The sequence below is a fragment of the Paenibacillus sp. EKM10P genome, from assembly GCF_011800655.1.
Taxonomy (GTDB): Bacteria; Bacillota; Bacilli; order Paenibacillales; family Paenibacillaceae; genus Paenibacillus; species Paenibacillus polymyxa.
Genome location: NZ_JAALET010000017.1, coordinates 1 through 57,671 on the forward strand (window position 1 = coordinate 1; position 57,671 = coordinate 57,671).

Genomic DNA, 57,671 nt, shown 5'->3' on the forward strand with positions numbered 1-57,671 from the left:
GCTGGGTAGCTATGTACGGAAGGGATAAGCGCTGAAAGCATCTAAGCGTGAAGCCCCCCTCAAGATGAGATTTCCCAGTATGTAAGACCCCTTGAAGACGACGAGGTAGATAGGTTGGGGGTGGAAGTGCAGTAATGCATGGAGCTGACCAATACTAATCGGTCGAGGGCTTATCCTAAGATAAGACGCAATGAGTTTCGGATCCAGTTTTCAGGGTGTAACCTTGAAGGTATGTAGAAGTACATACGACAAGCGTATGGCTATTCATTCACACAATCCGTGATGAAGCGAATAACCTTACGGAAGAATTTGCGAGGCAAATTCATGTTTGGTGGCGATAGCGGAGGGGTTCCACACGTACCCATCCCGAACACGACCGTTAAGCCCTCCAGCGCCGATGGTACTTGGACCGCAGGGTCCTGGGAGAGTAGGACGTTGCCAAGCAACAAGTAAAGAGGACCATGATCTTACTGAGATCATGGTCCTCTTTTGTATAACCGATTTATTTATCGGTCACCTGAACGGCTCATGCCATGCCTTTGGTTAGAAGTACTACAATACTCTGGTTGCTCCTTGTACAGTACTGCCTGACGTGCTGTTTCAACTGAGATCCAGTATTAACTGTGGGATGTTAATCTATTTCAACCTGTTCTGCCTGGAGGGCACTTAAGGCTTGAAGTTTACGGGTAATTTCCTTTTGCCACTTTGTATCTCCGACTTGTACGGCAAGATTGAGAAGATCCAAATAATCATCGATATGCAGGGAGGTTTTACTAAAAGCTTCTTTCACTGCGGTCCTGCCTCCTTTAAAGTCTATGTGTATTTATCATTTAATAATGATAATCATTATCAAATAAAGATCTTATTCATATTATGCCTGTCTTCTAGATAAATTGCAAGTTATGATATGAATGAATTTTGAAGCACGCAAATGAGGGCTTAAAAAAACAAACCCTTCTCCTTAAGTTCACGCATTGTTCACGTCTTTTCTATGTAACATAATGAAAAGAACAAGCGGGCATTGAGTGTCCACCGACTAGGAGGATAAATTGCGCAATGCTTCAACCAGAGGAGGACAAGGAACATGAGCAGAGTAAAAATGAAAGCGTTTGCCATTGTGGCGGCGGGCGCCTTGGCATTGACGCTGGCAGCTTGTAATAACGGACAGAGCGCAAGTCCGGGAAATTCAGGGGAAAAGGGTGGAGGCAATGTAACGAAGGATGTGACGATTACCTTTCAAAACATCAATCCTGATCCGAGCACCCCTTCATACAAAATGATAAAGCAGATTGTAAGTCAATACGAGCAGAATCATCCTCATGTCAAAATTGAATTGGATTCGCTAAATACAGATCAGCAAAAGCTCAAGCTGAAAACACAAGCAGCAGCGAAGGAAGTACCAGATATTACGATTGTAAATCCGGCTGCACAGATGAAGCCATTCGTAGATGCTGGGTTACTGGCACCATTAAATGATGTAGCTGATAAAGAGGGGTTAAAAGATACGTTTCAGGATGGCCTTCTTAACTACTATAGCTTCGATGATAAGCTTTACGCTTTTCCAGATGGTAACAATATAGAAGTGGTCTTTTACAATAAAGAACTGTTCGAGCAGGCGGGAATTCAAAAGTTGCCGACCACCTTTGATGAGCTGATAACAACAGTGAAGACACTGAAGGCAAAGGGAATTACTCCAATTGCTATTGGGGAAAAGGATTCATGGACCGGTTCCCTCCTTTTTATGAATATTCTGTTGCGTACAAATGAAGGGCCAAATTTCCTCAATGATGTGCTGGATGGCAAAAAGACGTTTAATGACCCGGCTTTTGTGGAAGCTGTGGATGCATTTCAGGAATTGGTGCAGGCCGGGGCTTTCCCTGATGGAGCTACATCTATTGACTATAATGCAGGCGGTAATATTTTTAAAACAGGGAAAGCTGCAATGTATATTATGGGCACCTGGGAAACAGGTTCTATTGATGCCTCCCCAGTAGCGGGTAAGGTCGGAGCGTTTCAATTTCCTACGGTGAATGGCAAAGGGAATGTGAATGAGTATGTCATTGCGCCGGGTAGCGCGTTTGCGGTATCTGCGAATAGTGAACATTTACAGGAGACGAAGGACTTCCTGCACTATTTTATTACAGAGATGCCCAAGATTCAGTTTGATCTGAAGAATGCAATTGGCAGCGGTCAGAAAATGAAAGGCGATCTGAAGGAAGCGGGTTATTCCGAGTTAGCCATTAGTCTCAATGAGCTGTTCAAAAATGTAAAAGGAGGGGACCTTGCTTTTGATAATACGATGAATCCGGCTATTGCACAGGCGCATCTAAGTAGCATTCAAAACCTGTTTGTACAACAAGAAGACTCTGCGCAAGTTGCGAAGGAACATCAGAACACTTTTGAAGCAAATAAATAATTGAGAATTTTGCAAACATCCAATAGGTGGCTTCCAATGAAGAATGTATAGATCGAAATGGCCTAGTTCGTCTAGATATTGCACTTTGGAGCGACTGGAATCGAATTTTGCGAAATCCTGGAGTAGCAGACTTGAGGGGAGGGAGCGAAAGTTCCCTTCCCTGATTCGGAATCACATATGGCTAAGCATTTCCCAGAAAGATGCTTCGAATCAACACAAAGGAGATTAGAGCATGAATGTACTGAAGGTGCCGGCACGCACGATTGCCGTTTTCGTGCTGCCATGCCTGTTGCTGTATACCTGTATGGTATTTGTTCCGATTTTGGTATCTGTGTATTGCGGGTTGCTGGATTGGAACGGGATCGCAGAGGCGAAGTTTGTGGGGCTGACTAATTTTAAGCGTATTTTTACAGCCGATCCAGTGTTCTGGCCGTCCGTGAAGCGAACGATGATGTTCGCTGTATTTTCTATGCTGGAAATCCCGCTTTGTCTACTGCTGGCCATTTTACTCAATCGTTATGTGCGTAAGGCAAATACATTGGTAACGATGTATTTTCTGCCGGTCATTCTATCGGTGGTTATTATTGGCCAGTTGTGGAAAACGATCTATAATCCGGCCTCGATGGGTGGGATGCTGAACGGTATATTGATGGCGGTCGGACTGGAAAGCTGGACACGCTCTTGGCTGACGGAACCGCAGATAGCAATGTATGCTCTATATTTTGTATCGTTGTGGCAATATTTTGGCTACCATTTACTTATCCAGTTTACTGGGGTACAAAACATACCCAATGAGCTGTATGAAGCAGCTAAAATTGATGGAGCAGAAGGATTCAAAGCAGACCGTTACATTACGTTGCCACTCATTGTGCCTATTTTCAAAATATCTATTGTATTAGCCTTTATCGGGTCCTTGCAATCGTTTGATTTGATCTGGGTGATGACGGGGGGAGGACCAGCCCATGCGACGGATACAGTATCCACGTATATGTACAATATGTCCTTTTTATCTATGAAATACGGGTATGGCAGTGCATTGGCTTCGTTTCTCGTAGTAATCTGCTTGTCATTTACAATTGTGATAAATTTTGTTTTCAAACGAATCGAAAATAAGGTAAGCTAAAGGGGATGGGACTGTTGAACGCTTTGAAAAAAATGGGGGTTTTCTCCCTGTTGGCCGTCTTAGAGGTCACCCAGCTGTATCCACTCTTTTGGCTGCTGACCTATTCGTTGAAGACGAATGAAGAGATATTAAGTTCAAGCTTCTTTGCACTCCCTCAAGTGCCCCAGTGGCACAACTACCAGGAAGCCTATGAATCAGGGAGCTACTTGCATTATTTAGGAAACAGTGTGCTGGTGACTGGGGTTACGATGATTTTTGTCATTGTATTAAGCTCGATGACTGCTTATGCAATTACACGTTTTCGCTGGCGTTTCGGGGCTGTTGTGCTGACATTGTTTTTGGTCGGGATGATGATCCCCATGCAAGCTACACTGCTACCGCTGATGGTGATGTTTAAAAACGTCCATATTCTGAATACGTATTTCTCGCTGATTTTACCCTACATTGCTTTTCAGACACCGATTGCGGTCTTCATCCTATCCGGCTTTATGCGGTCCATTCCCCACGAAATTGAAGAATCCGCCTACATTGACGGAGCGAGCATCTATCGTATCTTCCGCAGTGTAATCTTACCCATCTCGATTCCGCCTATCATGACAGTGTGTATTTTAACCTTCATTAATATTTGGAATGAATACATTATGGCTGCCACCTTTATCTCGTCCGAAAAGCTAAAAACGCTCCCTTTCGGCGTATATACGTTCGTCAGCCAGTATTCTGTGAACTATGGCAACATTGGTGCTTTTCTAGTCATGGGGGCCTTACCGGTCATTATTATTTATTTTGTCCTGTCCGAAAAAATCACCAAGGGCATGGTTGCAGGAGCGGTTAAAGGATAGGCGGCCGATGCGAAAGGAGCGCACAGAGGTATGATGCGCCGTTTTCAATCCATTCAATACCGCTTGTTTGTTCTGTTCCTATTGAGCATGTCCAGCATTGTGCTGGCGGTCAGTCTATTATTTTACAACCGTACTACGGTGCAGTTCCATGATAAGATCAGTGAGCTTGCGCGTAAAAATGTATCTCAGACAGCAGGTCTGTTCGAATTGCTGCTCGACAGCTATAACAGTCTCTCCAAGTCGATCAGCAACAATATGGATTTGGTTCGTCTGCTGACGACAGATCATAGTGATTTACCTGCTGTCAATTACATCAACGAACGTACGATTACGAATATCCTTGGAGCCATCTACTATTCGCGCGAGGATCTAATCGGTATTCATGTCATCACAGACACAGGCAAGGTATACAATTATGGAAATTATATGAATGTCATTGATACTCATTACGAGCATACGGAATGGTACAGGGAAATTCGAAGGTCGGCAGGCAAAATTGCATGGCTGGGTGTTTATCCTCACTCTGTCATCGACCAAGTGGAAACCAGGCCTGTGTTTGCATTTGGACGGCAGCTCTATGATCTGGATGAACACAAGCCGATTGGTATTGTTCTATTTGAGGCTGAACCGCGTTCAATATTGTCCGCTCTCCACAATTTACGGCTGAGCACTAATAGTCAGGTCTATCTGTTGGGCCATGAAAATCGAATTGTATCGGCTACTTCTTCTGATCCACCACCAGATTTGCGAAATCTAGAGCCACAGGTCCCGGAGGAGGATGTAATTGTAGATCGGAATAATGAGAGAGTTGTAATCGCTTCCAAACTTCCGTTTGCCGATTGGTCGGTGATTAGTGTGACACCCAGCGAGGATCTGAATGTGGAACTGGCTCAAACTCAAAGGTACTTATTTATCGTGGCACCTATACTCATTATGGTATCGGCGCTAATTGCGTCTATCGTCTCCAGGGGCATTTCCCTTCCGCTCAAACGAGTTATTCGGGAAATGAAACGGGTAGAGACAGGCAATTTCCGCCACACGGTAAACATCGAATCCTATGAAGAAATCAACCAGTTGGCTACCTCTTTCAACCATATGGTAAGGCAGATTGCAGAACTGATTGAGTTGGTGCGTATATCATCGGTCAGCGAGAAAAATGCGGAGCTACACGCTCTGCAGACGCAGGTTAATCCACATTTTCTGTACAATACGTTGGATATGATCTATTGGATGCTAGATGAAAAGGGGCAGGATCAGCTCGGTGAGGTGGTTCTCTCCTTATCCCATATGTTCCGTTACAGCAGTCACTGGGAAGAGGGAGCTGATGTGAGCCTTCGGGAAGAAGTAGAGCAAGTCGGCCACTACCTCACCATTATCCAAGCTCGGCTGGAGGGCAGGGTATCTGTTGACGTCAATATCGAGGAACAATGGCTGGATATCCGTTTGCCCAAAATGACCTTACAGCCGTTAATTGAAAATGCGGTGAAACACGGGCTGGAGCCTCTTCATGCAGATACAGGTGGCAAACTGCTCGTCAGAGCGGAGGAGTATGGCGGTGTATTGAGTCTGCATATCATAGACAATGGTGTAGGGATGGAATATGAACGATGGGAGGTGGTCCAGGTCGCTTTGGCAGAACCCGGCAAACAGGCGGGCAGCGGGCAGGCGGGAGGCATCGGCCTGCAAAACCTAAATTTACGGCTACGGCACATGTTCGGAGAAGAGTACGGCCTACGGATCTCCAGCACACCAGGGGCCGGAACGACAGTCACTGTAAGTGTGCCTCTGCCACAGAAGGAGGAGAAACATGAATATTCTGATAGCTGACGATGAAAATATGATTCGACAGGGGATTCGGCGCACTATTGGCCAAGCTCTACCAACCTGCGGCATTCATCTCGCTGCTTCCACCGAGGAAGCAGCAGGCATTCTGGCGGAGCATCCTGTGGATATTGTATTGACTGATATCCTGATGCCCGGTATGGATGGTCTGGAGTTCATGCGTATTTCCAAGCGAAAGCATCCTCATCTGCAGTGGGTTGTCATTTCGGCCCATTCCGACTTCCAATATGCGCAAAGAGCAGTAAAGCTGGGTGCCAAAGACTACCTGTTAAAGCCAATCGGCAAAAAGAAGCTACTGGAATGCATTGAAATGTTAGCAGCCGAAGCGCTCGTGGCCTCGCAACAGGCAAACGAGGGCAGGCTTCTTAAATCCAATATGGTTTATTTACGTGAAGCTGTTTTCCAACGTTATGCACTCGGATTGGATACGGGGAAGCTGGATATACAGCCTTTCGTCGAAAATTATCCAGAATTCCATCTTTTTATGGTTCGCATGGAACCTGATCACAAGCAGACACATTTGGAGCATTTTATGATTGAAAATGTACTGTCCGAGCTCATTGAGGCTGGAGGCAGCGGTTTTGTCGTCAGTCTAGACCGCCATAGTCTGCTGGGGATTGCAAGGCTAAGGGATGAAGCAGAGGCTGCACGGTTAGAGATGTTGCTTGAATCTCATTTAAAGCGTTATGTCAGAGTGCCTCTGCAAATTACACGTTCAGGTGTTCATCACAATTTCTCATCCATACCTGAAGAGGTAGCGCGACTAAGACGAACGCCAGAAGAGATTGCAGCCGCAGCAGCGGATACAGGAGAATGTCTCCGTAAGGGCATGCATACAGTTGATGTAGCATTGCAGTATATTCGGGCTCACTTTACAGAGGAGCTGTCACTGGAAAAAGTGGCCTCAATCGTATTTTTAAATCCAGTATATTTCAGCCAGCTATTCAAGCAAAAGACGGGACAAGGGTATAAGGATTACGTCATTTCCTTGCGTATGGAAGAGGCGAAGCGGCTGCTAAATGATCCTCATCTGCGGCTGGCTGATATTTCCGAGCGGATCGGCTATCAAGATATGAGGCATTTTACACAGGTGTTTCGGCGCAAATGTGGAATGACTCCGACCGAGTATCGGCATCAAGGAGTTAAATAAGTTGGTATCAACGACCGAATGAAGGAAGTTCATCCAGCATCAGACTGTTTCAGGAGTAGAGCGGTAGAGCATCTACTCGGGAACAGTCTTTTTCGTGTCTCCAGCTTGTAGCAGTTCAACAAATTTGCGAGCTGCATTGGATAAATAACGATCCTTGCGCCATACGACGGCAGGCTGTGTGAAGGGGAATGGCTCCTTAATGGAGAGTGTGCGAAATCTGTCCCCGTATTCTTGTCCCAAGCCAGCGTCTGGAATAATGGTAATTCCCATGCCTGTGGAAACGAGCGAGAGAATGGTCGATATTTCTGGACAGTCCAATACGACGCGCGGAATAAGATGGTGTTCCTGAAATTTGCGGATGACGGTTTCGTATAGTCCGTGTCCTTCTGTTCGGCGTCCCAACAAGAGGTCATAGCTGGCAGCTTCCTGTAATGTAATTTCCCCACTGGGATGGCGATCTGCCCATTCACACGGAAGAACCGCAACAAAAGAAACGCCCTCCAGTTCAATCGTATGGTACGATTTGTCGTCTACCGGAAGCAGCAGCAGGGCCAGATCGACTTTATTTTGATGCAGCAGCTCTTCCAGATGATGTGTGTCTCCGTGTCCTATTTTAACGTATACCTCTGGATAAACCTGATGAAAGTGACTGAGTTGTTCAGTAATCAGAGACATACAGGCGGATGACGTGCCTATGGCAAGTGTGCCGGTTACTCTGTTTTCAAACTCCCCAATTTCTCTACAGGTGTCCTCCATTTCAGCCAATAATCGTTTGGCGCGTGTATACAGTGTATATCCGGCCTCGGTAACTTCCCACTTCTTTCCTTCACGGTAAATCAGCTTTACACCAAGCTCGTCCTCCATGTTTTTGAGTTGTTGACTCAGTGGAGGTTGGGCCATGTTGAGCGTTCTGGCGGCCTTGGTGATTTGCCCTTCCTCCACGATGACGCAAAAGTAATGCAGATGCTTCAAGTCCATTGGGGATTCCTCCTCATTTCTAAACACCGCTTCGATTTGAATACTTTTAAAATATGCATTACATATATTATATATATTTTTCGTGTGCAGGGAACGGGCGTATAATTTTTGACAGTAATGCATGGGTGAACATAAAACGATGGGATGGAAGGAGGGGACATATGAAGAAAATCATTGTAGGAATATCGGGAGCGACAGGGTCAATCTTTGGTATCCGTATATTGCAACAATTACGGGAGGCTGGAGTCCAAAGCCATCTGGTGCTATCCCCGTGGGCTATTGCCAACATTCCCTATGAGACAGGCTACACGGTGAAGGAAGTGGAGGCAATGGCGGATGCAGTCTACTCGTATAAGGATCAGGCCGCACGTATTTCTAGCGGCTCCTTCCGGGTAGATGGTATGGTCGTCGCTCCTTGCAGTATGAAGACTCTTGCCTCTATTCGTATCGGTATGGCGGACAACCTGCTTACCCGATCAGCGGATGTGATACTGAAGGAGCGAAAGAAGCTGCTGCTCATGACCAGAGAAACACCATTAAGCAGTATCCATCTGGAAAATATGCTGGAGCTGTCACGTATGGGCGTGATGATCCTGCCGCCGATGCCTGCCTTTTATAATCATCCTGCAAGTATCGAGGAATTAGTGGATCATATTGTTTTTCGCGCATTGGATCAGTTCGGTATTGTCACAACCGCAGCCAAACGCTGGGATGGGATGAAGCAGAATGACTCCAGGCTGCACCAGAATTGAGAAATCGAAAGACGAAGGAGAATGAATGATGGCTTATAAAGACTTTCGCGATTTTCTACACACCTTGGAAAAGGAGGGACAATTACTCACGATCAGCGATGAGGTAAAGCCGGAGCCGGACCTCGCAGCAGCTAACAGAGCATTAAACAATCTTGGAGATAAGACGCCTGCTCTCTTTTTCAACAACATCTATGGATATACGGATGCTCGTATTGCAATGAATGTGATGGGCTCCTGGCCCAATCATGCCCTCATGATGGGAATGCCCAAAAATACGCCGCTCAAGGAGCAGTTTTTTGAATTTGCCAGACGCTATGAACAATTTCCGGTGCCCGTGAAGCGGGAAGAAGCCGCTCCTTTTCATGAAGTCGAAATTACGGAGAATATTAATTTGTTTGATATTTTGCCGTTGTTTCGTTTGAATCAGGGGGACGGAGGGTTTTATTTGGATAAAGCAATTCTAATTTCACGCGATCTGGATGACCCGGACACCTACGGTAAGCAAAATGTCGGCTTATACCGGATGCAGGTGAAAGGCAAGAACCGTTTGGGCATCCAGCCTGTACCACAGCATGATATTGCGATCCATATCCGTCAGGCTGAGGAGCGTGGCGAAAATCTGAAGGTGGCTATTGCCCTCGGATGTGAGCCTGTGATTACAACGGCTGCTTCTACGCCGCTGCTGTACGATCAATCCGAATATGAGATGGCGGGCGCCATTCAGGGCGAGCCTTATCGTGTGGTCAAAGCGAAGGATGCAGATCTGGATCTGCCTTGGGGAGCCGAGGTCATTTTGGAAGGCGAAGTGTTAGCAGGTGAACGTGAGTATGAAGGTCCATTCGGTGAATTCACAGGTCACTATTCCGGCGGTCGCGCGATGCCAGTCATTCAGATTAATCGTGTATATCACCGCAAACAGCCTATCTTTGAGCATCTGTACATCGGGATGCCTTGGACGGAAACGGATTATATGATCGGTGTGAATACAAGTGTACCGTTGTTTCAGCAGCTTAAGGATGCTTTTCCTAATGAAATCGTAGCTGTTAATGCCATGTATACGCATGGGCTGGTCGCTATTATTTCCACGAAAACCCGGTATGGCGGCTTTGCGAAGGCTGTGGGAATGCGTGCGTTAACGACTCCGCATGGATTGGGGTATTGCAAGCTGGTGATTGTGGTGGACGAGGAGGTCGATCCGTTCAATCTGCCGCAAGTCATGTGGGCTTTATCCACCAAGCTTCATCCAAAGCATGATGCTGTCATTGTTCCTGGCTTGTCTATTTTACCGCTTGACCCCGGCTCTGATCCGGCAGGTATGACGCACAAAATGATACTGGATGCGACGACACCTGTAGCACCGGATATTAGAGGCCATTACTCGCAGCCGCTCGATTCCCCGCTGGGTGTAGCGGAATGGGAGAAAAAGTTGAGCCAAATGCTTCGCTAAATATTTTTAAAAACAAAGAAAAATTAAAGGAGTGCTGACAGATGCATATTTGTCCCCGTTGTGAGTCCAATCGTTCAGAAGTCGTTTCCTATTCGCCGGTTAAAGGTGCCTGGGAGGTTTTGTTGTGCCCTGTATGCCTGTTCACATGGCGAACCTCAGAACCGGATAGCATTACTGATCCAGCAAAGTATAAATCGGCGTTCAAGGTAAACCCCCAAGATATTCCGGATGCTGCTCATGTTCCTCCTATTCCAGAGCGGATATAGGGTCGTTCGTAAGTAGCCGTAATTTATGGTATTTTGAAGTTATAGGCCAAATGTAAAGGGGATTATACTTCATGCAGACGCCAAGGATCGGTAAGGAACTGTTCACGCTGCTGAACGGCAAGGAGTTGGAGCACAAGCAACAGGAAGCAATGATGCTGTTGACGGTTACGGAAGATCAGTGGCCGCACATAGCAATGATTAGCGTGGGTGAGATTGTAGCGCTGGACGAGGAAAATTTACGTCTGGCACTGTGGCCCGGTACGACCACGACTGGCAACATAATCCGTACGGGGAAGGCGACGCTCGCGGTCTTCACCGGCGGGCAGGCGCATTATGTGCGGTTGTCGCTGGAACATCTGTCCGCTTTGCGTGAAGCCAAGCATGTGCGTGAGCGATTTGCGGCACGGGTTTTCGCAGCTAGAGAAGATTCGGCTCAATATGCGGATATCTTGACAGGTGTCACAATTCGCCTCAAGGAGCCGGAATCGGTGATCAATCGCTGGAAAGAGACGGTGGCAGAGTTGTTGGTATAAAGCTATCTAATTATGACAAATCATCTTTGTAATTACCAAGTTTACCGTTAAAATAGATGCAAGGGAATAAGCGCTTACAAGGAGTCAGGTTGAGCTTGTTGGAACAGGAATTAGAGCGTGAGGGGAAGCTTGTTTCTTTTGAAGAAAAATAGGAGGGATGAATATGTCTCGTTTTGACAAGGTAGATCAGCTATTGCAACAATTCTTAGCGAATGGACCGGCAGGGTGTGGTTGTGCCATTGCACAAAATGGCCAAGTGTTGTATGAAGGATATCATGGATATGCTGATGTGGAAACTCGGAAACCGATTACTGAAGATACCGTGTATCGCTTGTTTTCCATGACAAAGGTTGTTGTATGTGCGGCTGCCCTTATGCTGTATGAACGCGGACAATTTTTATTGAATGAGCCTTTGTGTGAATATTTACCTGAGTATCGCGATTCGTATGTATTCAAAACTGCTCCTAACGGATACACCTACGTTGACAAGGCGGATAATCCTATTTTAATTAAGCATATATTCAATATGAGTGCGGGGCTTCCTTATGCTTCCGAGTTTTCAGAAACAGGAAAAGCTATGCACAAGGTCATTACAGCTTTAAAGGAAAAGCAAGGGAAATATGACCTGCGTACAGAAATTAAAGCGCTTTCTAAAGTTCCGCTTGCATTTGAACCGGGAACACGATGGTTATACGGATATGGACATGATCTTGTTGCAGGTCTAATTGAAGTCATTTCAGGTAAATCATTAGGACAATTTTTGAAGGATGAAATCTTTGATCCACTTGGAATGAACAATACAGGTTACCGTTATCGTGGAGATATTGAATCGCGGATGGCCTCCATGTATCAACGGACAGACGCCGGAAAACTTGAAAAAATTGAAGGTTTCTTGGATGAACATCATCAGCCAGATGCTATATATGAAGGTGGAGGCGCGGGCTTATATTCGACGGTCAAAGAATACCTGACATTTTCACAAATGTTGTCAAATGGCGGCATGGTAGACGGTGTGAGGCTATTGGGGAGAAAAACCATTGATTTAATGCGCACAAATCATCTGAGTACAGCCCAACTATCGGATTTCACCAATTCATACCATACAGGTTATGGCTATGGACTGGGCGTGCGTACGTTAATGGATAAAGCGGCTGGTCATGCAAACAGCTCGATTGGGGAATTTGGCTGGACGGGAATGGCAGGCACATGGGTTTCTATAGATCCGAGCGAACAGTTCTCCGTCGTTTATATGCATCAGCTTGATCCCAATATGGAAGAGTATCACCATTTGAGAATACGTGCAGCAGCTTATAGCTGTTTGTAAAAGTAAGGGTATATTTAACGATTTGATCTTCGGTAATACCGATTCTAGTTAATAAGGACCAAATTTTCTTTAAAGTCTAAACTATTCTTTTCCATATGACGACATAAAACGTAGGTGTAGGGATTTTGCGAAATCCTTAATTTTTAGCATTGAAATGGGAGGGAATTAGATTTTGAAGAATAGATGGTCCGGATTTCTGGCGTTGGTCATCCTGATTTCAAGTTTTACATCATATGCAGGGTTTGCATCTGCAGCAGATGCAGTGCTTTCCAAGATTGTCCTTTCCTCTAACGAGGTAACTTTGCAGCAGGGAGATACGGCTGCGCTGACGGCTACGGCTGTTTTTAGCGATGGGACGACCTCGAATGTAACCGTAAGCACGGATTGGAAAAGTGATAATACAGCTATCGCTACAGTGTATAACGGTACGGTTTCAGCCAAAGCTGAAGGGGAAGCGACCGTGGTAGCGACCTATAAAGAGAAGGTACAATCGGTTCAGGTACATGTTACGAAAAAGGTTAAGGCGCTGACATCCAATGTACAAAGCCTGAACTTACGTTCGAGCGGCACAGGACAGATTGATTTGACAGCGACTTATAGTGATAATACGACAGCTCAGGTTTCAGGTGATGCGACCTGGACCTCGGATAACCAAAAGGTAGCGACTGTAGTCAACGGATTGGTTACTGCTCAGGGAGCAGGTACAGCTAATATTAAGGCTGTTTATGGTCAACAGACTGTAACGATTGCTGTACAGGTAGAGCAGGTTAAACGTCTCGATGTCAGTTCATCAGAGGTTTCTCTTTTGTTGAAGGATACAGAGAAGGTTAAATTGACAGCAACGTTCCCGGATGGATCGGTACAGGACGTGACAGAGTCTGCTGAGTGGAGCTCCAGCAATGCAGCTGTGGCAGATGTACTGAAAGGCACTATTACCGGCTATAGCGCGGGTAAGGCGACGATCACAGGTAAATATGGCACGATGTCCGCTACGATTGCGGTGGATGTAGATCAGACGAATAAGCTGAAAGCCAGCGAAACCAATATTTTTCTCCGTTTGGATGAATCTAAAAAAATTCAGGTATCTGCTGTCTACCCGGATGGAACAGTAACGGATATCACAGATAAAGCTACTTGGGCATCAAGCGATGAAAAAGTTGCAACGGTGAATAAAGGAACGATTATGGCCATTGGAGCGGGTTCAGCTACAGTGACTGCTAAGTATGGAGATAAGACAGTTTCGATCAAGACAGATGTCGAAACCTCTAGATTTCTGGATTTGAGCGAGGACAAGCTGAGCTTGAACGCCAAGGAATCCAAAAAGCTCAAGCTGACTGCAACGTACGTAACAGGTACGGAAGAAGATATCACAAGTAAGGCAGAGTGGAAATCCAGCAATGAAGATATCGCTTTTGTCAGCGCGGGGGAAGTCACAGGTTATAAAACAGGTGAGGCTACGATCACAGCTTCTTATGGCGGCAAAACAGCTACAGCTACAGTATCCGTAAATGTGCCTGGTGATCTGTCTTTGTCTTCCAAAACGGCAACGATTGATATTAATGAGGACTATACTGCAACTCTGACGGCTACTTATGCGGATGGACGCAAGGAAGACGTGACACAGGATGCGGAGTGGGCTTCAAGCGCGGAAGATATTGCTTCTGTGTCCAAAGGAACGATTACGGGTAAAGCAGCCGGTAAAGCGGTTATTACAGCGACCTATAACGGCAAAAAACTGACAATAAACGTACAAGTGGGCCTTGTGGACCGTCTGGAAACAGACTCGCGCGTGATTGCGCTTGGTGCTCAGGAAACAAAGCAGCTGAAAGTAACAGGCGTTAAGAGTGGTGGCACAAAAACAGACGTAACCAAGGACGCCACTTGGACTACTAGTAATGTAAAAGTAGTTGAAGTTAGCGAAGGTTTGATTAAAGCGAATGCAAGCGGTAAGGCAACGGTCACTGCTTCATATGGCAAGCAAACCATTACGTTTACGGTAGAAGTGGACGTAGCGCAAAAGATTGAAGCGGATGCCATTGCGTTATCACTAAAATCCGGGGATCAAAAAACGATTGCGATTGTAGTTAAATCCAGTGATGGCAAAGAAAAGGATGTTACAACCCAAGCTGAATGGAAAACGTCAAACTATAAGGTAGCCACCGTCAAAAAGGGTCAGGTTACCGCGGTCAGCTACGGTAAGGCTAACATTCAGGCGAAGTTTGGCGGTAAGGTGATCAGCGTACCTGTTGATGTTGATACGCTTAAATACCTGCAAACGGACGAAGTCGCCTTGACTTTGAAGGCAGGGCAGCTGGCCAAGGTTACGGCTACAGCCACGTATAAGGATGAGTCGGAGAAGGATGTTTCCAAACCTGCTGTCTGGTCCTCGTCCAGAATTATTGTTGCGACCGTCAAAGACGGCAACATTAAGGCACAGGGCAAGGGCAAAGCTGTAATTACAGTGAAATATGCAGGTAAAATGACGAAGGTACAGGTAACCGTTCAGTAATCTGTTAAAATGAAAAGAAAAAGAGCAAGCATACGTCTAGAGACGATATGCTTGCTCTTTTATTTTTTAAAGCTTAGAAGCTACGATTTATTCTTCTTGGTTGATGTGTTGCGTGTCAGTGATTCGGTCAAACGCTTGCCAGTGGGTGTCTGGGCCAAGCCGCCTTTGGCGGTCTCGCGGTGCTTCGACGGCATCGCGCTGCCGACTTCAAGCATTACGTCAATGACTTCGTCAGACGGAATGGCGCTGCGCACACCCGCCAAAGCCATATCCGCTGCGGCAAGTGCGGTCACGGCTCCCAGCCCGTTGCGCACGATGCACGGAATCTCGACGAGTCCGGCGACGGGGTCGCAAATCAGACCGAGCGTGTTCTTGAGCGCTAGGCCTACGGCGTGAACGGCCTGCTCAGGTGTGCCGCCGCGTAGCTCGACCATAGCTCCAGCGGCCATCCCGATGGCTGAGCCAATCTCAGCCTGACAGCCTCCCTCCGCGCCGGAAATGAAGGAATTGTTGGCGATGACGTAGCCAATGGCTCCGGCTGCGAACAAGCCGTGCACCATATGCTCATCATCCCAGCCGAACCGCTCCTGCGCACTAATGAACACACCGGGGATGACTCCACAAGAGCCAGCAGTGGGCGTAGCCACAATACGCCCCATGGACGCATTAACCTCCGACACGGAGAGCGCATAAGCCATGGCGAGTGCAGAGGCGTCGCCGGAGCAGGTTTCTCCTGCCCGCAGATACTCGGCCAGACGCTTGCCATCACCGCCCGTTAATCCACTGCGGGAAACGGTGTCTTGCGTCTGACCACGATGAACGGCCTCCTTCATGACTTCATAATAATCAGACATTTGGCGGAAGATTTCTTCTTCCGTTGTATTCGTCTCTTGTACCTGCTCTTGAATCATCAGGCGGCCAATCGTGGTGGATTCCTCCGCGCATATGGCGCTGATTTCATGCAGATGGCTAAATCGCATCAGATTCAGCTCCTTTTTTCAAATTAATCATTTTAATTTCGTACATATGTGGTAAGGATCGTAGTTTTGCGATCAGTTCAGCCGTAGGAGGACTGTCCGTTTCGATGGCGGTAAGTGCTTCTCCATCTCGGCCTTTGCGATCCACATGCATATAGGCAATGTTAATGTCGGCAGCGCCGAGTGCTGAAGTCACCGCACCTAATGTGCCGGGCTTATCCGAGTGAAGAAGCACCAACGTAGCCAGCTCCCCGGTCAGGTTGACTCGGAATTCGTTGAGCTGCTGGACATGGATGCTGCCGCCGCCGATGGAGGAGCCCAGCAGTGTGCGCTGATCCTCACCCTTCCACAGTTCAAAACGGACGGTATTTGGATGGGGCGCGGGTAGTCCGCTGACGGCAAACTCCACGGCCATTCCAGCCTGCGCCGCCCATTGCTCGGCATCTGGAATTCGGTGGTCGTCTGTATCGTAATTGAGCAGGCCTGCGATGAGTGCTAGGTCTGTACCGTGTCCTTTGTAGGTGTCGGCGAAGGAGCCGTACAGTGTCATGCGGGCACGGTCCGGCTGCATCCCGAGCCAGTGACGGGCAACGCGTGCAAGCCGCACCGCGCCTGCAGTGTGTGAACTGGAAGGTCCGGTCATGGCCGGACCGATAATGGAAAATACATCTTTGAAACGCATGGTGTGGCCCCCTGTATGTTCTAGTACCATAGTATATGGTATTTCCGCGTTTGTGCGCAGCTATGACGGTTCCTAATGCTGACGTACAATGTGAGCGCAAAAAAGGACAGGATAAGGAAGTTTCCCTTATCTCTGTCCTCGTTACCTGAGAGTTTCGTGCGGTGTCCTTACCGCCTTACCCCTTGGGTGGCTTGCGCTCTCTCCAGAGTTGCGTCAGATGACGATACATGGACCTGAGAGATTATCCGCCAGCCGGGTGCTGACGTCTTGCTCCTTCGGTGCCGCCAGCGTGTAAGCCCCTGGACAGACTCTCCCGTCATCTTCATTCGCGTATACCGTTCTACATATCTTTCTTAGCGTAATGTATGCCGTGCTCGGTGTCAATCGCAGGTTTCAATTTTTACATAAACAGGCGAGTTTCCGATAAAAAAGATTAAAATTTACATAATTATGGATGAAATCAGGAAGGAATTAGAAGATTGACAGCTAATCTGATAGAGGACAAGTACATTTATGGAATTATAGGAGGGATATTGACGTATGGTAAAAGGCTTGCGGTTCACAGGTTCACGCTTGAAAGGGGTGCTGCATCTAGCAGCGATCGTATCGCTGTTGATTGGGATCCTCGTTCCATTCGGTCAGGTCAAGGCAGAGGGAGCATTGACAGTAGACGAAGCACTTCAGCGCCAAGGCAGTGGAGGTACAGTGACGGTGGAAGGCTACATCGTCGGACATGCTACCGGATCGAAAACAGCTAATTTTTCTGCTCCGTTTGCGAATGATTTTAACGTACTGATTGCCGACCAGGCCAATGAACGTAGCACGTCTAATCTATTGGATGTGCAGCTGACATCTGCGTACAGAGGGCAATTTGGGTTAACAGGTCATCCTGAACTGGTCGGCAGCAAAATTCGTGTGACAGGTACGCTTGGTGCCTACAATAATTTTGGTGGAGTAAAAAGTCCAAGCGCTGTGGAACTGGTGAGTGGAAGCGAGCCGGGGGAACCAGGTGAACCTGGCGAACCTGAACCTGGCAACCCGGGTCAACCCGGTACTACACTGCCGGATGGAAAAGGCAAAAAGGTGCTGTTCGATAATACGCACGCACAGACGGCTGGTGCAGCAGATTGGGTCATTGAAGGCGCCTTCTCCGACTTTGCCAATGGATTACGTAATGTAGGCTTTACTGTGAATCAATTGAACCGCCCTATTCCTTTTACTTATGGAGAACAGGCCATAACCTATGATAAGCTGCGCCAATATGATGTGTTCATCATCGGTGAAGCGAATGTGGCCTTTAAGGCATCCGAGCAGGCTGCCCTGCTGCAATATGTGAATAACGGGGGAAGTGTCTTCTTCATCTCCGACCATTATAATGCCGACCGTAACAAAAACCGTTGGGATTCCTCCGAGGTTATGAATGGCTACCGTCGTGGAGCCTATACTAATCCGGCCAAAGGCATGACTGCAGAAGAAGCTGCATCACCGGCGATGCAAGGATTAACAAGCTCCGATTGGCTGGCGACCAACTTTGGTGTTCGTTTCCGTTACAATGCGCTTGGCGATGTAAATGCTACGGACATCGTAGCCGCAGATCAATCCTTCGGCATTACCAAGGGTGTACGCTCGATTGCCATGCATGCGGGATCTACGCTGGCTATTATTGATCCTACCAAAGCCAAAGGAATTGCCTATATCCCGACAGGTACAAAAAAATGGGGCAATGCAGTAGACCAAGGAGTCTATAACGGCGGAGGCCGTGCGGAAGGTCCTTATGCTGCGATCTCCAAGGTGGGTCAAGGCAAGGCAGCATTTATCGGTGATTCTTCCCCTGTAGAAGATGCTACTCCGAAATATGCGCGTGAGGAAAACGGACAGTCGAAAAAGACATATGATGGTTTTAAGGAAGTAGACGATGCCACCTTCCTAGTGCAAACGGTTCAATGGCTTGCGTGGAAGCAGGACTACACGAAATTATCCGATGTGGCAGGTTTAACGCTGGATCAACCGACGAAGCTGCTGCCGTTTGAAGAGCCTGCGGCTTCCACAGAACCGCAACCGGAGCCTTGGTCTGCTCCAGCAGCAGGCTACAAATGGTACGATCCAAGAACGTTCAAGCCGGGCTCCTATGGAGCGGCTTCGTAATAAACGCAAAAAATAATTCAGTGTGAGTGGTTGGATGCTAGTTAGCCGTTTGGTCCTCTGTAGGGGATCAAACGGCTTTTTTGTGATGAAAATTAACCTGTGGTTGGTTATTTTATTACATTTTGTGCCAGGAAGGTCGCGCTACGGCTGGATCATTGATTTTTTAAATGATGTTGATAGCATAATCTTAATTGATATATCCATATACTGGTGATAGGATGTATTCAAATTATTCCGACAAAAACAGTATGTAATGTTTGTGGAAGGTTTTAACATCAAACATGGTGAGAATAAGCAGGACAAGACCATGGAGAATGGAGGAAGCGCGCGCATTGAATATCGAACCTGTGTTGGAGATTAAAGGATTATCCGTATCTTTTCGTATCAACGATCAATACCACCCGGCAGTCGATCATCTGGATCTGACGGTCAACCCCAATGAAGTGCTGGCTGTAGTCGGAGAATCCGGTTGTGGCAAAAGCGCGCTGGCGCTTTCCATCCCACAATTGCATGACATGGAGCGGACACGTGTCGAAGGAAAGGTTCTTTTTAAAGGCACGGATCTGATCCGTCTCTCCTCAGGGCAAATGAATAAAATCCGCGGAGTGGGCATTGGCATGATCTTTCAGGACCCGCTGACAGCACTGAACCCGTTAATGAGCATTGGCAAGCAGATCGAGGAAAATCTCGATTATCATACGTCCCTATCTACGAAGCAAAAAAGGGAACGTGTACTGGAGCTACTGGAAAGCGTGGATATACCCAACCCCGTACGTGTGTATGAACAGTATCCACATGAACTTTCAGGAGGGATGCGCCAGCGTGTGATGATCGCGATTGCCATAGCTTGCCGACCCTCACTTATTATTGCAGATGAGCCGACGACTGCGCTCGATGTAACCATTCAATCGCAAATTCTTGACTTGCTCAAACAGCTTCAACAGGAGACTGGAAGCGGAATTATTCTGATTACGCACGATCTTGGCGTTGTGGCCGAAGTAGCTGACCGTGTGGTGGTCATGTATGCCGGAGAAATCGTGGAAAGCGCTGATGTTTTTGAATTATTCCGGCATCCACAGCATCCGTATACGCGTTCCTTGCTAGCCTCCATGCCGGGATCGCATACCAAGGGAGAATCGCTGCATGTCATTGGTGGCATTGTTCCCTCATTGCAAGATATTCCTCGCAATAGCTGTCGCTTTGCTTCGCGTATTCCCTGGATTCAGCAGAGAATGCATGAAGACCATCCCCAATTAAAAGAAATTTCCCCCGGCCATTGGGTCCGCTGTACATGTTACCAGCATTTTCATTTTGAAGACGAAACAAAGGGAGAGACTGCTCATGGCACTACTGGAGCTAAATGATTTGAAGGTTCATTATCCGGTGCGCGGTGGTTTTTTCCAGCGTGTTGTTGATCAGGTAAAGGCAGTGGATGGCGTGTCGATCAGCATAGAGGCAGGCCAAACATATGGGCTAGTGGGAGAATCCGGCTGCGGAAAAACGACGACAGGCAGGACGATTATCGGCCTGAATAAGCTGACGAGCGGACAGATTCTTTTTAATGGAAAGGACCTTGCGGCTTTGAGTCGGAATAACCGCCATCCGCTGCGTAGAGACATTCAGATGATTTTTCAGGACCCCTATTCTTCGCTTAACCCGCGCAAGCGCGTATTGGATGTCATTGCTGAACCGCTGCGGAACTTTGAAAGGCTGAGTAATGAGGAAGAGCGGCGAAAAGTGCAGATGCTGCTGGAAAAGGTCGGCTTGAACGCTGATGCGGCCTACAAATATCCGCATGAATTTTCCGGAGGCCAGCGGCAACGGATCGGGATTGCGCGTGCGCTGACATTAAATCCAAAACTGATTATTGCTGATGAACCGGTATCGGCGCTTGATGTTTCTGTGCAGGCACAGGTGCTTAATTTTATGAAGGATGTGCAGCGAGAGTTCAAATTGACGTATTTGTTCATTAGTCATGACCTGGGTATTATCCGCCATATGTGTGACCAAATCGGCATCATGTACCGAGGTCGCCTAGTGGAACAGGGAAGCGAGCAGGACATTTATGAGCGTCCACAGCATTTGTATACCCAGCGGCTTATTGCCACCATTCCCAGTATTGATCCTGCGAAGCGGCTAGAAAATGCTCGAAAAAGGCAGAAGCTTTTATCCTCTTACAAGTCAGAGCTGCCCAAACATTTAGATGCGAGTGGAAAGCCGTTTGCACTAAAATCAGTAAGTCCATCCCATCAAGTCGCGCTACCTTAAGGGAGGTAAAGAATATGTGGAAGTTTACAATGCGCCGGCTGCTGGTTATGATCCCTCAACTTTTTGCACTGAGTGTGCTTATATTTTTCCTAGCTAAGGCTATGCCAGGGGATGCCCTGACAGGGCTCATCACTTCAACTCCCAATCTGAATCCGGCTGCACTGGAAGAACAGCGGCAAAAACTGGGACTCAATGACCCGGTGTGGGTGCAATATGGGAACTGGCTTGTCCAGCTTGCTCATGGGGATCTGGGCAAATCTTATGTACATAAAATTAGCGTTACCGATTTGATTGGCAGTCGTTTGGGGAACACGTTCTTTCTGGGTGTAGTGATTCTGGTTCTGACGTATCTGATCGCCATTCCGCTGGGAGTACTCAGTGGTCGGTATCAGCATAGTCTGCTGGATAAAACCGTGGTGGGGTATACCTATCTCAGCTTTGCAACACCTCTGTTTATACTCGCGTTGCTGCTGCTGTACGTGTTTGGATTCAGACTTGGCTGGTTTCCAACCAGCGGCAGTGTGGATGTAGGTGTTGAACCGGGGACATGGTCATATTACGTGAATAAGTCGTATCATCTCATACTACCGGCGGTTACAGGCGCATTGCTCAGTACGACGGCTTCCATTCAGTATTTGCGCAATGAGGTCATTGACACACGTCTGAAGGATTTTGTGAAAACAGCACGTTCCAAGGGGGTACCCGAAGGGAAGATCTATTCCCGTCATATTTTCAAGAACTCTTTATTACCCATTGCTGCTTTTTTGGGCTACGACCTGACGGGTGTGATTGCCGGCAACATTTTCCTGGAATCTATTTTTGGTTATCCGGGATTGGGCCAGTTGTTTCTTCAGTCTATCACCCAACGGGACTTTTCAGTCGTGAACGCGCTGGTCATGATCTCCGGCTTCTTGGCACTATTAGGAACCCTTTTATCTGATGTCATCCTGAGCAAGGTCGATCCACGCATTCGAATTGAATAGCGAACAAGTCTAGAGAAAAGGAGGGGTTATGGTGTCTATGCAGGTGGAGGAGGTCTTCTCGCCGGAAATCATTCGTAAATCACCATCCAGTTGGTCTGTACTGCGTCGTGAGCTGGTACGTGACAAAATGGCCTTGATTTCCATTGGATTTGTGGCTCTGTTCTTGATTTTTATATATGCCTCTGTCCTGTTTGTCAATCAGGATGTAGTCACGACGGTCGATTTGGGCGCGATCCGCGAAGCTCCCGGCTCAGTGCACTGGCTGGGTACGGACCGAGCGGGCAGGGATATATTCGGCCAGCTGGTCATTGGGGCCCGCAATTCCTTTACCATTGGCTTTACGATTACTTTGTTATCCGCCGCCATTGGCTTGACGCTGGGCTTACTGGCTGGGTTTTATGGAGGAATGGTCGATAACATCATCATGCGAATCATTGATTTTATTCTGGTGCTTCCATTCTTGATGCTGGTTATCGTATTTGTCAGCATTGTGCCCAAAAGTGGCATAGGGTCCTTTATTTTCATTATGACCGCCTTTTTGTGGATTGGAAAAGCGCGCCTGATCCGGGCCAAGGTACTGTCGGAGCGGGAACTGGACTACGTGCAGGCTTCCAAAACCCTTGGCACACCCAATTGGAAGATCATCTGGTTGGGTGTGCTGCCCAATCTCAGCTCTGTTGTGATTGTTAATCTAACGCTCAGTCTTGCTGGAAATATCGGGATTGAAACCGGGCTTTCCTATCTCGGTTTTGGCTTGCCGGAATCTACTCCAAGCTTGGGGACGCTGGTGAGTTATGCGAATGACCCGGATGTATTGCAGAACAACTGGTGGATGTGGTTGCCTGCCTCATTGCTGATACTGGTGCTAATGCTGGCGATTAACTTTATCGGTCAGGCGCTCAAACGTGCCACGGATGCCAGACAACGATTGGGTTAAACCGAAGTTCAAGGATAAGGATAACAACAAGGAGGGGTTTACAATGGTTAAAAGCTGGAAAAAAGGAATTCTGCCTGTTCTATCTGCTATTTTGGCGCTTTCTTTGGCTGCATGCAGCGGCTCGCCTTCCGCTTCGAATGGTACAAAATTGTCTGACGGTACAGGTGGATCAGGGGCCGACAGCAAGCAGGTGAATGCGACTGCGCTGGCAAAGGCGGTCAAGAACGATAACCCCCCGATTAAGGGCGGCATCATCAATTATGCACTCGTGTCCGATACCCCTTTTGAAGGTATTCTGAATCCTGTATTTTATGATGGAAATCCGGATTTTGAAGTCTTCCAGTTTTTCTACCCTTCCCTGTTTTCGATTGATTCCAATCTGAATATTGACGATAAAGGAGCGGCGACGATTTCCTTTTCCGCAGACAATAAGGCAGTGACTGTCAAAATTGATCCCAAACTGAACTGGACAGATGGTAATCCCGTAACGGCAGAGGACTATGCTTTTTCCTATGAAGTGATTGGCCACAAAGACTATGAAGGTCCACGTTATGATAGTTTTATGACCAACATTGTAGGTATGGAAGATTATCACGCCGGCAAGGCCAAAACCATTTCTGGCATCAAGGTGCTGAATGAGAAAGAGGTTACCATTCATTTTAAGGAACCTAATCCTTCGGTAAAGTCGGGACTTTGGTCCACACCACTGGAGAAGAAGGTATTCCGGAACATTCCCGTAAAGGATATGGCTGGATCTGACCCTGTCCGTAAACATCCGATTGGCTATGGGCCATTCAAAATTAAATCTATGGTCACAGGTGAATCTGTAGAATTCGTCAAAAATGAAGATTATTTCCGCGGTGCGCCCAAGTTGGATGGCCTTCATCTGAAGGTGGTGAATCCGAATGTCATTACCGAGGCGTTGAAAAGTGGAGAAATCGACTGGGCCAGCTATCCGACCACCCGTTACAATGAGGCCAGTAATCCGAAAAATGTACAGTTTCTCGGTCAGGAGGAATTGTCTTATAGCTATGTAGGCTTTAAGCTGGGTAAATTCGATCAGGCCAAGAGTCTGAATATCATGGACCCGAACGCCAAGCTGGCGAACAAGTCATTACGTCAGGCCCTTGGCTACGCGCTGAATAATGAGCAGGTTGGCAAGCAGCTCTATCATGGGCTTCGGACTCCTGCGACATCCCTGATCCCGCCCGCCTTCAAGGGATACCATGATGTGAATGCGAAGGGCATTGCGTATGATCCAGACAAGGCGAAAAAGCTGCTGGACGAGGCAGGATATGTGGATACCAATGGAGATGGATACCGTGAGGACCCTAAAGGTAAGGAACTGGTGCTCCATTATGCAGCAATGAGCGGGGATGCGACAGCTGAATCGCTGGCGAAGTTTTATTTGCAAAATTGGAAGGATGTCGGGCTTCATGTCGAGCTGGTGGACGGTCGTCTGCTTGAGTTCAATTCTTTCTATGACCGTGTGCAGAAGGATGACCCTGGCATTGATATTTTTGGCGGCGCATGGAGTACGGGTACAGATGTAGACCCTAGTGGGCTGTATGGACGCGGAGCCAGCTTTAACTACTCGCGCTTTACTAGTGAAGAGAATGATAAGCTGTTGCAGGAAGGGGTGTCTGTGAAAGCCTTTGACGACAATTATCGTAAAGATATATACAACCAGTGGCAGGCGTATATGAGCGAGGAGGCGCCCATTGTACCGACGTTATTCCGTTATTCGCTGGAGGCAGTGAATAATCGGGTAGCCAATTACGATATTACCCGTGGCAAGGAGTACGATGCAGACGCGTTTGCGAATATTACGTTGACTTCGGAAAAAGCAGAAGTAGGTCAATAATCTAAAAAAGGCGCAATAACCTGCGAAGAAGCGCGAACCGGAATGATCCGATCTCGCGCTTCTTTTGACCTGTTCATGCAAACATTCTTGGACTTTCGAAGGGAGAGAAGGAAGACGGAAATACGTCAGCTTCAATACTTCATAGCCGTATGCGAGGAACTGCATTTTACGAAGGCTTCGGAAAAGATCGGTATCTCTCAACCCACACTTAGCTTGCAAATTAAGGCGCTGGAGGAGGAACTGGGCATGACGCTCTTTGACCGCGCAGGCAAGAAAATTAAAATGACAGATGCCGGTAAACTGCTGCTACAACACAGTGCCCATGCGCTCAAGGGATTACAGCAAGCAAAGGCATCCATTGAGGAGCTGCGTACCGAGCAACGCGGAAGTTTACGGATTGGTATCGCATTACCTGAACTGGAGGAACCTTTGCAAAAGATGCTTGCCCATTTTCATCGGTCATTTCCTAAAATCAGCTTGCACATCTGCCCATCCTTTGATGTAACAGAACAGCTGCTGGATAACCGTGTGGATGTTGGCATCACCCTACACTCGGGTACAGATGAAAGGCTTGTCCGGCTTCCTCTTCGCACAGAGAACTACTGTCTTATTGTCCCGGTAAACCATGCATTTTCCAACCGTTCTTCCATTATGCTGGACGAATTGAGGCATGTACCCTGGGCGATGCAGCCAGAATGCCATCCCGGCAGGAAGCTGATTGAGAAATGCTTTCGTGATCGCGGGTATCCCTTTGCAACCGTCTTGGAAACCAATTCTATAGCTTCAATCCTGCGCTGGGTGCAGGAGGGACTTGCCGTAACCTTACAGACGAAGTCCCTTGCGGCCGAACTGGATCGTTCGCATTTTTGCACGGTGCCTATTTTGCGTGGTGCGCCTCAAGGTCAGCTGGAGTTGATTTATCGAGCTGACCGTTACCAGGGAGAAGCAGTGAAACGATTGATAGATAAGATACAAGCTGTGCTGACAGAGCGCTCCAACTAATGGCAACCGTGATGAGTATCACAAGCCTTAATGTGTACGAACCTCCAGCCTGCGTGCAATCAGTGACATACTGTAATTAACGGCAAAGTACAGGAAAGCGGCGAACAGCAGAGCTGGAATGACAAAGGATTGATTTTGTCCACCGACGATCTGAATGTTATGCGTCAGCTCCGGCAAACTGATAATGACAGCCAGTGACGTATCCTTAAATAGGGAAATGAACTGGCTGACAATCGGGGGCACCATGCGACGAAGCGCTTGGGGCAGAATGATATGCCATAAGGTTTGAGAATAGCTTAGACCGGAGGAACGTGCGGCTTCCACCTGTCCTTTATGGACCGAATTCAGACCACTGCGCACAATCTCGGCGATCATGGCTCCCTCGAAGATTGACAGTCCTGTGATGGCTGCCCACTTGAGGGAAATTGAAAATCCGATGGATGGCAAAACCATGCCGATGAAGAAAATAATGAGCAATAAGGGCAGATTGCGAATCAGATCAATGATAAAGGCTGCAACCTGTGAGAGCACATGTAAGCGGGTATAGCGCAGAATGCCGAATACGATACCAAGAGCGAAGCTGAATATGATAGAGTAAATGGCAACTTCCAGCGTGAGCAGGAAGCCCTCCAGTATAAAACGCACATTAGGCCATACAAACAATCCGCTGAAATCCATACGGGCTTCCCTCCTTAGGATGTTTTGGACAGGCGTCGCTCCATATAGAGTACAAGAAAGCTGAGCGGAACCGTCAATATAAGATACAGCAGTGCCGTGATCGCATAGACTGTGATGGGCAGGAAGGTATCCGAGTTAATGAGATCCGAGTAATACATGAGATCCAGTCCGGCCACAATGGCCAGCACGGAAGAGTTTTTGACCAGATTGATGAATTGGTTGCCGATTGCAGGCAGTACAATTTTGATGGCTTGCGGTAAAATAATGCTGATCATCGTCTGGTTGTAATTCAACCCGGAGGATCTTGCCGCTTCAAATTGTCCTTTGGGTACAGATTGAATGCCGGCACGTATAGCTTCTGCAATGAAAGAGGCTGTGTACACAGTCAATCCAAGCGTTCCAGATACAAAGCCATCCAAGGGGATGCCCAAAGTGGGAAGACCGAGATAAAAAAACAGTACGACAATCAGCAATGGAATATTGCGGATGACCTCTACATAGACAGTACCGATCCAGTTTAGCCATTTAAAAGGTGCAATTCGGAAGATGGCAATGATAGCGCCCAGAATAAAGCTTCCGATCAAGGCAATAACACTAGCTTGAACAGTATGAAGCAAGCCCTCTCTAAAACGGTCGCCATGATCGAGAAGTACGTTGATATCAAAAGTAAGCATCTACGGGTATACCTCCTTATCCAGAGCTAAGAAAGGAAGGAGCACGCAATCGCGGCTCCTTCACAAGATATTATTCGGGTTTAACCCCAAGCCATTGCTCATGCAGCTTATCGTATTCACCATTGCTTTTCAGTTCCTTGATCGTATCATTAATGGCTTGCAGCAGTTCGGTTTGTCCCTTCTTCACTGCAATACCGTAAGGTTCCTCTGTGAAGTTCCCGCCTACTAGGGTATAATTCGGATCTTGCTGTTGCATGCCAAGCAAAATAGAGTTATCGGTCGTCAGCGCTTGCCCTTTACCTGCCTTGAGGGCATTGAAGGCATCTTGATAGTTTTCGAACTCTAAAATCGTTGCTTTAGGCGCTTTTTCGCGGATATTTTTTGCGGAGGTAGAGCCTTTAACAGCGAGCACCTTGGTATCGGGAGTCAGGGACTCCAGACCTGTGATCGGGCTTCCCTTTTTCACAAGCAGGGATTGCCCTGCATTAAAGTAGACATCGCTGAAATCGACCTGTTTTTTGCGTTCATCCGAAATGGTCATCGTGGCGATAATAGCGTCGATGTCCCCATTTTGCAGTAAGGTGATTCGTGTTTTGGACGTGACTTCCTTGAGCTCAAGCTTGGTTTCATCACCAAAAATATGCTTGGCTACAGCCTTGGCGATGTCGATATCAAAGCCCTCGACCTTCCCGCTAGCCGGGTCTTTTAGTCCGAACAACTTGGTATCGTACTTCACCCCAATGACCAGCTTGCCACGCTGTTTGATGGCTTCCAGCCCGTTGGAAGCTGCTGCCTCATTTCCTGACGTTGTTGCTTCTTGCTTGCCTCCACAGCCTGCCAAGACGAGCAGACAGGATAATGCAACCAGCACCAAAGTACTCCACTGAAATCTTTTTCTCATCAAGATGATCCCCTTTCGATTTTTATTCCATTAATAGTCTGTTTAATGATGAATCAGACGGCTCAGGAACAGGCGAGCCCGTTCTTCACCCGGATTCTGAAAAAACTCAGCAGGTTGGCTATCTTCCAGGATCTGTCCTTTGTCCATAAAAATCACGCGGTCTGCCACTTCACGGGCAAAGCCCATTTCATGAGTGACGATGACCATCGTGATGCCCTGATGGGCAAGCGAGCGCATGACATCCAGCACCTCTCCGATGGTTTCGGGGTCCAGGGCTGAAGTAGGCTCGTCAAACAGCATAATTTTCGGATTCATCGCGAGTCCACGGGCGATCGCCACCCGCTGCTGCTGTCCACCGGACAATTGGGCGGGGTAGCTCTGTGCCTTTTCCTCGATTCCGACACGCTTCAGATAGGTGAGGGCTGTTTGAATAGCTTCTTCTTTCGGGATGCCCAGTACCTTCATCGGTGCCAGTACAATGTTCTCAATCACCTTTTTGTGGGGATACAGATTGAAATGTTGGAATACCATCCCGATATTGCGACGGAAGGCGTTAATATCAATCTTTTTGTCATGCACAGGGACATCGTTAACGATTAGCTCCCCATCGGATATCGTTTCCAGACGATTGATGCAGCGAAGCAGGGTGCTTTTACCTGAGCCGGAGGGACCGATGATGACAACGACCTCGCCCTCCTTAATCTGAAGATTGATGTCTTTAAGTACATGAAAGTGACCGTAATGCTTGTTGACATTGCGAAATTGGATCAGAGAGCTCACCCCTTTTTTTGACTTGAATACATCGCTTAGTAGACGACTGACATGATTAAGCTCTATTAGAATTTCAAAATTTCTCTCATGATACTATAAGCTTACAATAAAAAACAAGATTTTATGTCAATAAACTTTACGTTAAATATGTTTTTGAATGTATTTTTACTAGTTTAATGTTATTTATATGATGAAAATGAGTATGTATCCACAATTTAATGTCATTAAATTTGACATAGTTTATTGATCTTCGACATGCAGAGGGAGAAACGTGACAAAAGCAGCGCTATGTTTTACAGTAGGGGAGAAGGAATTTAGGGTAAAGGAAGGATAGACAATGACGAAAGCTATTTCACCGCTAGTCACGGCATTGGGCATGGAGCCCCATCCAGAAGGCGGCTGGTACAAAGAGATGTGGAAGGCCAATTTTCAAATTCCGAAGCCTGTACTGCCGGATGTGTATTCCGGTCCGCGCTTTGCAGCTTCGTCTACGTATTTCTTGCTGCATCCGGGTGAGTTCTCCGAGTGGCATGTGGTCCATTCTGATGAGCTGTGGCTATACCATAGCGGAAGTCCTATAGAGCTAAAATTGGGTGGAAGCGGAGAAGAACCTGGCGAAGAAACGGTAATTATCGTTGGTGCAGATGTGGAGGCAGGACAACATCCACAAGCACTCGTACCAGGAACAGTATGGCAAACGGCACGTCCGCTGGGGGATGAGCCTGTGCTGGTAACCTGTGTTGTTGCACCAGGATTCCACTTTGATGATTTTAAGCTGATTGCCAAGAATTCAACTGAAGCATGATGTGAACTATGGCGGGTGTATTTCTGTAAACGAGCAGGAATAGCCCGCCTGATTTATTTTATCCATAGGAATGGGCGATTTAGCTAGGTTTAGGTGCTTAGCTTGGCTTGAACAATGAGACGATGGGTGGGATTCACGAGAGGGTCGCATGTAATTAGCGTGAGCAGCTTATGGTTTTTGAAGCTTTTCAGAACAGACACGTCCATTGGATCGACTACCTTTATGCTGTAAACTTTATACATATACTGGCTACCTTGAGCGTTAACAACAATTTTATCTCCAATCTTCAGTTCATGAAGACGATTAAATAAACGTCCGGGAGTACGGGCTCGATGAGCAGCAATAGCAGCATTCCCCACTTGTCCCAGCTTTCCCGTTTCCGGCATATGTACTGCCGCATATTTCATATTTTTCCTCGTCGCGCCTTCCAACACAGGGAGCTTTAAAGCAATACGACTTATGCTAATAGTGGCTATGGGAGTTTGTTCATTAACGCTGGCATTGGGAGCGGGGGATGGAAAGGTATGTTGCCGTGCCTCACTAACCGGAGCTTCCGCAACCCGAGTGGGCAGGTGAGCATAGCTGTCTGCAAGACTAGAAGGCAATACCGAATTGCTTTTTTCTAGAGATAACTCCGCTGCTTGTAACAGCTTGTGTTGTTCTCGATCCTCATTCCATTCGGTCGCTTTAGGAAACAAAATAAAGAGTAAGCCCAACCCAATAAACAGATAGGAAAGTTTACGCAGATTCAGCAATCTCATCTCCCCTAAGCAATGTACGGATGATACATACTTTGAAAAAAATGCCCCATTTCCGTCTCATTCCACTCGGGAATGAGACGGAAGATCAGGGCAGGTAGATTGCATTTATTTTTGGTTTGTCCGTCTAAATTTCAAAAATACGCCGCATATAATCATGGCAATGCCTGCCAAATAAAACGGAACGGGGCTACTTTCTCCTGTTTGGGGCAACTGATGCACCGCAGGTGGCTCCTCTGGCACTTTCTCCGGCTCATGGAGACGGATTTTAGGTTTGGGCTCGTCGTTCGGCTCCACTGGAGGAGACGGATCTTGATGAGGCGTGACGGCTGGTGGTTCAGGCAGTGCTTTGGGTTCCTCCCGGGCTGCTGGCGGCGGTGTGGGTGCGGGTTCCTCCCGTGGAGGGACAATGTCCTCCGAAGGCCTTGGCAGTGACGGAGGAACGGTTATAGATGGTGTCACGGGCACCTCGGGATCTTTATCATGTTTTTTTCCGGAGCCTCCCGCTGGGGGAGACGGCTCTGGGTGGGTAGGTGTGCCCGGGTTTACAGGTGTTTCGGGTTCGTTTTTCTTTTCTTTACGATTGGTGATTACAACCCTCTTTATGCCAGAGCTTTGTTGGAGTGCTGCGTCTATTCTGATCTCAAGTTTACCCTCTGTTATTTCATACCCCTCCGGTGCTGCCAATTCTTCCAAAATGTAATCGTCATGAAGCAAGGAGGAAAAGATGATTTTGCCTTCCGCATTGGTCGTTTGTATAAGCGGTGTTCTTTTTTGTCCCTTATCATAGAGCGCAAATCGTGCGCCAGGCAGTACTCTGTCGGGAGCATCCTGATCTACCTTGGTCAGCTCAAGGGTTTCGGTTACGCCCCCACCAGAACCGGAGCCGGAAGATGTTCGTACGATGATTTCCTGACTGGTTTCCCGCAGTTCTGTCGTCAAACGATCTCCTGCAAAAGCAACCTTGTTGCTCACCTTAGCTTTATCCTCAGCATGAATGAACGATTGATATTCAAGAATAAAAGCAGTGGAAATATCCTTGGCAAAAGTAAGCTCAAAAGTTTGCTGGCCCTGAGTGTCTGTCTTGATGTGAAGCCAGTAATCTCGGTTTTTGATTAATTCGGTGCCCTTGGTGGTATTTCCATTGGCAGCCATGATTGCAGAGTATAAATGAAAGGAATCTTCAATTAAGATTTGGTTGTTGCTAGGCTGATCGACTATTTTAGCGTTGGACACATGTGATTGTCCTTCATTGATACGAATGCTCCAGTCGATCTTATTTCCATTTTGTGCGCCGGCCTTAGACACATATTCCCCGCCATGAGGTACCGTAACTTGGGCTGCCCAATCGGAGACGGTTTTTTGTCCATCCAGTAGAAGAGCGCGATTATGAATTTCCTTTTCAATCAATTCTCCTTCCAATGAAGTTTGAAAGGTAATCCAGTACGGAGTCTGTATCGACTTCTTGAACTGGATACGCAATTCATTACTATTTTGTTTAGTGGGAGGAATAATTGTATATTGATCTGCCGGGATTTCAGCCCCTTTTTGTACGCCATCCCACCATCCCAGCAAGGTCATATCGTATACTTTTACGGAGCCAGGCAGTAACCTCTGACCTTGCAATAAGACATCTCTCACTTCCGCATGATTCAGGATCTTGCGATTATAGTTGGCTTTAATATCCCAGGTAATGAGTTTGGAGCTCGCATCATAGCTTCCTTGCTTGGCCCCGTTCCGTTGTGTCATAAAGTCCGGCCAGATCGGGCATTCCACCTCATGCGATGATGTTTCACCATTTTCATATTGATAATCTATAAAGGATTTGTTGCGAAATTCGGGCTTCGTCGTATCTGTTTTCCAATCATTGTTGTAGAGAGTTGAATATTTGATCGTATAAGCTTTCTGAATCGTTTTATGAAAAATAAGTGTAAACCCTTGTTTATAGTCCGCTGATCGTGGAACTAGCTCATAATCCATGGGTGCGAGTAGTTCCGCTGTACCGTCAACACTTTGAATTTTCAGGGTGTCGGGCAACAAGGTGAGGCCCCCATTAGGGAACACATCCTTAATGACAATATTTTTCATGGTGTATGAGTCTGTATTAATGGTGATCACCCAAGGTATGACTTTCGTGTTGTAATTGGGCGTGTCATACATTTTAGTCATAACTCCGCTTGTGATTTCCGTCGATATGATCTTCTGGGTTCCATCTGTGGTGATGATGTTTGTAATTTTTTCATCTTCATAGACGCGGCCTCTAGCCTGGGTCTGATATCGGATGGTATAGGCTGAATCTACGTCGAAGTTGAATTGAAGTTTGAAGCCGTTACGGTCGGGATAGTCAACCGGGATGACGGTGTACGCCCACGATGGAAGCTCCTCCAGTGTATTTCCCTTAAATACTTTCAAAGAACCGGGCAGCAATTTTTGAGTTTTGTTGAAATGATCAATTAAAAGGGCTTTGGCTTCGGGGATTTTTGTCTCGCCAAAGTTATATCTTATGGCCCACGAGAGTGTTTGTGTGGCATGATCATACTTTTCAACTTTTTTGGACAAAAATTCACCACGCTCCACCTGAACTGTAGCGGTGGCAGCAACGTTATCTATCGCATCTCCTGAAAGCGTCGCTGTGTTGGAAAAGCGAGTTTCGTTGCCAGTAATGCGGGTGGAGTATTGGATCTGATAGGCAGTGCTAATGCTAGCATCTTGAAAACGAATTGCAAATCCGGTCCCGGCTTGATCCGATTCAATGGCGTATTTACTCGCATTCACTAGGTCTTTGACAACGGTCGTGCCATCGATATTGACTTGCAGATGATAGAGTCGGATAGAGCCTCTCACGAGTTCCAGTCCTGAAGGAGTTGGATCGGTAATGAGGGCGTGTTTAACGGTGTTTAGCTGTTTGTTCACATCAATGGCCCAGTCGATCTGGTGGGTGCCATTTATTTTTCCTTGCTTGCTTAAGGTTGGCCCTGACTGGGGTTTCACATTTACGATGACCGTTTGAACCCCGCCTTTAATTGGAATCGCAATGATGACTTCTGTGCTGCCTTTCACCGTTTCTTTTGTGAATTCGGTTTTAATTTGCAGTTTGCCGCTGACATGGGAATGGTTCTCTACATATTGGTTAAAGGTCATGATGACCTTACCCTGACGATCTACTGTAAAGAACCCCACGGTCCCGTCTGTAGTCACTAGCGGAGATGAGATATCAGTGTAGATGACAAACTGTTCTGGTAAGTGAAAGGTGAAGGTATCCCCTGCTTTATAAGTATCGTCAGGAAGCTCCCATTCATAGCCAAGTTGGATGGCTGATCCAATGTCGAACGTACTACCTGGATTATATACCGCATCAATGACACGTCCGGCTTCGTCCGTTAGACTCAACTTCGTTAGTATACTCTGGGGAGCTGCTTCCTTTTGAGACTTTGAATGAGCTGCTCCTTGCACGGAAGGGACAGTGTTTGGCGGAACCTCCTTAGGGGGTTCAGGGTTTGGGACCGCATATACAGCATCCGTAACGGTTGTAGGATCGGATACAGCACTGTGCGGCAGTTCAGGGGCAGGAGGATCTGCGTAAGCCAGTGTGGTGCTGAAAAAGCTTTGGACAATGAGCAATAAGGCAATAATCATGACATTTATTTTGGTTCCCATGCTCCAAGTGATTCTCCTATTCATCGTAATATGGCAAGCTCCGGCGGTTATGTTGTGTTATATTGTTTTCCTTCCCTCCTCCTAGTTCGAAATTAGTATATTCAGCATGCTAGGTTGACATGACTACCCCAACAGAAAAAAACCTTGATCATAGTGATCAAGGTTTTTTCTTCGAGAGAGGTATAGCAATTTTGTGATGGAGCTATGTAAAAAGGCATAATAAAAAGCTCGTTCACCTGGTAACTGGCTGCCATCCGAGTAGGAAGGCCCTATAGTTTTGCGTCACTGTCTTTCGACAGCTTTGCCATTAGCTTGAATAGCTTGTTCGTCTATCGTCTATCAAACGGAGTACATGAGACCTCCTATTTACAGTTTGGAGCGGTTTCCCCATTTTTTACGGAAGGAATGAGGTGTTTCCCCTACATGTTCCTTGAATAGGTTGATAAAATGGCTTGTATTGGGAATCCCAACGTACCTTGCGATATCCACAATGGATATGTCACTGGTTTTAAGCCATCCCTGAGCGGCTGTGATCCGGACATTAATGAGATAATCAATTGGAGAAAATCCAATCTGTTTTTTGAAATTTTTAGCAAGATTAAATTTGTTTAGGTTGAACATGTCTGCCAGTGAGTCTAGCGTAATTCGTTCACAATAGGACTGGTCCAAGTACTGCTGCACCCGACGTACTTCGCTGAGCGTTCCAGCATTTACATGCCGCTGATCATAAGGATGCTGCAAAATGTACGTCAGTATCTCACCAATGAGTCTGGACGTTAGCAGCTCGCCGGAAAGGCTCCGATCAGACTGTCCGCAGATTAGAGCATGCAGCTTGTCCAATATAATAGACGGATTGTGCACGGATATTACCGGTTTATTATGCTTGGCAAATTGTTCGTAAAAATGCTCGATCAGGTTGCCGTACAGGTATAAGCTGATAAACTTCCAGGCTTCATCACCGGAGGTGCTGTATTGTACATATTCCTCGCAACTAACAAAAAACAAATCATGAGGCTTTAAAATATATTTCTTGTCCTGGTACAGTAACTCTCCCTTACCAGACAGCGTAAAAACAAGCAAAAAGGAGGTGAGTTCTTTCCTTTCTATTGTAAAATCAGAGGTTTTTTGGAAATATCCTAATTCCTGAATATATAAAAGGGATTGCTTGGCAAAAGCGGAGGGGGTGCGCACAATTACGACAGGTTCGCCGTTCCAGAGGCCCTCGATGTTTTTTTGGTCTGTTGTCATATTCAATTCCTTTACAAAAAAGCAATTTTATCTAGCTTATCTTGGTTTGTTTTACCAATATATAATGGCTGATTAAACATGATTTACTATTTAATAAAAGTTTATTTTATCACATTAAATATGTCTAATATCAAAATTTGCACTTTATAACATTAAATATGTCTATATATCAAATTAAGTGTGTTAGTTTTATAGAAGCCTCGCTTCTTATGGATATTCAACTTGGTCATCCGTATAAAAGGTCGAATATTGTTGAAAGAATTCTGAGGTCATCATGGATTCAAATCCTTTCTGGGGTCAAATATAGAATAGGGCTGAAAAAAATATCTTACATGCCCATTCAACTTTTCCATTCACTTCTCCTTTCGGTTTAAGAAATTTAGGACTTGGTTCTGATAAAATGGTTCGTAAGGCTTATTATTGAAAATGAGATTTTGGACCCAGTGTTGTGATTTGGTTCACGAACATGAATGTAAAAAAGAGAGATATATGCATAAAAAATTACGCAAAAAATGTTCTTATGTGTTGAATTAAAACGCTCTCAACTTTGGAAATTATACAGGCAATGATATGATGGGTAATACATGTATAAGTGCTTAACTTACTCGATAGTTAGTTTGGAGGATTACAGAATGGAAAAACCCAAAAATACGAAAACCGCAGCGGCTTGGTCGCTCGTTATTCTAGGGGCAGGCTTTGCAGCCACGGTGCCCTTCCAGCAATATGGGTGGGCTCGTTTGTTAGCCGGAGCCTTTGAGGCAGGACTTGTAGGGGGACTGGCAGACTGGTTCGCTGTCACAGCATTGTTCCGTCATCCGCTAGGCATCCCGATACCACATACGGCGCTTCTCCCCAAAAATAGGGACAAGCTCACGAATGCATTGGTGAATACGGTGGAAAATAACTTGCTGAACAAAGACAGCATTGCTTCTAAAATCGCGGACATTCGTTTGGCGGAGCTGATGCTGGACGGTGTGGAAAAAGGATTGCGTACACCAGAAGCGGCAGCATCGATAGATGTGCTCGCCAAGCGACTCGTCCAGTCGCTCCCGCTCGCGGAATTGGCTCCGATTATCGTGGCTGAGATCAAGCGACAGGTGACGGACATCGATGCCGGACCACTACTGGAGGCGCTTGCCCGCCAATCCAGTGAGAAGGGCTATGATATTCGCGCACTGGATTACACGCTGGAGCAGGCGGAATCCTGGCTTTTGCGACCGGAAACAGGCTATACACTTGGCACCTTAGGGATGCAGGCTGTCAGTGGTTTGCAGGTGAGCGGGCTGATGCAATTTGCCTTGAACGCCTTCCTCGGCTATCTGAACGAAGAGCGCATGGGTGAAATGATTCGTCATTTCCTGCTGGATCAGGTAGCGGAGCTGCAAAGGGAAGAGCATCCGCGCCGTCTGGCAGTGATCGACGGTCTGAGAACACAGGTGACCCGATTGGCAACGAAGGAGACGGTTCAGGAAGGGCTGAACGGCTGGAAGGATAGCCTGATTGAAGCTTGGGAAGGCGAAGCGTCCGTGCTCGGTAAAATGGAAGAGCTTCGTACCCGCTTATTGAACTATATGGAAGACGAAGACTATGTGCCGACCTACATTTTACCGTTACTGGATCGGATGCTGGCTGATTTAAGAGGGAATACCGAATTGCTGGACAAAATTAATGCACGAATCGTGGAAGGAATTACTAGTCTCGTGGAAGCCAATCATAGCCGGATTGGTAACCTGGTGCGCGAAAATGTAGACAAAATGGACAACAAATCCCTGATTGCACTGATGGAGGACAAACTGGGACAGGATTTGCAGTGGATACGTATTAACGGCGCAGTAACAGGCTTCCTGATCGGTATTGTACTGACAGGTATCCGTATGCTAATCCAATAATACAGAAAAAGCTACAGATAAGGTTGTGGAAGCATGAGGCTTTGGCATGAACAATTGATTGGCAAGCTCCCCCGTCCCCAACTGTTGGGACAACATCGTGAGTGTTGTGCCCTGCGGGGGAACGGGTGGGGAAAGCCACACGCCACAGTGAATTATGTGTTCGACTATCACCCCATGCTGCTGGTACGCTATCATAAGCTCATTATGGACGAAATGAAAAGCAGAGGATACAATGTTGATCCACTATGGGAACAGCCATTGTATCGTGGTAAGCAGTGTGAACCTTGGGAAGCGGAGCTAGGCGAGGAACTGGCAGGCGCGGACGCATATGTGGAGCATGATGACGAATATATGAAGGAGTGCCTGGATAACCTGGCTTCCAAAGGAATTTTAATAGAGATTGAAGTGATCTAAAAAAGCGGGCTGCGGTGTGTTCATCATTCAGATGAAGCGCCGCAAGCCCGCTTTTTAGATGCTTTAATGTCCTAGGTTTGGAAGGGTATGAGTCGCAGGCTACAGAACCCAACGTGTAACTTTCTCCAGTGGTTGCCTGGATTTTTCCCGCTTGGGTTCATGAGCACGATAACCGAAGGCAGCGATGACTGAAATATCCAGCAGCCCGTCCTCCAGCAGGCCTTCTTCCTCCAAAATGGCATGCACCTGATCATAGTTAAAGCCTTCAATCGGGCAGGAATCAATGCCGATCTGAGCTGCCGCTGTCATCATATTACCTAAGGCAATATAAGTTTGCTTGGAGGCCCAGTCGAATAACGTGCGTTCGTTTTCCAGCAGGCGTTGGTTTTCACCTTGGAAAATCTTATAGCGGCCTGGTAGGGAGGCGAAGTCTTCGTCAGACATACCCTTCACCTCTTTATACATGTACTCCACGTAAGGTGAATCATAACGGACATCCTTACGTGCCAAAATCAAAACGACATGGCTGGCCGCTGGGATCTGCTTTTGACCACCACTGGAAACCGCAGCCAGTTTTTCTCTCAATGCCTGATTTTGTACGACTACAAACTGCCAAGGTTCAAATCCTACGGAGCTTGGGGAAAGTCGTCCAGTTTCGAGAATGAATTGAAAATCCTCCTCCGGTATGATGCGATTAGGGTCGAATTCTTTCGTGGCATGTCTGAATAGAAAGGCATCCAGAATTTCCTGTTTTTTAGCTGATGTATTGGACATGAAATGTACTCCTTTAGATTTGGGTTTAGTTGGTGCTCCATTGGTTTTCTGCTACTATAATGAGAGTTGATATCGAATATATAGTCATCATATAGAAAGTTTTTTGCGGGAACAAGTACGCACATATTTGTACCTTGTAGGTCTGGGGCTATTAGTCTACAACCTGTAGAAAGAAGGGGAATACATGGCACAGGAGATGGAACATACAGTTAGCGTTAATTTTGGGTGTCCTGTCGCGACAACTGTTGGGATTATAGGCGGCAAATGGAAGGGGGTCATCTTGTATCATTTGACCACAGGACCACGGCGCTATAATGAAATTCGACGGACCCTCCCTAATATTACACAGCGGATGCTAACCTTGCAGTTGCGCGAATTGGAGCGTGATGGCATTGTGCACCGTGAAATTTATAACGAGAACCCACCGCGTGTGGAGTACTCGCTTACCCCGTTGGGAGATACGTTAAGACCGTTGCTGGATTTTATGAGAGACTGGGGTGTCTTCTACGGAGAACAGGGTTGCGAGCCTGTGGCGACAACTTCCAAGTCAGGCAAGCATTTTGCTAAAATAGACATGAAAAAAGCCCACCGATGATTTCATAGCAGACGCATGAGAATCATTAGCGGGCGGAATAAGAACGGGATATCTTTATAAAATATAATCTTATTTAAACTCGATGGCTTCGTTCATCTGTGCCCAGGCTGTTTCTCCGATGATGCCCAGACGCCAGATAGCGATTCCTTTGAGGTCATAACGTTTGGCTAAACCGATCTTGGCGTTAACGGTGCTGTCTTTTTCGCTACCCATTGAAATTCCCAAAATGAGCTTATCCCGCGAGGTTTCCTTCAACGCCAGTTTTATGGCTTCGTCCACTTTATCCAATGGCTCAGGCGTAGATTTTTGTCCGTAATCATAGGCCATGATGATCAGATCGTCCGCCAGATTACCCAGCGTCTTGTAATCATAACCAGTGTAAGAGCTATTCAGCGGATGCAGAACGACGGTGAGCTTGAGTCCCGCTTGATGCGCTTTGGCCGATAACTTTTTAATAAAAGCGTTGTAATCAGAACGAGCTTTGGCCTTATCGCCGCTCCAGCCTAATCCTTCAAGATCTAACGTAATGCCCTTGAACTGCTTATCGGTGGCAGTGCTGACGATTTGGGAAATGGTCTGTTCTTGAAGCTGCGTATTTTCCAAAACCTTGGTTAGCTCATGATTACCGTCTACAGAATAAACCATCAGGTAAGGGGAAGTCCCCTGGCTATCTGCCTCCTGTAAAATAGACTCAGGCGTTACAGCTCCGGCAGCTTGTGGCCATTTATATTCTTTGCCAGTCGTTGTGAATTGTCCGTTCGTATCAATTCGGCTCCAGCCGAAGGCAACGGCATTAAAATTTGGTATTTTGGATTTTTGGTCAAAGGAAGACAGCGCATAGAAGCCTACAGTATACATAGCTTCACGTGGCGATGTAATAGAGACTGTCCGTGTTCCCTGATTCCAGTTGACTGTGGCTCCAAACTGTTGTCCGAAAAAGCCCAGCGGAATCATCGTGCTGCCGCGCACGGTTTGCGGTGCGGCTGTTAGTTGAACGGTTTGTCCGTCTACTGTGGCATTGCGGCTCCCCATTTTGAGAACTACCTGCTTGGTTGCACTGCCTTGCGTTTTGGTAGCGGTGATGCTTTGGCTGGCTTGATCCCATTTCACTGTAATGCCCAGAGCCTCAGAAATAGCGCGAAAGGGAACCATCGTCGTGCCGTCCATCATGGCAGGCTGTACAGGGAACGGCAATGGATATCCGTCCAGCATGATGCTGATCTTACTCGACTCCGCTTGTGCCATGGGGCTATAGATGCCCGCTGCGGTACTCAGAAGGATAACGCTAGATAACAAAGCCTTATTTACGATTTTCATCCTATGATCTCCTATGCTCAATAGATTGCAATGCTATCATGTTAGAATCGTGAGGTTTCTACCATTTTACCAAAAAAATGATAGATAGGTGAATGTGAAATGATAGGATGAGATAAATCTGAGTATGTATTTAAGCTGAATAGTATAAGAAAAACATCGTTATTTTTCATATAAAAAAAGCTGACACCTTTTAAAACGGTGTCAGCCTTTTCTTTTTAAAACAGTTTTATATTTTATTGTAACCCAGATTATTTGCGGCGTTTGAGTGCAATGCCGACAGCTACGGCACCAAGAACGACTGCAATGATCGAGAGGACAAATGCTGTGGTTTGTGCAGCAGAGCTTGCTGGAGCAGAAGCAGCAGGGGCAGCCTCAGCAGCATTGTCCGAGGTAGGTGCGGTGCTGCTGCTATCTTTAGCCGTATCTGTGCTTGCATGACCCTCTGCGGTGCCTGCCGAATCATGTCCGCTGTCTGCGGCAGGAGCAGGAGTTTCCGGTGTGGCATCCGCCGTGATTGTAGTAATGGAATGAGGATTGTTACTTCCTTCATCGCCTGTCCATTCCACAATACTTCCGTCACTGTAATATTGGAAGGCGTCCCAGGCTGCTGCAGTATTCTGATCTGCATTTTGTGCTACAAAGCTGAAGCGTTGGTACTGACCCGCTTGGATTCCGTCTTTTTCGGACGTCCAGGTGACGGTAGTTATTTTGCCAGAGCTGTCTTTTTCGGTGGCTACCTTCCATTCCGGTACAGGCTCGTATTGTTTGAAAACGACCTCTTTGGGAATTTTCAAGGCCACTTTAGTGGTTGGAATGTTTTTTTCCACAGGCACTTTCAACGTGTACGTTTCCCACGCATTAGGTTGTGAAACAGAAGGCTTGACCGTCACATGCGCACTGGCCATACCTGCAAAAAGCAAGGCACCAGCCGCAATTAACCCCATGGAAGTTGCTAACCTGGACAACCTGGATTTTGCTGTTTGAATCGTTGTATTCATATTTATTTCGCTCCTTTTAAGAATAAAATAATTATTTTTTACCGTCTACTTGCAGAGTGAATTCAGCATCAACCGCATCGAGTGATGCTGTCAGAGCATGTACTTTTACTGCCCATGTTCCTTCGGAGGTTATCAATTCCTGACTGCGGAAAGGCTGTTGCTGCTTCACGGGCAAGACAAATTCCTGTTGATCTTGGTCAGGATTAGCTGGGATAAGCGTTAATGTGACCTGCTGGATTCCTGAAACGGCGGCACCCTTGCTATCCTGAATGGCTACCTTAAATTCATTGCTGCCCACAGCATTAGGGCTGACTGCCAGTGTAACGCTGTATTCGCCAGTAGTGCGAGTCTCCTCAAACGGTACAGCAGGTGCCTGGCCAGGTGACAGGTGAGTGAGCACCGCTGCCAGTAGCATCACGAGCAGACCGACGGACAGCTCGGTACGCAATCCTCCGGCGGCTCGCTTGCTCGCCGCCGCTTGCCGAGCGCTGCGAAACTGGCTGGCTGCGAAGACCAGCATCACTAGCAGTAGCGCTGCTTTACCAAGCAGAACGAGTCCATAGGATGTGTTCAGCAGCATGGAGGGAGCTGGAATGTACAGCACCGCTCCATAGATACCAGTGGCGAGTAGCGCCGCCACCATAGCCATGCCCCAGCCAGCGAAGCGGCGCAGGACCGTTTGTCGCAGAGTTGCCTGCACGGATACAGGGAGCTCCAATCCGGCAACAGGCAGGCACACCACCATGACGGCAAGTGATCCGATCCAAAAAGCTGACGCTGCAAGATGGACGAAATCTGCCACAATGGCTGGAGCCGGATGGGTGGCTGCTGCCGGATGCCCGACAAAGGCCTTGGACAGCATGAGGCTCAGCGTGAGTAAAACGGAGCTGTAGCCCCAAACACGGCGCTGGCGATCAGAAATGCTGGGATCGATCGCATAAATTAGCGTTACGCTTAGAAGCAGCACGAGAATCATCTGGATAAACCAGATTTGCCCTGCTCCCGTAAATTGAAGAGCTTCTCCCAGAATAGGGAGTGAGAAGCCCTCCCCGATGGAAACTCCGGCATCCCAAGACGCCTGAAGCGGTAGGCTAATTAAAATGACAGCAGACGTTATGCCGTAGCCGCTCCAGAGCAGCTTAGTCCAACGGGGTAATGTGTCAGAGGGTCGATGACTAAGCGTCTGCTGTTCACTGCGATTCTTGGATCGGTTTATGCTCGGTAAGAGGAACAGTCGGAAACAAATCGCTCCAAACAGCAGCGATAACCCTATGTAAAGGAGCCAACGGACAGCAATTAAGTCGATTCGTGATGTCCCAGAGCTTTCAGAAGGGGGAGCTTGATCGGTATACGCATTGGAACCGCTACCTACTTGAAATGGAATCACTCCATTGACTGGGTGTCCATCTGCGGACAAAGCTCTCCAAGTGATGGTGTAAATTCCATTCTTCACCCCTGGAATCAATTGGATCTCCATGGTGGATGGGTGCTCTCGATTGAGCTGTGCTTTTCCTGTGTCGACCCGCTTGCCTGTTTCATCAGTCACTTTGATGGACATGAAGGCAGACTGCAAATCTTCGTTGAAAGTGATAGTCACCTGAGAAGGGGACTTGTCCAAAACCTGATTTTCGGTCGGGCTGGATTCAACGACAAATGCATGAGCCCACGATGAATGAGGAAACAGGAGCAGAAGAGGGAGACACAGCAATAAAAGACAAGCCACACGGGCTGGTCTGGACAGGTACAACATGCCTGTGAAGTCACCTTCTCTCGATTACTTGAAGCGAGGATATCCTCATTTGTAGCATTTTATACGGACAAACCAATTCCTATCTTAATCATAGTGCATATAGCGTGAATAGATGGAGCGAATTATGACATTTATATGAAATTTGAAATAATGAGTATGATGCAAAATGCCGCTCTTATGAAAAGTCCCTACTGTGAAAGAAATCGCCTGGATTTCTTTCACAGTAGGGATAAAGTGGAATAGTGTATGAGACATTAGATGCCTGCTTCTATAGACTGCGTGAAAGCAGGTTGCTTATGTTGAATATATTGGATAAAAATAGCCGTTAGATCGGGATCGAATTGGCTCCCCGAACAAGTACGCAATTCTTCGATGGCCTCCTCGAATGTTTTGGTCGGTTGATAGGGACGTTCTGTTGTCATCGCGTCAAAAGAGTCGATGATCGTCAGCATCCGACACAGCCTTGGGATTTGCTCGCCCTTAAAGCCAAACGGATAGCCTCCCCCGTCATAACGTTCATGATGCAGCTCCACAAAAGGAACTAAATCTATGAATCGTTCATTGGCTTCGACAATACGTTTGCCCCACATGACATGAGCTTGTACCATCCGCCATTCCTCGCTAGACAGCTTCTCTTTTTTATTAAGAATATTCCAGGGTATTTCCAGTTTGCCAATGTCGTGAATGAGAGCTCCCAGTAAAAAACGCCGCTTATCCTTCGGACCGAGCTGAAGCACATCGCTCATGTCCGCTGCATATCTGAATACACGTTTGGAATGCTTGAAGGTGTTAATATCCTTGTACAAGAATAGATTAAGCTGCTGCTCCAGATCACGAATATCCTGTCCGAGATCGACCTCACGTTCCACTTCATTTAGACTGCCGTGTGTATGAACGATATTTTTGCCCTGTTTCTTGGCATAGTACAGTGCTTTATCCGCTAGATCGACCAGCTGTGATTTGTCGTAGATGTCAATGCGGCTTTGTGCAATGCCTGCGGAGAAGGACAGACACCCGTGTGGGAAAATTTCAACTCCCTCGTAACGGGAATCATTCAGTCTTTTTCGGATAGCATTGACCTTTTCATAAGCTTGTTCAACAGTATGATCGGGCATAAGCAAAGTGAATTCTTCTCCACCATAGCGGGATACGGTAATATGAGTACCGAACGTTTCTTTTTTGAGAAACTCACCGAGAAACCCCAGTAGCTGATCGCCCTTGAGATGACCGAAATGATCATTGTATTTTTTGAAATCATCAATATCAATCAGCGCCAAACTTAGGGGAGTATTCTGCGATCTGGATGTATTTAGTTCAGCTTCAAGTGTATTTTCAAAGTAGCTGTGATTGTACAGCCCTGTTCTGCGATCCGTGTTGGCTTTTTCTTCAATCTCACGATACATCGTGAACATTTGCTTGAACGCGTGGGATAAGAGCATGCTTAGCCCCAAGAACAGCAAAAGTCCTAAAATGCCGTTGTAATAAATCAGCGTGGTCAAGACCAAAGACAGGATGAGTGTACATAAGTATACAAGCAGGGATTCTGCCAAAAAAGCCTGTTTGAGCTCATTGAACGACCCTTTATATGCGATATAGAAGTAGATGCCCAAGGTGATTGTGTTTACCGTAAAGTAGCAGATCAATGCGAGCAGGTAGGAAGCAAAATGGTCCTCGTTCAAGGCTCCCTGCGTTCCGCCGCTTAGTTCGAACACGGTTGACGACAGGAAAATGGAAAGTGCGTAAATGGAAAAATTGACGGCATGTTTCCACCAGGACAGTTCTGTATGCCGAAACGCAGCAATGATCACATTGAACAGCAAAATCAAAATGGCAATTTCAGTGCCATGCACAAAAATACAAGCGAGGTACACGGAGGAATCCATGGACTGCTTGTTACTGGCTGGTGGCAACTGGAATGTAAAATGCTCCAGAATCAGAACTGCTCCCAACAGGGAATAGATCGTGACCCACTCTGTCGTCGAATAGTGCAAAAAGGACCAATGGTTCGTATACAAGAGAACGATCAGGCCTACCATACACATGAAAAATACGTATATTCCCGTCGTGGTAACCCGTTCTTGCAGCTTTTTTAATATACTCATCATTTTTTCTCCTGCCTTGTCGTATCTTGATGTCAAAGCTACCAGGGGTGAATGGGATAATTTACAATTTTGTAATCGAAAATTTCACATGAAAAAACAGGCCGGAATCCAGCCTGTTTTGTTGAGCCTGTGCTTCCTTTTTTTCTTTATCGGTGACTAGCCTCCAATTTTGTAACCGGAAGTCAAAGCGATTACGACAGAAGCAACGATAATAGCATTGATAATCACACGGGAGTATTTCAAGTTTTTCATACGGTTCCCTCCCTTCCTTGGAATAAGCTCTGAACTAGGCATGGTGGGGGTTGGTTTCTTGTTGATTATCCTTATTTCTTTTTACGACCATCACATTTTGGATAAACAGGAACATCCCGAAGTTCATGACGACATCTCCAATACTAATCACCTGCGTGCGGGGATAGGGCTTGGAAAGGGGAATGATGTCACCAAGCAATGATAAACGTGTGCTCGCATCCATCATGTAATGTTTCGAGATGACACTGCCGGATTTAAGCATATCTGTATAATAGGGACCCAGTACTTCAGAAGCGCTCAGCGAGACCGGCATCCTGCCGCCATTCACTGCCATAACGATAAAATTCATCAACACGCCGATTAAAATAAGCTTGAATCCCTTATGATGTCTGTTCAACCAGAGAAATATCAATCCGACCACGTAGACTCCCATAAATAGATACCCATTAATGGCTGCCAGCCAAGCCCACTTTTCCTGAGCATAAAAAATAATGAATTGAACCACCAGCAGCAGGGGGAACATCCAACCGGCTATAAGGCGAATATGACTGAAACGGATCAGACCTTGCCGCCAGCCTCCTCTAAACAGGCCTACAATGAGACCCAGCAGCACTCCATCATAGACCATTATCATTCTCCAAATTCTACAATTTTTTTGTTTTGGTTACCGTGTAATTCGACCTGAAATTGGTAAATTCCTGCCTGATTTATAGCAATTTTGAAAAAAAATCGCGGATTAGCGTGTAATTATTCGAAGCCAGACGAAATGAATGATATCATAATATATTGAAGTCATTATTTATATTTTAGTGAAAAGGATGATTATTATCATGAATCGGTTATCCAATACGGTAATGGTTGCCGCAGATATGACCAAATCACGAATATTATGGATTGCCTTTGTTCTGGGTGCATTAAGTGCCTTCGGACCATTGTCCATAGATATGTATTTGCCGTCACTGCCTACATTAGCCGACAATTTGCATACGACTACTTCGCTGGCACAGCTTAGTTTGACAGCCTGTCTGTTGGGACTGGCCGTTGGTCAGATCGTTGCTGGTCCGCTTAGCGATGTGAGGGGTCGCAGAGGACCGCTGGTGATTTCGCTTATTCTGTACGCCGCGGCATCGCTGTTATGTGTGTTTGCTCCAAATATCGCTGTGCTCATTGCGCTTCGCTTTATTCAAGGGCTTACGGGATCGGCGGGGATCGTGATTTCCAGAGCAGTGGCCCGTGATCTGTACTCGGGCAAAGAATTGACACGCTTTTTCTCACTGCTCATGCTGGTGAATGGTGTGGCTCCCATTGCTGCACCTGTGCTGGGCGGAGTCATTTTGAATTTTGTTTCCTGGCGCGGTGTTTTCATGGTGCTGTGTGTAGTTGGTGTGGCCATGCTAATTGCCGTTGGATTGGGTCTTCCAGAAACGTTGCCAACGAACCGTCGTTCATCCGGTGGCTTGAAGCAGACGCTAGGAACACTCGGTCATCTATTTGCAGATCGGCGCTTTATGGGTTATGCCCTCTCGCAGGCACTGATTACAGGGGCGATGTTTGCGTACATCGCTGGCTCGCCTTTCGTGCTTCAGGATATTTTCGGGGTTTCTCCCCAGATGTATAGCATCATTTTTGCGGTGAATGGTTTGGGGATTGTACTGTTTTCCCAGTTGACGGGTAGACTCGTGGGTCGATTTAGCGAACGACAATTGCTCTTGTCAGGTCTGATAATTGCGGCTGTAGCCGGGATCAGCTTGCTTACCGTAGCTTTTACCGGAGGCCAATTGTTAGCTGTATTAATTCCGATGTTTTTTGTCGTATCCTGCGTAGGTATTGTGAGTACAACGACGACTTCACTGGCCATGCAGAGTCAGCAGCGTTCCGCAGGCAGTGCGTCCGCCATGCTTGGCTTGCTGCCTCTATTGCTGGGCTCCATCGCTTCACCGTTGGTAGGCTTGGGTAGTGGAACAACCCCCGTACCGATGGCGGTTGTTATTGCTATAGCTGAGCTTGGTGCGCTGTTAAGCTTTGTTGTACTTGCCAAGGAAGCACGCTCAAAAGTGTGAAACAAGGCAAAATGGTGACATTTTTCAGGAATGTTGACATACCCCACGGGGGTATATTATGATGGGATTATATTAAATGCATGAGTGCATTACACCACACAGGAGGCTGATGTATGGCTGAGGAGCAACCTGTTTCCCACACTGAAGTCCACGGGACTCATTGTGGAACAGATGGGGAGAAGACAGTTAGAAAAAGTCATCATTCGGCGGAATTCAAGAACAGCCTTGTATCCCGGTTAAACCGTATTGAAGGGCAGGTACGCGGGATTAAGGGCTTGATTGAGAAGGACACTTACTGTGACGATGTGCTGAACCAGATTGCGGCTGTTCAGTCGGCACTGAATGGTGTCGGCAAGCTACTGCTGGAAGGGCATATGAAAAGCTGTGTCATTGAGCGCATGCAGGCAGGAGAACAGGAAGTGATTGATGAGCTACTAATTACGGTTAAGAAGCTAATCCGTTAAAAGTAGCAGATATACACATTATGGGTATGGACGTACCCTTGAGGAGGAAACGAAAATGGCACAAGTTACATTGAACGTAGAAGGCATGAGCTGCAATCATTGCGTGAAAGCCGTAGAAGGAGCTTTGGAAAAAGTAGGCGCTACTGGCAAGGTCAACCTCGAAACGAAACAAGTAAGTGTAGAATATGACGAATCCAAGCTGAGTGTTGAAGCGCTGAAAACAGCCATTGAAGACCAAGGCTATGATGTTGTTTAAGATTAAGATGCTGTATGATGCGTGAACAGATTTGTTCGAAGAAGAAGCTTCCTTGTAAGGAGCTTTTTCTTTTTGAACACAATATACCCCACTGGGGTATGTAGAAGGAGGACTACCATGGAAAACCGTGCGACCGACGGTGATAAGCATACAACACTTCATATTACGGGGATGTCCTGCGCAGCCTGCGCAAGCCGTATTGAAAAAGGTTTAAACCGAATAGACGGAGTGGCGCAGGCTAATGTGAATTTGGCATTGGAGCAGGCGTCTATATCCTATGACCCCAAGCAGGTGGAAATCCCTGAATTCCGCGATAAAATTGCTTCTCTTGGTTTTGGAACTGTGAGTGAAGAAGCCAATTTGAATGTGACGGGCATGACTTGCGCAGCCTGTGCAGCTCGAATTGAAAAAGGATTAAACCGAATACCAGGCGTAACAAGTGCTACGGTTAATTTGGCGATGGAAACAGCCCATGTGGAATATGCTGCTGGGAGTACTACGGTTAGTGATCTGGTAAGCAAGATTGAACAGCTGGGCTACGGAGCGATTCCGCAGAGCGCTGAGGACAATATTGCGGATGTTCGCAGTAAGGATATCCAACGTAAAAAATGGAAGTGGATAATATCGGCAGTACTGTCGCTTCCATTATTGTGGGCGATGGTGGCTCATTTTTCCTTTACCTCATGGATTTATGTACCGGAACTGTTCTTGAATCCATGGTTTCAACTTGTACTGACAACACCCATTCAGTTCATCATTGGATGGCAGTTTTATGTGGGCGCGTATAAAGCGCTTCGCAACGGTAGTTCGAATATGGATGTGTTAGTTGCACTGGGTACGTCTGCGGCTTATTTTTACAGCTTGTACCTTACTCTGCGTCCGTCTGATGTCATGGAGGGAATGGCGGGAATGCCTGTCATGACCATGCCAGAGCTGTATTACGAGACAAGCGCGGTACTCATTACGCTTATTCTGGTCGGTAAATGGTTCGAAGCGGTAGCCAAAGGACGTTCGTCTGAGGCGATCAAGAGCTTGATGAACCTACAGGCGACAACAGCACGTGTGGTACGTGACGCACAAGAGCTGGATATACCGATTGAACAGGTGCGTGTAAAGGATATCTTTATTGTGCGTCCAGGAGAGAAAATTCCCGTCGATGGTGTAGTCGTGGATGGGCGTTCGGCAGTGGATGAATCCATGTTAAGTGGCGAGAGTCTTCCGGTTGAAAAAGGAGAGGGTTCCCCAGTCACAGGAGCCACGCTCAATAAAAACGGAGTACTTCGTATCCAGGCTGAGCGTGTGGGTGGTGATACGGCGTTGGCCCGTATTATTAAGGTCGTGGAAGATGCGCAAAACTCCAAGGCCCCGATTCAGCGGATTGCGGATCAAATCTCGGGTATCTTTGTTCCCATCGTAGTTGCTATTGCCGTGATGACGTTTCTCGTCTGGTTTTTCCTTGTGACACCGTCTGATTTTGCAGGATCATTGGAGAAAATGATTGCAGTTCTCGTCATTGCTTGTCCTTGTGCGCTCGGATTGGCTACCCCAACGTCCATTATGGCTGGATCGGGACGTGCCGCTGAGTACGGTATTTTGTTCAAGGGCGGCGAGCATTTGGAAATGACCCGTTCCGTCAACGCAGTGATTTTGGATAAGACAGGTACGGTTACGAACGGCAAGCCGGAGCTAACGGATGTTATGGTTGGCGCAAGCAGCCTGGCTGAAACGGATTTGCTGCGACTGCTCGGTGCGGCAGAAAAAAGCTCGGAGCATCCGCTGGCAGAAGCTATTGTAAAAGGGATTGCTGATCGAGGTATTGAGCTAGTGAGCCCGACGGATTTTGAAAATATTCCGGGTTATGGTGTGAAGGCCTCTGTGGAAGGCAAGCAGGTATTGGTGGGCACACGCCGGTTAATGAGCAGGGAAGGCATCGCGATTGATGACTCAACCGAGCAGCAAATGAATGAACTGGAAGGCGCAGGGAAAACGGCGATGCTTGTCGCTGTGGATGGTTCCTATGCCGGATTAGTGGCCGTCGCGGATACAATTAAAGAAACGTCACGAGAAGCTGTTGCCCGTCTGCGGGCGATGAACATTGAAGTCATCATGATTACGGGTGACAATGAAAGGACGGCGCGGGCCGTTGCCGCCCAGGCGGGAATTGAACGGGTGCTGGCGGAAGTGTTGCCTGAAGGAAAGGCCGAAGAGGTAAAACGACTTCAGGAACAGGGCAAGATCGTAGCCATGGTCGGAGACGGTATTAACGATGCGCCGGCGCTGGCTACAGCTCATATAGGGATGGCAATGGGCACGGGTACGGATGTGGCCATGGAGGCTGCCGATATTACGCTCATGCGTGGTAACCTAAATAGCATTCCGGACGCGATCGAAATGAGCCGGCGGACCATGACAAACATACGGCAAAATCTGTTCTGGGCGCTCGGTTATAACGTGATCGGCATTCCGATTGCTGCTTTGGGCTTTCTTGCTCCATGGTTGGCGGGTGCCGCCATGGCATTCAGCTCTGTTTCAGTCGTACTAAATGCGCTGCGTCTCCAGCGCGTGAAGCTGTAAATGTTTTGATGTATTAGGCAGACGCATGTTGATGGACATTTGTAGCGAGATCATTTTGTAATTAGAGCAAGTACGCACAATTTTAGCTTTGTGCGTACTTGCTTTTTTGCTAAGTTTTTCATTTGTGTAATCCATGGTGCCATCTTTCATCGCGTCAGGTTGCTTATCATTGGCGAAAGTTTCATAATATTTGTAGGAGTGCCATGCAAGTATGCAAGAACCTTTTCGTGTACTCACAGCTTGAAGCAGATAAAGAGCTTATATTATGGATTAGGAGTGAAGCCGTCATGAATGATACGATTTCCTTGTTGATGAACCATCGGTCTGTGCGAAAATTCAAGTCAGACCCCATTACCGACGAGCAGCTCGCAGCTATTGTGGCAGCTGGCCAAATGGCATCCTCGTCCAGCAATGTGCAGGCATATACCGTTATTGCCGTTACCGAGCCTTCCTTAAAAACAAAACTGGCCGAGTTGGCAGGAGGGCAGGCTTATGTTGAGCAATGCCCTACATTTCTGGTATGGTGCGCAGACCTGTATCGTTTGAAGCAGGTGACGATTCATCATCAGCCAGGCCAGCCTTCCTACGAAGGGTCCGTCGAAAATTATACGGTTGCAACCATTGATGCCGCGTTAGCTGCACAAAATGCAGCGGTGGCCGCTGAATCACTCGGCTTGGGCATCGTTTACATCGGGGGCATTCGTACTAAAATAGCAGAGGTATCCGAGTTGTTAGGGTTACCAGAGCTGGTATATCCAGTGTTCGGTATGTGCATTGGTGTACCGGATCAGGAAACGGGCTTGCGTCCACGACTTCCACTGTCCGGTGTTTTGCATATGAATGGTTACGATAAAAATCAGACGATGAAAGCTGTAGAGGTATACGACCATACATCAGCTGAATATCTGAAGGAACGTACGGGCGGTCAACGCTCTACACCTTGGTCTGAGCAAATGGCGACGAGATTGACCGAGCCAGCGCGTTTGCAGTTGAAGCCATTTTTGGAACAGAAGGGTTTCTTGAAGCAATAAAGTGGAGCAACGTCAAAAAACGTTGCAATGGATGAGCCGCATTTGAGCAACACGTGTATGTAAAATTACAAGAACCTCCTTAATTACGCATGATAAAGTTTCGCGTATATAAGGAGGTTCTTTGCTTTGACTACAAGTTATGGTTGTGCGCCTTTTAGTAAATAGCTGATATGCCTTTATGAATTAGACAGGGAGTAGAAGCGGCTCGTATTATCATAAAATAATTGACGGACAGTAGCTTCATCTTGACGGGTCAGCTTGCTATAGGCGCGAATGACCTCAGCAGTCATCCGTGGATGTGTCTGCTGTCCGGTAAAAGGACCCTCGAACGGCCATGGGCCGTCTGTCTCTGCCATGATCTGATTAGACGGATACTGTCTTGCCAAACTGCGGATTTCTTCTTCGTACAGGAGATCCGGTGTGAAGGACACATAATAGCCATTACGGGCCATACGTTCGGTCGTGGTGGCAGAGCCCTTGAACCAGTGAAAATGCGCTTGCGTAACGCCGTGACGTTCCAATAGGTCGCAGGCAATGTCTGCATCTTCATAAACGGCGTGCAACACGATGGGCTTGCTATGCTTGCTTGCAAACTGGATAAAACGCTCCAGTAGCACTATGTAGGGAGCGAGGTCAAAAGCATCTCCGCTGCGTGAGGCTTCCAGCCGATTGTAATAGGGCAAGCCGACTTCACCCACCGCGACCATCTGCTGTACATGTTCGTCCATCCAGTGGAACAACAGGTCAAGCTCGGCTTGTGATGGCAGAGCCTGTTCTGGATGAAAGCCGAAGGCTGGACGTACTAGCCTGGGCCAACGCTCAGCCAGGCGCAAGTTGGCTTGACTGGAGGCGAGATGCATGGACACAGCTACGATGGCTTCTACATGGTTGTCGACAAGCGAAGCGAGCAATAGCTCCTGTTGTTCAGGTGGGTAGCTGTCTACATGAATGTGTGCGTCGATTAAGGGAACAGTTGCTGTCGCGTTCAATCTCAATGCAGAGTGCACATTCCAATCATTCATAATGGTTTACCCCGCCGTCAGAGGTGTTTTTACGGACACTTTCAGCGGTGTCCATATCGCCGTCCAGTTTGTGCTTTTCCTCACGCATCCAGCCAGTCATGGTCCGCTTCCATTCCATAAAGCGTGGATCGAGGGTGATTTCTTCCCTACGCGGGCGAGGAAAAGGAACGTCTACGACATGCATCACTGAAGCAGGTCGTGCCGATAGCACATAAATGCGGTCGGAGAGCAACAGAGCTTCTTCAATGCTGTGGGTAATGAACAGCACAGAGCGGCGGTTCTTCTCCCACATCCGCAATAACCATTGCTGCATGTCTGCACGTGTCAGCGCATCGAGTGCGCTGAACGGCTCATCCAGCAGCATTAATTCCTGCGGGCTAAGCAGGGCGCGGAGAAAGGCCGCACGTTGCTGCATGCCACCAGATAGCGTATGCGGATACGCCTTTGCGAACTTGCCCAGCCCAACCTGCTCAAGCCATTGCAAGGCTTCTTTGCGCCGTTCACGTTCGCTGACGTATCGGGACTCTGCTGCTGCATCCTTTCGCGGTGCGTTTTCCTGCCCGAGCAGTATGTTGTCCAGCGTGGTGCGCCACGGGAAAAGGGCGGGCTGCTGCGGCATATAGCTAATATGACCGCGTTCACCAGTCACGTCCTGTCCATGCATACGAATACGTCCCTGCTGCGGCTTGAGCAGCCCGCCGATGATGTGAAACAGCGTACTTTTGCCACTGCCTGACGGACCAATGAGGGAGACAAATTCGCCTGGCTTAACGGTAAGGGATACATCCTGTAGTACAGGCAGTGAGCTTCGCTTTTCCCGGAAGGCGAGGCTGATCCCGTCCAATTCCAAAGCAGGAGGGGCAGGCGTCATTACCTGCAGTTCTCCGGCTTGTTGCTGTTCATCAGCGACGGGTGGTGATGTCAAGTCAGTCGGATGCAGACTCATATATGCCACGTCCTTTCATTGATGCTTTAATGCAATATGTGGATGTTATTCTTGATCAGGTTTCCAGCGAACCAACCATTTCTCCAGTAGTAAAATAACGACAAACATCAGCAAGCTGAGTGCAACAATAATACCGATAGCGGCAAAAATGAGATCCGTACGATAGGCAGACTTTTGCAGCAACATATAATATCCAATTCCTTCACTGGCCCCAATCCATTCGGCAATAATCGCGCCCATCACACTGTAGGTAGCAGCGATTTTAATGCCAGAGAAGACTTGTGGCAGGGAGTGTGGCAGCTCTAGTTTTAGAAAAATAGCCCTGCGGCTTGCACCCGACATCCGCATGTAGTTCATCATCATACGGTCTGTCCGTGTCAGCCCGTCCATGGCTGCTACAGCCACGGGAAAAAAGCATACTAATGTAATGACCATAAGCTTGGGCAGCACGCCAAAACCGAACCATACCATGAGCAACGGACCGAGGGCGATAATCGGAATGTTTTGGCTAAGGATCAAGAGCGGGTATAGAGCAGATTTGAGAAAAGGAATCGTATGAAGAACGATGGCGATCAGCAGTCCCGTTGCTGTCCCTATAGCAAATCCCGCAAGCGTCAGGCGAACCGTAGCCCATGTATGGGTGCCAAGCAACGCCGATTGCGCCATGCCCTCTTGTACGATTAGGGATGGAGCTGGCAGCAGCCAGGATTCAATATGTAAATAGTAAACCGCTCCCTGCCAAGCCGCTAAAAAGAAGAGGACCGCCACAAGGGGCGGCCATACGCTTTTCCACCAGGATGCGTTCTTGCCTTTCGGATTCATGGGCGATACTTCTCGGTCAGCTTGTTCATGCTGATGCCCTGTGGGTTATGTGCAATTTTGATCTGTGAAATGACGCTGGGACTGCCAGCTTCCGTCAAGGCCTCATGCATGTCTTTGACGACTTTCAGCAATTCGTCCAATTCGCCCTCCATTGTAGTGTCCAATGGATTCACCTGATGTTTGACACCGGAACGCTGGATGACCTCAATCGCCTTGTCTACATATGGATAAGAGTCTTCGTTATTAGGAGTTTTAGGGATTACTTGAATGCTGAGCAGTGTATTAGCCATGTGAATTTCACCTGTCCTTTTTTGTTCAAATTATTAGGAAAATAAATTGGTTTAAGGCGGGGAGACCGCTTCGCTTCTCCAGATTCAAATGAACCGCTCCGCTACCAACCGCCTTAAAAGCACTTTAGTTTTTTGATAGGTTGTGTGGCATTTTTACACACAAAGCGCGTATTTGCGCTTCGTTCACTTCTCTAGTCCAGTCTTATTTAGCGTTTTAACAAAATGATCAACGCTTGGGCAAGAAGTCGTTTGTGAAGGCCTTATCGACTTCCAAAGGTTTGCTGAGCAGCTTGCGTTCATACATCCAATCCGAGTAGTTTTGCCATACCTCTGCTTTTTGTAAACCCCATTGCGTGGCATCGTCCTGATAACGCGGGCTTAGCCATTTTTGGCTAGCAAGTACCAGTTTTTTGTCCAGCTCTGGCACAGCTTTAGTTAAGATATTCGCCGCTTCTTCTGGATGGGCGATAGTGTATTCATAGCCTTGTGCAGTAGCGTCCATGAACGCTTTGACTAGGTCAGGATCGTTTTTTATCGTCTGTTCATTGCTCACAATTACAGGTGTATAGTAATCGAGACTTTTGGAATAATCTTTTACATACAGCATATCCAAGGGCTCGCCTCGAAGCTCGGCCTCAATCCCGGTCCATGCGTAGAAAATCCAGGCAAAGTCAATATCCCGCTTCACGGCTGTAAAATAGTCTGCATTGCCCATATTGACGATTTTCACTTTGCTCACATCACCTTGGTCTGAATCCATGATGGATTTCATGACCGCTTCTTCTACAGGAGAACCCCAGCCGCCGTAGCTTTTACCCTCGAAGTCTTTCGGGCTTTTAATTTCGCGGTCTACCGGGGCTGCGAAGCCAGAGGTGTTATGCTGAATCACCGCAGCGATGGATACGAGCGGTACGCCTTGGATACGAGCCTGAGTGACGCCTTCTTGATAGCTGATACCAAAAGGTGCAGCATTCGAAGCAACCATTTGGTCGGCTCCGCCTGAACCTGGTTGAACAATTTGGACATTCAAGCCTGCTTTTTCGTAAAATCCTTTGTCCTTGGCGACATAGAGTCCCGTGTGATTCGTATTGGGTGTCCAGTCGAGCACGACTTTAACATCTTTGAGCCCCTTTGCCGAGGTAGACGTTGAAGTGTCGGCAGCAGGAACCTCCTTTTGAGATGTAGGGGGATTGCCGCCGCAAGCGGTCAGAGTCATAGCCATGAGCCACAGACTGATCAGACCCAGGCTTAACATTTTCATGCGCTTCATCGTTGTGTTCTCTCCTTTTTAATTACCCGTTATCCGTCCAATCAGACAGTTTATATTCCCCATTTTCACAAAAATCACATCTGCCGGAAGCAATCTTTCCAACAACTTTATCTTCAACAAAAAAAGCGTCCCGAGATTCCGGGACGCTTGCGCTTGTATATACCAAAGTAAGGGATGTCCTGTTTTAATAAAAGGCACATCTTGCTTAAGCATTCCTACGCTGGCATTACCCAGATCAGGTTGTAAGGGTCAGTGTCTTGGGACACACTCTCAGCCGGCCGATTCCAGCACCCCTGGCATTGTATGGTTTAATGGGTTCGTTTATTCGGGTTTACTACGACGATTATATGCCTTGAAAGCAGGTCTGTCCAGCCTTGAGGGAGTGCTCACGGTTCATTTGTCGAACGACAGGGTACACTTTTACTGTGAGCTTTGATCTGAAAATGGACATGAATCATTCAGATCTGTTTCGGTCATGTTATTTTCAGAACAGCTACACTGTATGTTTAGGAGAGCTGGTGCCAAGTGGCATAGCCCTATAGAATTCTAATTCGTAAAAAGGAGTTGTTGTACTGTGGGTAAAACGGAGACACTGGATCGCAGTCAGCTGGAACAAGCCATTGTGAAGGCTTTGGATAACAACAAATTTTGCTCGTTAGGTACGGTTGAGGGCGGAAAACCGAAAGTACGCTATATGGCCCTTTTTAACGATGGAATGAACATTCATCTGGCGACGGATCGCAAAACACATAAAGTGGATGAGCTAAAGGACAATCCGAATGCTTATCTGCTGCTGGGCTATGAAGTGGGTGGCACGAAGGAAGTCTTGGAAGTGGAGGCTACCGTCCAGATTACAGCTGATGAGGGGTTACGCAAACAAGTGTGGAATGATTCTCTGAAAAAATGGTTTTCCGGACCAGATGATCCCGATTATGTCATCTTAGACGTCAATCCGACTCGTATTGAGTACGTGAGTCAACAAACGGAGCGCCAGGTGTGGACGAAATAGAAACAATATAAACGGACAAGCCAGTAAATTTCCAACTTTTTCAGGAGATTTATTGGCTTTTTTTTATACGCAAAATAATTATTTTTTCATAAATATTTTAAGCAAATGACTACTCTTTTGTCTGGCGTTGGATTAAAATAGGAATGGTGGGTTCAAAGCTTACATATATGTGCAAAAGTATGTATATGAGGCATACACCTTAATGAGGAGGGGTATATTTTGTTATTTCGTAAAAATTGGTTTAAAGGGTTTACAGCAGCAGTTGTAGCTTGTAGCCTACTGGTGTTTTCAGCCGCTCCATCCTGGG

Annotated in this window: 52 protein-coding genes, 2 rRNA genes and 3 riboswitches (1 of these 57 running past the window's edge); of the genes, 31 read left to right on the forward strand and 23 right to left on the reverse strand. The window is 47.2% G+C overall.

Features of this window, described 5'->3' with window-relative positions; all coding sequences use genetic code 11:
- Positions 1–178 (forward strand): 23S ribosomal RNA (locus HFE01_RS23955); the annotation flags it as partial.
- Positions 179–327: 149 nt separating this feature from the next.
- Positions 328–444 (forward strand): 5S ribosomal RNA (rrf, locus tag HFE01_RS23960).
- Positions 445–631: 187 nt separating this feature from the next.
- On the opposite strand, the gene HFE01_RS23965 is transcribed toward rrf, so the two are convergent.
- Positions 632–790: a hypothetical protein gene (locus HFE01_RS23965; RefSeq protein WP_013369026.1), complete on the reverse strand. Its 159-nt coding sequence runs from the start codon at positions 788–790 to the stop codon at positions 632–634.
- A gap of 294 nt (positions 791–1,084) precedes the next feature.
- Between HFE01_RS23965 and HFE01_RS23970 the strand changes: the two genes are divergently transcribed.
- The 5 genes from HFE01_RS23970 to HFE01_RS23990 all read left to right on the forward strand — a co-directional run bounded on the left by HFE01_RS23970 (position 1,085) and on the right by HFE01_RS23990 (position 7,370).
- Positions 1,085–2,416, forward strand: coding sequence for an extracellular solute-binding protein (locus HFE01_RS23970; protein WP_107735136.1), 1,332 nt, complete (start codon positions 1,085–1,087; stop codon positions 2,414–2,416).
- 232 nt (positions 2,417–2,648) lie between these two features.
- Positions 2,649–3,539: a carbohydrate ABC transporter permease gene (locus HFE01_RS23975; protein ID WP_025363801.1), complete on the forward strand. Its 891-nt coding sequence runs from the start codon at positions 2,649–2,651 to the stop codon at positions 3,537–3,539.
- 5 nt (positions 3,540–3,544) lie between these two features.
- Positions 3,545–4,378, forward strand: a complete 834-nt coding sequence (locus HFE01_RS23980) for a carbohydrate ABC transporter permease (RefSeq protein WP_373456529.1) — start codon at positions 3,545–3,547, stop codon at positions 4,376–4,378.
- 30 nt (positions 4,379–4,408) lie between these two features.
- On the forward strand, positions 4,409–6,205 hold the full coding sequence (locus HFE01_RS23985; RefSeq protein WP_107735138.1) for a sensor histidine kinase: 1,797 nt from the start codon (positions 4,409–4,411) through the stop codon (positions 6,203–6,205).
- Entirely contained in the window at positions 6,186–7,370 is a 1,185-nt protein-coding gene (locus tag HFE01_RS23990) for a response regulator (protein WP_013369031.1), read from the forward strand. Before HFE01_RS23985 ends, HFE01_RS23990 begins: the two co-directional genes overlap by 20 nt.
- A gap of 72 nt (positions 7,371–7,442) precedes the next feature.
- Here HFE01_RS23990 and HFE01_RS23995 read toward each other — a convergent pair whose 3' ends face one another.
- Positions 7,443–8,348, reverse strand: coding sequence for a LysR family transcriptional regulator (locus HFE01_RS23995; RefSeq protein ID WP_016818877.1), 906 nt, complete (start codon positions 8,346–8,348; stop codon positions 7,443–7,445).
- Between the two features lie 161 nt (positions 8,349–8,509).
- On the opposite strand from HFE01_RS23995, the gene HFE01_RS24000 reads away from it, so the two are divergent.
- The 6 genes from HFE01_RS24000 (at position 8,510) to HFE01_RS24025 (ending at position 15,179) form a co-directional block, all read left to right on the forward strand.
- The gene (locus HFE01_RS24000; protein WP_013369033.1) at positions 8,510–9,100 is read left to right on the forward strand and encodes a flavin prenyltransferase UbiX; all 591 of its coding nucleotides are present in this window, start codon (positions 8,510–8,512) and stop codon (positions 9,098–9,100) included.
- 28 nt (positions 9,101–9,128) lie between these two features.
- Positions 9,129–10,547, forward strand: a complete 1,419-nt coding sequence (locus tag HFE01_RS24005) for a non-oxidative hydroxyarylic acid decarboxylases subunit C (RefSeq protein ID WP_025363806.1) — start codon at positions 9,129–9,131, stop codon at positions 10,545–10,547.
- Positions 10,548–10,588: 41 nt separating this feature from the next.
- Positions 10,589–10,813: a non-oxidative hydroxyarylic acid decarboxylases subunit D gene (locus HFE01_RS24010; protein ID WP_107735139.1), complete on the forward strand. Its 225-nt coding sequence runs from the start codon at positions 10,589–10,591 to the stop codon at positions 10,811–10,813.
- Positions 10,814–10,884: 71 nt separating this feature from the next.
- A complete protein-coding gene (locus tag HFE01_RS24015) occupies positions 10,885–11,346 on the forward strand; it encodes a pyridoxamine 5'-phosphate oxidase family protein (protein WP_031462682.1) in 462 nt (153 codons plus the stop codon).
- A gap of 163 nt (positions 11,347–11,509) precedes the next feature.
- Complete coding sequence (locus HFE01_RS24020; RefSeq protein WP_017427171.1) at positions 11,510–12,670, forward strand: serine hydrolase domain-containing protein; 1,161 nt, start codon at positions 11,510–11,512, stop codon at positions 12,668–12,670.
- A 172-nt stretch (positions 12,671–12,842) separates the two neighbouring features.
- Positions 12,843–15,179, forward strand: a complete 2,337-nt coding sequence (locus tag HFE01_RS24025; RefSeq protein WP_019685905.1) for an Ig-like domain-containing protein — start codon at positions 12,843–12,845, stop codon at positions 15,177–15,179.
- 80 nt (positions 15,180–15,259) lie between these two features.
- On the opposite strand, the gene sdaAA is transcribed toward HFE01_RS24025, so the two are convergent.
- On the reverse strand, positions 15,260–16,159 hold the full coding sequence (gene sdaAA / locus HFE01_RS24030) for an L-serine ammonia-lyase, iron-sulfur-dependent, subunit alpha (protein ID WP_016818870.1): 900 nt from the start codon (positions 16,157–16,159) through the stop codon (positions 15,260–15,262).
- Positions 16,149–16,838, reverse strand: coding sequence for an L-serine ammonia-lyase, iron-sulfur-dependent subunit beta (gene sdaAB, locus HFE01_RS24035; RefSeq protein ID WP_107735140.1), 690 nt, complete (start codon positions 16,836–16,838; stop codon positions 16,149–16,151). Before sdaAB ends, sdaAA begins: the two co-directional genes overlap by 11 nt.
- Before the next feature lie 211 nt (positions 16,839–17,049).
- Positions 17,050–17,164: riboswitch (glycine riboswitch) on the reverse strand.
- 214 nt (positions 17,165–17,378) lie between these two features.
- Between sdaAB and HFE01_RS24040 the strand changes: the two genes are divergently transcribed.
- From HFE01_RS24040 to HFE01_RS24070, 7 genes are all read left to right on the forward strand, one after another.
- Positions 17,379–18,983 carry a DUF6359 domain-containing protein gene (locus HFE01_RS24040; protein ID WP_167438730.1) on the forward strand — a complete coding sequence of 535 codons (1,605 nt, stop codon included), beginning with the start codon at positions 17,379–17,381 and terminating at the stop codon, positions 18,981–18,983.
- Positions 18,984–19,315: 332 nt separating this feature from the next.
- Entirely contained in the window at positions 19,316–20,347 is a 1,032-nt protein-coding gene (locus HFE01_RS24045; protein WP_167438729.1) for an ABC transporter ATP-binding protein, read from the forward strand.
- A complete protein-coding gene (locus tag HFE01_RS24050; protein WP_016818866.1) occupies positions 20,325–21,251 on the forward strand; it encodes an ABC transporter ATP-binding protein in 927 nt (308 codons plus the stop codon). The genes HFE01_RS24045 and HFE01_RS24050 overlap by 23 nt, the downstream gene beginning before the upstream one ends.
- Positions 21,252–21,265: 14 nt before the next feature.
- Positions 21,266–22,234: an oligopeptide ABC transporter permease gene (gene opp4B / locus HFE01_RS24055; protein ID WP_167438728.1), complete on the forward strand. Its 969-nt coding sequence runs from the start codon at positions 21,266–21,268 to the stop codon at positions 22,232–22,234.
- Between the two features lie 37 nt (positions 22,235–22,271).
- Entirely contained in the window at positions 22,272–23,171 is a 900-nt protein-coding gene (locus tag HFE01_RS24060; protein ID WP_397364040.1) for an ABC transporter permease, read from the forward strand.
- A 43-nt stretch (positions 23,172–23,214) separates the two neighbouring features.
- Positions 23,215–25,035, forward strand: coding sequence for an oligopeptide ABC transporter substrate-binding protein (opp4A, locus tag HFE01_RS24065; protein WP_167438726.1), 1,821 nt, complete (start codon positions 23,215–23,217; stop codon positions 25,033–25,035).
- Between the two features lie 75 nt (positions 25,036–25,110).
- Complete coding sequence (locus HFE01_RS24070; protein WP_243208247.1) at positions 25,111–26,037, forward strand: LysR family transcriptional regulator; 927 nt, start codon at positions 25,111–25,113, stop codon at positions 26,035–26,037.
- 27 nt (positions 26,038–26,064) lie between these two features.
- Here HFE01_RS24070 and HFE01_RS24075 read toward each other — a convergent pair whose 3' ends face one another.
- The 4 genes from HFE01_RS24075 to HFE01_RS24090 form a co-directional block, all read right to left on the reverse strand.
- Complete coding sequence (locus tag HFE01_RS24075; RefSeq protein ID WP_016818861.1) at positions 26,065–26,715, reverse strand: amino acid ABC transporter permease; 651 nt, start codon at positions 26,713–26,715, stop codon at positions 26,065–26,067.
- A gap of 14 nt (positions 26,716–26,729) precedes the next feature.
- On the reverse strand, positions 26,730–27,389 hold the full coding sequence (locus HFE01_RS24080) for an amino acid ABC transporter permease (protein ID WP_016818860.1): 660 nt from the start codon (positions 27,387–27,389) through the stop codon (positions 26,730–26,732).
- 70 nt (positions 27,390–27,459) lie between these two features.
- Entirely contained in the window at positions 27,460–28,290 is an 831-nt protein-coding gene (locus tag HFE01_RS24085) for a transporter substrate-binding domain-containing protein (protein WP_016818859.1), read from the reverse strand.
- 42 nt (positions 28,291–28,332) lie between these two features.
- Complete coding sequence (locus HFE01_RS24090; RefSeq protein WP_274597397.1) at positions 28,333–29,070, reverse strand: amino acid ABC transporter ATP-binding protein; 738 nt, start codon at positions 29,068–29,070, stop codon at positions 28,333–28,335.
- A 328-nt stretch (positions 29,071–29,398) separates the two neighbouring features.
- Here HFE01_RS24090 and HFE01_RS24095 point away from each other — a divergent pair, with 328 nt between their 5' ends.
- Positions 29,399–29,866 carry a cupin domain-containing protein gene (locus tag HFE01_RS24095; protein ID WP_016818857.1) on the forward strand — a complete coding sequence of 156 codons (468 nt, stop codon included), beginning with the start codon at positions 29,399–29,401 and terminating at the stop codon, positions 29,864–29,866.
- An 89-nt stretch (positions 29,867–29,955) separates the two neighbouring features.
- Here the strand turns inward: HFE01_RS24095 and HFE01_RS24100 are convergent, their stop codons facing one another.
- The 3 genes from HFE01_RS24100 to HFE01_RS24110 all read right to left on the reverse strand — a co-directional run bounded on the left by HFE01_RS24100 (position 29,956) and on the right by HFE01_RS24110 (position 35,529).
- On the reverse strand, positions 29,956–30,621 hold the full coding sequence (locus tag HFE01_RS24100) for a class D sortase (protein WP_090891396.1): 666 nt from the start codon (positions 30,619–30,621) through the stop codon (positions 29,956–29,958).
- Between the two features lie 111 nt (positions 30,622–30,732).
- Complete coding sequence (locus tag HFE01_RS24105) at positions 30,733–34,281, reverse strand: LPXTG cell wall anchor domain-containing protein (RefSeq protein ID WP_167438724.1); 3,549 nt, start codon at positions 34,279–34,281, stop codon at positions 30,733–30,735.
- A gap of 235 nt (positions 34,282–34,516) precedes the next feature.
- Positions 34,517–34,597, reverse strand: a riboswitch (cyclic di-GMP riboswitch).
- A 50-nt stretch (positions 34,598–34,647) separates the two neighbouring features.
- The gene (locus HFE01_RS24110; protein WP_107735148.1) at positions 34,648–35,529 is read right to left on the reverse strand and encodes an AraC family transcriptional regulator; all 882 of its coding nucleotides are present in this window, start codon (positions 35,527–35,529) and stop codon (positions 34,648–34,650) included.
- A 632-nt stretch (positions 35,530–36,161) separates the two neighbouring features.
- On the opposite strand from HFE01_RS24110, the gene HFE01_RS24115 reads away from it, so the two are divergent.
- Together HFE01_RS24115 and HFE01_RS24120 are read left to right on the forward strand one after the other, a co-directional pair.
- Entirely contained in the window at positions 36,162–37,418 is a 1,257-nt protein-coding gene (locus tag HFE01_RS24115) for a DUF445 domain-containing protein (RefSeq protein WP_107735149.1), read from the forward strand.
- 33 nt (positions 37,419–37,451) lie between these two features.
- Positions 37,452–37,832, forward strand: a complete 381-nt coding sequence (locus HFE01_RS24120; protein ID WP_016818852.1) for a TIGR02328 family protein — start codon at positions 37,452–37,454, stop codon at positions 37,830–37,832.
- A gap of 99 nt (positions 37,833–37,931) precedes the next feature.
- On the opposite strand, the gene HFE01_RS24125 is transcribed toward HFE01_RS24120, so the two are convergent.
- Positions 37,932–38,606, reverse strand: coding sequence for an NAD(P)H-dependent oxidoreductase (locus HFE01_RS24125; RefSeq protein ID WP_016818851.1), 675 nt, complete (start codon positions 38,604–38,606; stop codon positions 37,932–37,934).
- 184 nt (positions 38,607–38,790) lie between these two features.
- On the opposite strand from HFE01_RS24125, the gene HFE01_RS24130 reads away from it, so the two are divergent.
- Positions 38,791–39,201: a winged helix-turn-helix transcriptional regulator gene (locus tag HFE01_RS24130; RefSeq protein WP_016818850.1), complete on the forward strand. Its 411-nt coding sequence runs from the start codon at positions 38,791–38,793 to the stop codon at positions 39,199–39,201.
- A 69-nt stretch (positions 39,202–39,270) separates the two neighbouring features.
- On the opposite strand, the gene HFE01_RS24135 is transcribed toward HFE01_RS24130, so the two are convergent.
- From HFE01_RS24135 to HFE01_RS24155, 5 genes are all read right to left on the reverse strand, one after another.
- Positions 39,271–40,518 (reverse strand): stalk domain-containing protein, encoded by a 1,248-nt coding sequence (locus HFE01_RS24135; RefSeq protein WP_107735150.1) that lies wholly within the window; start codon positions 40,516–40,518, stop codon positions 39,271–39,273.
- A 248-nt stretch (positions 40,519–40,766) separates the two neighbouring features.
- Positions 40,767–41,516 (reverse strand): YcnI family copper-binding membrane protein, encoded by a 750-nt coding sequence (locus HFE01_RS24140; RefSeq protein WP_044787792.1) that lies wholly within the window; start codon positions 41,514–41,516, stop codon positions 40,767–40,769.
- A gap of 31 nt (positions 41,517–41,547) precedes the next feature.
- Entirely contained in the window at positions 41,548–43,224 is a 1,677-nt protein-coding gene (locus tag HFE01_RS24145) for a copper resistance CopC/CopD family protein (RefSeq protein WP_243208249.1), read from the reverse strand.
- Positions 43,225–43,520: 296 nt separating this feature from the next.
- Positions 43,521–45,371, reverse strand: a complete 1,851-nt coding sequence (locus HFE01_RS24150) for a bifunctional diguanylate cyclase/phosphohydrolase (RefSeq protein WP_107735152.1) — start codon at positions 45,369–45,371, stop codon at positions 43,521–43,523.
- Between the two features lie 283 nt (positions 45,372–45,654).
- Positions 45,655–46,248 carry a DUF5317 domain-containing protein gene (locus HFE01_RS24155; RefSeq protein WP_017427192.1) on the reverse strand — a complete coding sequence of 198 codons (594 nt, stop codon included), beginning with the start codon at positions 46,246–46,248 and terminating at the stop codon, positions 45,655–45,657.
- 202 nt (positions 46,249–46,450) lie between these two features.
- Here HFE01_RS24155 and HFE01_RS24160 point away from each other — a divergent pair, with 202 nt between their 5' ends.
- The 4 genes from HFE01_RS24160 to HFE01_RS24175 all read left to right on the forward strand — a co-directional run bounded on the left by HFE01_RS24160 (position 46,451) and on the right by HFE01_RS24175 (position 50,974).
- Entirely contained in the window at positions 46,451–47,680 is a 1,230-nt protein-coding gene (locus HFE01_RS24160; protein ID WP_107735153.1) for a multidrug effflux MFS transporter, read from the forward strand.
- Between the two features lie 113 nt (positions 47,681–47,793).
- Positions 47,794–48,144, forward strand: coding sequence for a metal-sensitive transcriptional regulator (locus tag HFE01_RS24165; RefSeq protein ID WP_017427194.1), 351 nt, complete (start codon positions 47,794–47,796; stop codon positions 48,142–48,144).
- Positions 48,145–48,199: 55 nt separating this feature from the next.
- Entirely contained in the window at positions 48,200–48,400 is a 201-nt protein-coding gene (locus tag HFE01_RS24170) for a copper ion binding protein (RefSeq protein WP_016818841.1), read from the forward strand.
- Positions 48,401–48,517: 117 nt separating this feature from the next.
- Positions 48,518–50,974, forward strand: coding sequence for a heavy metal translocating P-type ATPase (locus tag HFE01_RS24175; protein ID WP_167438723.1), 2,457 nt, complete (start codon positions 48,518–48,520; stop codon positions 50,972–50,974).
- On the opposite strand, the gene HFE01_RS27115 is transcribed toward HFE01_RS24175, so the two are convergent.
- Positions 50,939–51,211, reverse strand: a complete 273-nt coding sequence (locus HFE01_RS27115; RefSeq protein ID WP_207714830.1) for a hypothetical protein — start codon at positions 51,209–51,211, stop codon at positions 50,939–50,941. The genes HFE01_RS24175 and HFE01_RS27115 overlap by 36 nt on opposite strands.
- A 50-nt stretch (positions 51,212–51,261) precedes the next feature.
- On the opposite strand from HFE01_RS27115, the gene nfsA reads away from it, so the two are divergent.
- A complete protein-coding gene (gene nfsA, locus HFE01_RS24180; protein WP_013369076.1) occupies positions 51,262–52,005 on the forward strand; it encodes an oxygen-insensitive NADPH nitroreductase in 744 nt (247 codons plus the stop codon).
- Between the two features lie 176 nt (positions 52,006–52,181).
- On the opposite strand, the gene HFE01_RS24185 is transcribed toward nfsA, so the two are convergent.
- The 5 genes from HFE01_RS24185 to HFE01_RS24205 all read right to left on the reverse strand — a co-directional run bounded on the left by HFE01_RS24185 (position 52,182) and on the right by HFE01_RS24205 (position 56,355).
- On the reverse strand, positions 52,182–53,027 hold the full coding sequence (locus HFE01_RS24185; RefSeq protein WP_167438722.1) for a TatD family hydrolase: 846 nt from the start codon (positions 53,025–53,027) through the stop codon (positions 52,182–52,184).
- The gene (locus HFE01_RS24190) at positions 53,020–53,973 is read right to left on the reverse strand and encodes an ABC transporter ATP-binding protein (RefSeq protein ID WP_167438721.1); all 954 of its coding nucleotides are present in this window, start codon (positions 53,971–53,973) and stop codon (positions 53,020–53,022) included. The genes HFE01_RS24185 and HFE01_RS24190 overlap by 8 nt, the downstream gene beginning before the upstream one ends.
- A 45-nt stretch (positions 53,974–54,018) precedes the next feature.
- On the reverse strand, positions 54,019–54,795 hold the full coding sequence (locus tag HFE01_RS24195; protein WP_167438720.1) for an ABC transporter permease: 777 nt from the start codon (positions 54,793–54,795) through the stop codon (positions 54,019–54,021).
- Positions 54,792–55,085, reverse strand: coding sequence for an MTH1187 family thiamine-binding protein (locus tag HFE01_RS24200; protein ID WP_013369080.1), 294 nt, complete (start codon positions 55,083–55,085; stop codon positions 54,792–54,794). The genes HFE01_RS24195 and HFE01_RS24200 overlap by 4 nt, the downstream gene beginning before the upstream one ends.
- A gap of 226 nt (positions 55,086–55,311) precedes the next feature.
- Positions 55,312–56,355, reverse strand: coding sequence for an ABC transporter substrate-binding protein (locus tag HFE01_RS24205; RefSeq protein WP_167438719.1), 1,044 nt, complete (start codon positions 56,353–56,355; stop codon positions 55,312–55,314).
- 195 nt (positions 56,356–56,550) lie between these two features.
- Positions 56,551–56,660: riboswitch (TPP riboswitch) on the reverse strand.
- Between the two features lie 269 nt (positions 56,661–56,929).
- On the opposite strand from HFE01_RS24205, the gene HFE01_RS24210 reads away from it, so the two are divergent.
- Entirely contained in the window at positions 56,930–57,364 is a 435-nt protein-coding gene (locus tag HFE01_RS24210; RefSeq protein WP_167438718.1) for a pyridoxamine 5'-phosphate oxidase family protein, read from the forward strand.
- A gap of 219 nt (positions 57,365–57,583) precedes the next feature.
- A protein-coding gene (locus HFE01_RS24215; protein ID WP_167438717.1) for a bifunctional 2',3'-cyclic-nucleotide 2'-phosphodiesterase/3'-nucleotidase crosses the window boundary here: on the forward strand, positions 57,584–57,671 show its 5' end (the start). It continues 2,015 nt past the right edge of the window; 88 of the gene's 2,103 nt are visible here — the first part of the coding sequence; the start codon lies at positions 57,584–57,586; its stop codon lies off the right edge, out of view.

Coding starts and splice junctions, on each gene's coding strand:
- HFE01_RS23970 (WP_107735136.1), top strand. CDS start 1,085: ATGAGCAGAGTAAAAATGAAAGCGTTTGCCATTGTGGCGGCGGGCGCC.
- HFE01_RS23975 (WP_025363801.1), top strand. CDS start 2,649: ATGAATGTACTGAAGGTGCCGGCACGCACGATTGCCGTTTTCGTGCTG.
- HFE01_RS23980 (WP_373456529.1), top strand. CDS start 3,545: ATGGGACTGTTGAACGCTTTGAAAAAAATGGGGGTTTTCTCCCTGTTG.
- HFE01_RS23985 (WP_107735138.1), top strand. CDS start 4,409: ATGATGCGCCGTTTTCAATCCATTCAATACCGCTTGTTTGTTCTGTTC.
- HFE01_RS23990 (WP_013369031.1), top strand. CDS start 6,186: ATGAATATTCTGATAGCTGACGATGAAAATATGATTCGACAGGGGATT.
- HFE01_RS23995 (WP_016818877.1), bottom strand. CDS start 8,348: ATGGACTTGAAGCATCTGCATTACTTTTGCGTCATCGTGGAGGAAGGG.
- HFE01_RS24000 (WP_013369033.1), top strand. CDS start 8,510: ATGAAGAAAATCATTGTAGGAATATCGGGAGCGACAGGGTCAATCTTT.
- HFE01_RS24005 (WP_025363806.1), top strand. CDS start 9,129: ATGGCTTATAAAGACTTTCGCGATTTTCTACACACCTTGGAAAAGGAG.
- HFE01_RS24010 (WP_107735139.1), top strand. CDS start 10,589: ATGCATATTTGTCCCCGTTGTGAGTCCAATCGTTCAGAAGTCGTTTCC.
- HFE01_RS24015 (WP_031462682.1), top strand. CDS start 10,885: ATGCAGACGCCAAGGATCGGTAAGGAACTGTTCACGCTGCTGAACGGC.
- HFE01_RS24020 (WP_017427171.1), top strand. CDS start 11,510: ATGTCTCGTTTTGACAAGGTAGATCAGCTATTGCAACAATTCTTAGCG.
- sdaAA (WP_016818870.1), bottom strand. CDS start 16,159: ATGCGATTTAGCCATCTGCATGAAATCAGCGCCATATGCGCGGAGGAA.
- sdaAB (WP_107735140.1), bottom strand. CDS start 16,838: ATGCGTTTCAAAGATGTATTTTCCATTATCGGTCCGGCCATGACCGGA.
- HFE01_RS24040 (WP_167438730.1), top strand. CDS start 17,379: ATGGTAAAAGGCTTGCGGTTCACAGGTTCACGCTTGAAAGGGGTGCTG.
- HFE01_RS24050 (WP_016818866.1), top strand. CDS start 20,325: ATGGCACTACTGGAGCTAAATGATTTGAAGGTTCATTATCCGGTGCGC.
- opp4B (WP_167438728.1), top strand. CDS start 21,266: ATGTGGAAGTTTACAATGCGCCGGCTGCTGGTTATGATCCCTCAACTT.
- HFE01_RS24060 (WP_397364040.1), top strand. CDS start 22,272: ATGCAGGTGGAGGAGGTCTTCTCGCCGGAAATCATTCGTAAATCACCA.
- opp4A (WP_167438726.1), top strand. CDS start 23,215: ATGGTTAAAAGCTGGAAAAAAGGAATTCTGCCTGTTCTATCTGCTATT.
- HFE01_RS24070 (WP_243208247.1), top strand. CDS start 25,111: ATGCAAACATTCTTGGACTTTCGAAGGGAGAGAAGGAAGACGGAAATA.
- HFE01_RS24075 (WP_016818861.1), bottom strand. CDS start 26,715: ATGGATTTCAGCGGATTGTTTGTATGGCCTAATGTGCGTTTTATACTG.
- HFE01_RS24080 (WP_016818860.1), bottom strand. CDS start 27,389: ATGCTTACTTTTGATATCAACGTACTTCTCGATCATGGCGACCGTTTT.
- HFE01_RS24085 (WP_016818859.1), bottom strand. CDS start 28,290: ATGAGAAAAAGATTTCAGTGGAGTACTTTGGTGCTGGTTGCATTATCC.
- HFE01_RS24095 (WP_016818857.1), top strand. CDS start 29,399: ATGACGAAAGCTATTTCACCGCTAGTCACGGCATTGGGCATGGAGCCC.
- HFE01_RS24105 (WP_167438724.1), bottom strand. CDS start 34,281: ATGGGAACCAAAATAAATGTCATGATTATTGCCTTATTGCTCATTGTC.
- HFE01_RS24110 (WP_107735148.1), bottom strand. CDS start 35,529: ATGACAACAGACCAAAAAAACATCGAGGGCCTCTGGAACGGCGAACCT.
- HFE01_RS24115 (WP_107735149.1), top strand. CDS start 36,162: ATGGAAAAACCCAAAAATACGAAAACCGCAGCGGCTTGGTCGCTCGTT.
- HFE01_RS24120 (WP_016818852.1), top strand. CDS start 37,452: ATGAGGCTTTGGCATGAACAATTGATTGGCAAGCTCCCCCGTCCCCAA.
- HFE01_RS24125 (WP_016818851.1), bottom strand. CDS start 38,606: ATGTCCAATACATCAGCTAAAAAACAGGAAATTCTGGATGCCTTTCTA.
- HFE01_RS24130 (WP_016818850.1), top strand. CDS start 38,791: ATGGCACAGGAGATGGAACATACAGTTAGCGTTAATTTTGGGTGTCCT.
- HFE01_RS24135 (WP_107735150.1), bottom strand. CDS start 40,518: ATGAAAATCGTAAATAAGGCTTTGTTATCTAGCGTTATCCTTCTGAGT.
- HFE01_RS24140 (WP_044787792.1), bottom strand. CDS start 41,516: ATGAATACAACGATTCAAACAGCAAAATCCAGGTTGTCCAGGTTAGCA.
- HFE01_RS24150 (WP_107735152.1), bottom strand. CDS start 45,371: ATGATGAGTATATTAAAAAAGCTGCAAGAACGGGTTACCACGACGGGA.
- HFE01_RS24155 (WP_017427192.1), bottom strand. CDS start 46,248: ATGGTCTATGATGGAGTGCTGCTGGGTCTCATTGTAGGCCTGTTTAGA.
- HFE01_RS24160 (WP_107735153.1), top strand. CDS start 46,451: ATGAATCGGTTATCCAATACGGTAATGGTTGCCGCAGATATGACCAAA.
- HFE01_RS24165 (WP_017427194.1), top strand. CDS start 47,794: ATGGCTGAGGAGCAACCTGTTTCCCACACTGAAGTCCACGGGACTCAT.
- HFE01_RS24170 (WP_016818841.1), top strand. CDS start 48,200: ATGGCACAAGTTACATTGAACGTAGAAGGCATGAGCTGCAATCATTGC.
- HFE01_RS24175 (WP_167438723.1), top strand. CDS start 48,518: ATGGAAAACCGTGCGACCGACGGTGATAAGCATACAACACTTCATATT.
- nfsA (WP_013369076.1), top strand. CDS start 51,262: ATGAATGATACGATTTCCTTGTTGATGAACCATCGGTCTGTGCGAAAA.
- HFE01_RS24185 (WP_167438722.1), bottom strand. CDS start 53,027: ATGAATGATTGGAATGTGCACTCTGCATTGAGATTGAACGCGACAGCA.
- HFE01_RS24190 (WP_167438721.1), bottom strand. CDS start 53,973: ATGAGTCTGCATCCGACTGACTTGACATCACCACCCGTCGCTGATGAA.
- HFE01_RS24195 (WP_167438720.1), bottom strand. CDS start 54,795: ATGAATCCGAAAGGCAAGAACGCATCCTGGTGGAAAAGCGTATGGCCG.
- HFE01_RS24200 (WP_013369080.1), bottom strand. CDS start 55,085: ATGGCTAATACACTGCTCAGCATTCAAGTAATCCCTAAAACTCCTAAT.
- HFE01_RS24205 (WP_167438719.1), bottom strand. CDS start 56,355: ATGAAGCGCATGAAAATGTTAAGCCTGGGTCTGATCAGTCTGTGGCTC.